The sequence below is a fragment of the Pseudomonas sp. RIT411 genome, from assembly GCF_003057735.2.
Taxonomy (GTDB): domain Bacteria; phylum Pseudomonadota; class Gammaproteobacteria; order Pseudomonadales; family Pseudomonadaceae; genus Chryseomonas; species Chryseomonas oryzihabitans.
The window spans coordinates 1-55,105 of record NZ_QBIZ02000016.1 but is presented as its reverse complement, the minus strand read 5'-3'; the positions used below and the strand labels follow the sequence as shown (position 1 = coordinate 55,105).

Below are 55,105 nucleotides of genomic sequence, written 5' to 3'. Positions count from 1 at the left end.
CCCATCTACGTGGAGCGCGGCAGCAACATCGCCCCGCTGGTCAAGCCGCTGCTGCGCCCGGGCGACATCCTGCTCTGCCAGGGCGCGGGCGACATCGGCGCCCTGGCGCCGCAACTGCTCAAGCACCCGCTGTTCGCCGCTGCCGCGACCGCCGGGAGTTCGGCATGAGCCTTCATCCGTACAACCCCTTGCCGGCAACCGCTGTTGCCAGCGCGCACGTGGAGGGCTGAACCTTGGTCGCCACCCTACGTCACAACCAGCCCGGCTTCGGCCGGTCGCGCAACGCCGAGCAGCGGGGCGCCAGTCGCCTGGTCGCCGAAGAGCCGCTGTCGACACGCCTGCCACGCCCGAGCCTGGGGCTACTCAAGCGCATCCTCTGGCCGTTCCTGCTGCTGGGGCTGGGCTTCGGTACCTACGAAGGTGCCCAGCGCCTGCTGCCCTATGCCGACCGGCCGATCGCCAAGGTCAGCGTCAAGGGCGACCTGTCCTACATCAGCCAGGGGGCGGTGCAGCAGCGCATCGCGCCCTTCGTCGGCACCACCTTCTTCCAGGTCGACCTGGCCGACATGCGCCACGAACTGGAAACCATGCCGTGGATCGCCCACGCCGAGGTGCGCCGCGTCTGGCCGGACGAGATCAGCATCCGCCTGGAAGAGCAGATGCCCATCGCCCGCTGGGGCGACGAGGCGCTGCTGAATAACCAGGGTGAGGCTTTTGCCCCGCAGGATCTGGCCAACTATGACAATCTACCGCGGCTGTACGGCCCCAAGCGGGCCCAGCAGCAGGTAATGCAGCAGTACCAGATGTTCAGCCAGATGCTTCGGCCGCTCGGTTACACCGTGTCGCGCCTGGAAATGCACGAGCGCGGCAGCTGGTACCTCACCACCGGTCAGGGGCTGGAACTGGTGTTCGGCCGCGACCAGCTGGTGGAAAAGATGCGGCGCTTCATGCGCCTGTACGATCAGGTGCTCAAGGCACAGATGGACAATATCGCGCGGATCGATCTGCGTTATCCGAACGGTCTGGCCGTGGCCTGGCGTGATCCCGCTGTCGCCGCCACCCCCGTGACCGAACCGGCCAAGCATTGAGGAGAAGTTTTTTACTATGGCAAGCGTGCAAAGCGGCAAGATGATCGTCGGCCTCGACATCGGCACTTCCAAGGTCGTGGCTCTGGTCGGCGAGGTGTCTTCCGATGGTCAGATCGAGATCGTCGGGATCGGCACCCATCCGTCGCGCGGGCTCAAGAAGGGCGTGGTGGTCAACATCGAATCCACCGTCGCCTCCATCCAGCGGGCCATCGAAGAAGCCCAGCTGATGGCCGGTTGCCGGATCCATTCGGCCTTCGTCGGCATTGCCGGCAATCACATTCGCAGCCTGAATTCCCACGGCATCGTGGCGATCCGCGATCGTGAAGTGAGCCCTGCGGACATCGAGCGGGTGCTCGATGCCGCCCAGGCGGTGGCCATCCCCGCCGACCAGCGCGTGCTGCACACCCTGGCCCAGGACTATGTGATCGATAACCAGGAAGGGGTGCGCGAACCCCTGGGCATGTCCGGCGTCCGCCTGGAAGCCAAGGTTCACGTCGTGACCTGCGCCGTCAACGCCGCGCAGAACATCGAGAAATGTGTTCGTCGTTGCGGCCTGGAAGTCGACGACATCATCCTTGAACAACTGGCCTCGGCCTATTCGGTGCTGACCGACGATGAAAAGGAACTGGGCGTCTGCCTGGTCGACATCGGCGGCGGCACCACCGATATAGCCATCTTTACCGAAGGCGCCATCCGCCATACGGCGGTGATACCTATTGCTGGCGACCAAGTCACAAATGACATTGCCATGGCCTTGAGAACCCCAACGCAATATGCCGAAGAAATCAAGATTCGGTATGCTTGTGCCTTGGCGAAACTGGCTGGACCGGGCGAAACCATCAAGGTGCCCAGCGTGGGTGATCGTCCGCCGCGAGAATTGTCGCGTCAGGCCCTCGCGGAAGTGGTCGAGCCCCGTTACGATGAGCTATTCACACTGGTGCAAGCGGAACTGCGCCGCAGTGGTTACGAGGATCTGATCCCCGCTGGGATCGTACTCACCGGTGGTACCGCGAAGATGGAAGGCGCGGTCGAGCTGGCGGAAGAGATTTTCCATATGCCGGTACGCCTGGGGGTGCCCCAGACGGTCAAGGGTCTGACTGACGTGATCAGCAACCCGATCTATTCCACAGGCGTCGGCCTGTTGCTCTATGGCCTGCAAAAGCAGACCGATCCCTTGCCGGTTGTTTCTGGCGGATATAGCAGCGAAACCAAATCCACAGTCCTGGAACGCATGAAGCGTTGGGTCCAGGGCAACTTGTAATTCACAATTAAACCGCGGCAGTAGGCGAAGATCCGAAAGGAAGAGAGGGGACCATGTTCGAACTCGTAGACAACATTCCACAAAGCGCCGTGATCAAAGTCATCGGCGTGGGCGGTGGCGGTGGCAACGCCGTCAACCACATGGTCAAAAGCGGTGTTGAAGGCGTCGAATTCATCTGTGCAAATACCGACGCCCAGGCCCTGAAGAACGTCACATCCCGTACCGTGCTGCAACTCGGCCCGGGCGTCACCAAGGGTCTTGGTGCCGGCACCAACCCGGAAATCGGCCGCCAGGCGGCCATGGAAGATCGTGAGCGCATCGCCGAAGTCCTCGAAGGCGCCGACATGGTCTTCATCACCACCGGCATGGGCGGTGGCACCGGTACCGGTGCGGCGCCGATCATCGCTGAAGTGGCCAAGGAAATGGGTATCCTGACCGTTGCCGTGGTCACCCGTCCGTTCCCTTTCGAAGGCCGCAAGCGCATGCAGGTCGCCGACGAAGGCATTCGCTCCCTGTCCGAATGCGTCGACTCGCTGATCACCATCCCCAACGAGAAGCTCCTGACCATTCTGGGCAAGGACGCCAGCCTGCTGGCCGCCTTCGCCAAGGCTGACGACGTCCTCGCCGGCGCCGTCCGTGGTATCTCCGACATCATGCAGCGTCCCGGCCTGATGAACGTCGACTTCGCCGACGTCAAGACCGTGATGGGCGAGATGGGCATGGCCATGATGGGTACCGGCCACGCCAGCGGTCCGAACCGGGCGCGCGAAGCCACCGAGGCCGCCATCCGCAACCCGCTGCTGGAAGACGTCAACCTGCACGGCGCCCGCGGCATCCTGGTCAACATCACCGCCGGCCTGGATCTGTCCCTGGGTGAATACGCCGCCGTCGGCGAGATCATCGAGGACTTCGCGTCCGAGCACGCCACCGTCAAGGTCGGCGCCGTGATCGATCCGGAAATGCGCGACGAGCTGCACGTCACCGTGGTCGCCACCGGCCTGGGTGCGCGCATCGAGAAGCCGGTCAAGGTGGTGGACAACACTGCCCAGACCCTGGCCGCGGCCCGTCAGGAAACCGCTCCGGTCAACTACGACGACCTCAAGTACCCGACCTCGATGCGCTCCGGTCGTGGCAGCCAGAATCATGGCGGCTCGGCAGCGGCGACCAAGGTCAATCCCAACGACGACCTGGATTACCTGGACATCCCGGCCTTCCTGCGTCGTCAGGCTGATTGATCGGGTATATCACAAGCCAGGGTGTGATTAGTGGGCATCGATTTTCGCTTCTGCTATCATCGCGACTTCGTTGAACACCATTCGCACCCTGCGACCGAGCGGCCCTGGCATGATTAGACAACGCACCCTCAAGAACACCATTCGCGCCACTGGCGTTGGCCTGCATTCCGGGGAAAAGGTTTACCTGACCCTGAAGCCGGCGCCGGTCGACACGGGGATCGTGTTCCGTCGCACCGATCTCGATCCGGTCGTGGAAATCCCGGCCTGGGCCGAGAACGTGGGTGAAACCACCATGTCGACCAACCTGTTCAGCGACACCGGCGTCAAGGTCGGTACCGTTGAACACCTGCTGTCGGCCATGGCCGGTCTGGGTATCGACAATGCCTACGTCGAGCTGTCCGCGGTCGAAGTGCCGATCATGGACGGCAGTGCCGGTCCCTTCGTTTTCCTGATCCAGTCCGCCGGTCTGCAGGAACAGGAAGCGGCCAAGCAGTTCATCCGTATCAAGCGTGAAGTGACCGTCGTCGACGGTGACAAGCGCGCCACCTTCGTGCCCTTCGACGGCTTCAAGGTGACCTTCGAAATAGATTTCGATCACCCGGTGGTCAACAACCGTACCCAGAAGGCCTCGGTGGACTTCTCGAGCACCTCCTTCCTCAAGGAAGTCAGCCGTGCCCGTACCTTCGGCTTCATGCGCGACCTGGAGTTCCTGCGTTCGCACAACCTGGCCCTGGGCGGCAGCGTCGACAACGCCATCGTGGTGGACGAGAAGGGTGTGATCAACGAAGACGGTCTTCGTTACGAAGACGAATTCGTCAAGCACAAGATCCTCGACGCCATCGGCGACCTGTACCTGCTCGGCAAGAGCCTCATCGGCGAATTCCGTGGCTACAAGTCCGGTCATGCCATGAACAATCGCCTGCTGCGTGCGCTGCTGGCCGATCGTGATGCCTGGGAAGTGGTGACCTTCGAAGATTCCGGTCTGGCGCCGATTTCCTACATGAGACCTGCGGCTGCCGTCTGAGTCCGGTCCAAGAAAAAGCCCTGCATCCGCAGGGCTTTTTTTATGGCCGCTGAAAAGGCCTAGCGACGCGCCAGGGGCTCGCCCTGGAAGCTCACTCCGGCCAGGCCGTGGGCGATAAGGGCGCGGATGTTGGCGTGGTCGCTGCCCTCGGGGGTCTGCAGCACGCTGCGATAGTGCTCGCCAAAGGCCAGCAGGGCTTCCTGATCGCTCAAACCTTCGAGCTTGGCCAGGCCCAGGGTCTTGCAGGAGCCTTCGTTCTGGCCCGCCGCATTGTCCACCGCGCCATTGCGAAAGGCGGTGGGCTGGTAGTGGTAGTGCTCGGCGACAAAGGCCAGGGTGTCGGCGAAGGCATGGTCGCCCTGGGCCAGGCGGGCGCGGAAGCTGGCGAGATCGCTCATTTGTTCTGCTGCTCCTGGAAGGCCGCGGCCTGGGCCGGCGAGGCCTCGGTCTGGTACTGGGCTTTCCAGTCGGCATAGGGCATGCCGTAGACGGCCTCGCGGGCATCGTCCAGGCTCAGCGCCAGGCCCTTGTCGTCGGCCGCGGCCTTGTACCACTTGGACAGGCAGTTGCGGCAGAAGCCGGACAGGTTCATCAGGTCGATGTTCTGCACGTCGGTGCGCTTGCGCAGATGCTCGACCAGGGTGCGGAAGGCGGCGGCCTCCAGTTCCAGGCGGTCTTGTTCGGTCATGGCTGATTCCTCTTGCTAGCGGCGGCCGTGGCGCAGGTGGCGCCCGCCGTTGACGGTAAAGGTGCTGCCGGTGGCGTACTGGGTCGACAGCAGATAGAGCACGGTATCGACGATGGGATCGGCGCCGGGTTCGAAATCCAGCAGCGCCTTGTCCAGGGTCGCCTGGCGATAGGCCTCGTCGGCGCCCTCCTTGAAGATCAGCAGGCCCGGCGCGATGGTGTTGACCCGGACGGTGGGCGCCAGGGCCTCGGCAAAGGACAGGGTCAGGTTGTGCAGGGCGGCCTTGGTGGCGGCGTAGCCGATGTGGTTGCGGCTGCCGCGGGTGGCGCTGTCGTCGCCGATATGGATGATGTCGGCCCGGGGCGCGGCCAGCAGCAGGTCCTGCAGGCCCAGGTTGAGGTGGTAGGGCGCTTCCAGGTGCAGGCGATAGAGCAGCCGCAGATTATCCAGGCCGTCTTCGGCCCAGACCGAGGCGTTGTGCACGATGCCGCGTAGCGCCGGATGGCGTTCATGCAGCTGCTGCAGCAGGATGTCGCGCTGCGCCTCTTCCGCCAGATCGACCTGATAGGCCTCGATCTCCAGCTCACGCAAGGGACCGGGATCGTCGCGATAGACGGCGATGACGGGTTGGCCCTCCGCCAGCAGCCGGCGGGTCAAGGCGAGACCGACACGGCGATTGGCGCCGGTGACCAGAAGGGGAAGGGTTGCGGACATGAGGGTACCCGATCCTGATGAACGAGGCGGCCAGAGGGCTGGCCGCCGCTATTGTACGCATTCGACACGTCAGGATGCAGGCCGATCCGTGCGGGCCTAGCGGGCGCTGCCTCGCCAGTCGTTGGCCCGCGAGGCGTTGTGCAGCCAGCCCTTCAGCACCCGGGTGATCAGTGGGATGAAGACGCAGACCATCACCGGGGTAAGGATCAGGGTGCTCAGCAGGATGCGCGGCAGCAACGGCAGATGGGCCAGGTAATCGCCGAAGGCGGCATTGAACAGCAGCGAGATGGGAAAGAACGCCAGCCAGACCGCGATGCTCTGCTTCCAGCGCGGTGGCGGCTGCAGGCCGGCGCCGAACCAGTCGTCCATGCCTTGGGCGCGCCGTGCCAGGGGCGCTTCGAACAGGCCCTGGCCACGCTCCAGCCAGAGGCGCCGGGTGTCCGAGTGTTCCCAGGCGTCGAGGGTCTGGGGGCAGGCGAAGCGAAAGACGATCTGCACCAGGTTGTCGCCTGGAGGCGGGGTCAGAACCCCCGAACCGAGATAGCCGGGATGCCCGGTGGCCAGGGCTTCGCCTTCGCGCAGCCAGACCAGAAAGGCGTCGTATTGGCCGGCCGCGACGCGCCGCGCGACCATGAGGGTAACAGGCTGATTCATGCTCTAACTCCGGGCGATCGGGCCGGATAGGCCGGATGCCGTCACGCCGCCGGGTAGGCGGACAGGTGGCGAAGACGCCTGGGGTAGCAGGCGGCGCTAGCATAACAAGCCTTGAGACCCTTGGCTGCAGCCGGGGTTGCCAGCGGAGTCGTCTTGCTGACGGAGCGCCAAGCCGGGCCGCGCCAGGCATACTGGGCGGGATTCCACGCAAGAGGTCCGTATGAAAGTCGCACTGTTGAATGGCTCGGTCTATGGCACTGCCGAAGATATCGCCCGTCAGGTGAAGGCGCGCCTGAGCGCGGCAGGCCATGAGGTCTGGCACCAGCCCAATGCCGATCTCGCCAGCCTGGAGGCCTTCGCGCCCGAGGCCCTGCTGGCTATCACCTCCACCACCGGCATGGGCGAATTGCCGGCCAACCTGGAATCCCTGTATTTCCAGCTGCGCGATCGGCTGCCGCCCTGGTCCGGACGACCCGGCGCCGTGCTGGCCCTGGGTGATTCCAGCTATGGCGACACCTATTGCGGCGGCGGCGAGCTGATGCAGGAATTGTTCGCCGAACTGGGGCTGCGCGACGTGCTGCCCATGCTGCGCATCGATGCCAGTGAAACGGTCACGCCGGACGAAGACGCCGAGCGCTGGGTCGCCGAGGTCATCGCCGCCCTGGGCTGATCTTGCCCCGGCAGCAAAGCTGCTTTACCCGCGCGGAGCGCGCCGCCGGGCCCGGTTCGCTGTCCTCGCCCCCTCGGCCTCGGTATCCTTGGCGCCTGTCGAGGATTTGAGAAGGAGCCCTGGGTGAATAGATATCTGCGCCTGGCTCTGGAGCTGTGCGGATTGGGCGCGCTGTGGGGTGTGGGTACCTGGCTGGCCACCTATTTCGCCTTGCCGGTACCAGGCGGGGTGGTGGGGCTGGCCATGCTGCTGGTGCTGCTGGCCGCGCGCATCGTCGAGCCCGAGTGGTTGCAGGGCGGCGTGCGCCTGCTGCTGGGGGAAATGCTGCTGTTCTTCATTCCCGCGCTGCTGAGTCTGCTCGACTACGGTCCGTTGCTGCGGCAAGAGGGTGTGCGCATCCTGCTGGCCATCCTGCTCAGCACCGTGCTGACCATGGTCGCGACCGCCCTTACCGTGGACTGGATGTTTCGCCGGCGAGGGCGTCGCGATGCTTGATCTGCCCGGACTCTTCTGGCTGCTGCTGACGGTGGCGGGCTATGGGGTGAGTCGGCTGCTTTATGCCCGGCTGCGCTGGTATGTGGTCAGTCCGATCATCTTCGTCACGGTGCTGCTCTATGCCGCCACCCTCTGGCAGCAGGTGAGCTATGCCGAGTACGCCCACTACAGCCACTGGCTGATCACCCTGCTTGGGCCGGCAACGGTGGCCTTCGCCGTGCCGATCTGGCAGCAGAGACGCCTGCTGGCGCGCTACTGGCAGGCGTTGCTGGCCGGCCTCTGCGTCGGCAGTGGCGTGGCCATTGGCAGTTCCTGGTTGCTGGCCCGGCTGCTGCTGCTCGATGACCGGGTGCTGCTGTCCATGCTGCCGCGCTCCATCAGCACCCCCTTTGCCATGCCGATGTCCGCCACCGTGGGAGGCGTCCCCGAGCTGACCGCGGCCTTCGTGATGATCACCGGCCTGGGGGGCGCGATTCTCGGCAGCCTGCTGATCAGGCTGCTGCCGCTCAAGTCGGCCCTGGCCCGCGGTGCCCTGTTCGGCATGGGCGCCCACGGCGTAGGGACCAGCAAGGCCTACGAGGTCGGCCTGGAGGAGGGCACCGTGGCCGGCCTGGTCATGGTGCTGGCCGGCCTGAGCAATCTGCTCGGCGCCCAGCTGGTGCTCTGGCTGCTGCACCGCTAGTGCAGGGTGGCGGAAGGCGCGCCCAGTTGCGCCAGCCGCCGCCGCACCTGCTCGCGTTCGGCATCGTCTTCGCTGATCAGCAGGGCGTGCTGCAGGTCGTAGCGCTCGGCCTGGGGGCAGTCGAGCTGGCGGTACAGATCGGCGCGCGCCAGGTGATCGATGACTCCGACCGTGCCCAACTCGATGACCCGCTGGGCATCCTTGAGCGCGGCCAGCGGCTGGTCGCCCTGGCGATGCAGTTCCCGCAGATTGCGCGAGAGTCGCTGCATCATCTGCCGCGGACCGAGGGGCGCCAGATAGCTGGCCTGCAGTTGCGCGTTGGGCCCGAACTGATCCACCAGCAGTTGGCGGCAGTCGTTCATGTACAGGCGACGACCGCCGAAGGGTTCGAGCAGATGATCCGCGCCTGGCACGCGCAAGAGGAAATGTCCGGGAAAGCCGATGCCCTGCAGGTCGATCTCCAGGCGCCGGGCCAGTTCCAGAGCCACCAGGGCGATCGACAGCGGCTGGCCGCGTCGCCGCGCCAGGACCTCGTCGAGCAGGGCAGCCGTAGGGTTCAGGGGCCACTCGGCCGCGCGAAAACCGGCATCGCAAAGCTGCCGCAACAAGGCCTGGGCCCGCTCGGCGTGACTGGCATCGCCATTCAGGCTGGCGACCAGGCGCAGTGCCAGGTCGTCCAGCGAGTGCAACAGGGCCGGGGGATCGATCTGTTCGTGGTGTTCGGCCGCGATCCACAGGGCGGCTTCCAGCAGCCGGGGATCGGGCCGGTCCAGGCAGGCGAGACAGGAAAGACGCGCGTCCACGGTAGACTCCAGAGCCCTCGCGGGCTTTTCCTCAGGTTTTAGCCTGCCAGCGCCGGGCCGTCCAGTCTGCGACAGTTGCGCACTGGCCGACGGTCCGGCTTCTCGCTATAAGAGCGACTGACGCCAGGGCAACCTCGAGAACGGGATTCCGGCATGGATCTATCTTCGAGTGGAGGTCTTCACTCTTGCGGAGGGAGCAGCACGCCATGAAATGGGCAGACAACGGTCGCAAACGCATGCACGACGGGGCGAACTCCCTCGGCAACCTGCTGGTGGAAGGCTTCCACTACTTCGGGCTGTTCGCCATAGGCGCGGCCACGGCCTGGGCCTCGGTGCTGGCTTTCCTCGGCATGCTCGACAAGGGCCAGGCGAGCATCGATGACATCCTGCTGCTCTTCATCTACCTGGAGCTGGGTGCCATGGTCGGCATCTACTTCAAGACCAACCACCTGCCGATCCGCTTCCTGCTCTATATCGCCATCACCGCCCTGACCCGCTACCTGATCGGTGACGTCTCTCATCATCGGCCGCCGGATGTCGGGCTGCTGTATCTCTGCGGCGGGATCTTCCTGCTGTCGCTTGCGGTGCTGGCGGTCCGCGTCGCCTCGAACAGGTTTCCTTCCAGCAGGGCGCTGGATGCGGCGGGTGATGTGGTGGGCGAGGGCGCGGGCGACAAGTAGCCCGCGGCACCGCTATCCGCTGCGTTCCCGGCAGTGCAACTGGCCAGGCCAGGCGCTGCCGGGATGACCCGCTGGCGGGTGCCTAGCGGTCCAGCGGCGCCAGCAACTGGGCCAGGTCGCTTTCGGTCAGGCGCCAGTCGCCGCTGTTCTCGCTGAGAATGCCGGCGCTCAGGCGCGCCTTTTCCTGCTGCAGCTGCTGGATGCGTTCTTCCAGGGTGCCGCGGGCGATCAGCTTGTAGACGAACACCGGACGATCCTGGCCGATGCGGTAGGCGCGGTCGCTGGCCTGCTGCTCGGCGGCCGGATTCCACCAGGGATCGAAGTGGATCACGGTGTCGGCCGCCGTCAGGTTGAGACCGCTGCCGCCGGCCTTGAGGCTGAGCAGGAATACCGGCACTTCGCCGTTCTGGAAGCGCTGCACCGGGGTGCGCCGATCCCGGGTTTCGCCGGTCAGGGTGACGTACGGGATGCCGCGCTGGTCGAGATCGGCGGCGATGAGGTCGAGCATGCTGGTGAACTGGGAGAACACCAGGACCCGGCTGCCACCGGGGAGCAGGGCGTCGAGGCGCTCGTTCAGCGCCGCCAGTTTCGCCGAGGGCTTGGCCACGCTGGCGTCTTCGTTGGGCACCAGGCGCAGGTCGCAGCAGACCTGGCGCAGGCGCAGCAGGGCATCGAGGATCAGCAGCTGGCTGCGACCGATGCCCTGACGGGCGATCTCGGCGCGGACGCGCTCGTCCAGCAATAGGCGCAGGTCTTCGTAGCGTTCGCGTTGCGCCGCGCTGAGTTCGACCAGCTGGACGATCTCGGTCTTGGGCGGCAATTCGCTGGCGACCCGCTGCTTGGTGCGGCGCAGCATGAAGGGGCGGACCCGTGCCTTGAGCGCCGCCAGGCGCTGCACATCGCCTTCGCGCTCCACGGGGATGCGATAGGCCTGCTTGAAGCCTTTCTCGTCGCCCAGCCAGCCGGGCATCAGGAAGTGGAATTGCGACCAGAGTTCGCCCAGGTGATTTTCCAGCGGCGTGCCGGTCAGGCAGAGGCGATGGCGGGCGCGCAGGTGGCGCGCCGCTTGGGCGGCCTTGGTGGCGGCATTCTTGATCGACTGGGCTTCGTCGAGCACCTGCAGGTGGAAGTCGTAGCCGGCCAGGCGCTCGGCGTCACGGGGCAGCAGGGCATAGGTGGTGAGCACCACATCGTGTTCCGGAATCCGCTCGAAGCGACTGCTGCGGGCGCTGCCCTGCAGGGTCAGCACGCGCAGGCCGGGGGCGAAGCGGGCGATCTCGTCCTGCCAGTTAGGGATCAGGCTGGTGGGCATGACGATCAGCGCCGGCGCGGTCAGGCGACCGGCCGCCTGCTCGACGAGGATGTGCGCCAGGGTCTGCAGCGTCTTGCCCAGGCCCATGTCGTCGGCCAGGATGCCGCCCACGTCCAGTTCCCGCAGCGCCTGCAGCCAGGCCACGCCGTCGCGCTGATAGGGCCGCAATTCGGCGTGCAGGGTGTCCGGCAGGACCACCGGCTCGGCGGCATAGCTGCGCAGGCGTTCGGCAAAGTTGCGTAGGCGCTCGCCGCCTTCCCACTCCAGCGGCAGGCGTTCGTCCAGCTCGGCCAGGCGCGCGGCGTCCAGGCGCGGCAGGCGCAGCGCACGATCCTGGGTGAGGCGATCGGTGGCATAGAGTTCACCGAGGATCTGCAGGATCGGCTTGAGCCGCCCCAGAGGCACGGCGACCCGTTGCACCCGGCCCTGCTGGCCGGCCAGGCGCGGCGGCTCGATACGCAAGAGCACGGGTTCGTCGTCGGCGCGCTTGGCCAGCATCGCCGGTTCGTACTGGGAGGGCTCGCGCCGTATGGCGTCGATCAGCAGCGGAATCAGGCTGACGCGGCGCTGGCCCAGGCGGATGCCCAGTTCGACGTCGAACTGGCCGCTCGCGGCGGTCGTGTCCTGCACCTCTTCGAGGTGACCGTACCAGCCCTCGACCGGTGTCAGGTCGAAGGTGAATTCGGGATGGGCCTCGATCTGCCAGCCGGCTTCGCGCAGACCGGGGATGACCTGCTGCACGAATCTGAGCCAGGCGGGGTCGTCCGGCAGTTCGAACATCTCGCCACTGTCGTCGGGCAGCGCGGCGCTGCGCCGGGTCGCCAGGCGCAGGCCGTGGTCGAGCAACGTCTGCCGCCAGCGTTGTTCGGCCGGCAGCTGGCGCGCGGGATAGTCGGCTTCCGGGGTGCGCGGCGGCGCGCCGAACAGGCGCCGCGAGCCATAGGCGAAGGCCAGGGCGGCGCGATGGCGTACCGTGGGTCTCATCTTGCCGATGTGGCGGTCGTAATCGATCTGGGTATGGCTGCCAAGGGTCAGGACCGGGCGAGGCAGCTCCGGATGGGCGACCGGCGTGGCCGGCAGGGCGGCCTCGCTGCGTTGCAGCCGCTCGAGTTCGATGAGGGCGGCGGCGGCATGCTTGCAGTTGCGGCCGACCGGGCAGGTGCAGCGGGCGTCGACCCGCCAGGCGATCTCGCCCGCGCGCAGGCTGATCGCCTGCCGATAGGCCGGTCCGGCCGGGCTGTGGCACTCGGCATAGAGCTGACCCTTGGCGGCCGAGCGCAGCTGCACCAGGCCGTCGAGCGCCAGCCGCCGGCCGCGCTCGTAGTTGCGCTCCGTGAAGGCGCCTTTCCAGTCCTGCCACTTGAGCCGTTCGAAACGTAACGCCATCGTTCACCCAGGCTGTTCGTACCAAACCGGCTATTCTGCCACAGTCCGCCAGGCGCCCGCCGGACTCCCTTGACCTATGTGAGAATGAGAATATAGTGCATTTAAATGGGTGGGGAGCGAGACGATGCGTGAACAGCCGTTGACCAGCGTAGCCCTGATCGATGCCAGTCGCCTGGAAGCACGGCGAGAAGGGCGCTTGCGCGCGCTGCAGCGCGGCATCCTCATCAGTTGCAGCCTGGGTGTCCTGGGCGCTGCGGCCCTGCACCTGGCCTACTTGGCCGCCGGCGGTCGCTAGGGCTGCCTGGCCCCGATCCGTCCAGAAAAAAGCCCCGCACAGGGACCTGTGCGGGGCTTTGTCTTCAGCACCGGTCGGAGACCGGCGGCGGGGGTCAGACCAGCAGGTCGCCCACGCGGTACATCTTCATGGTGTTGGTGCCGTCACGCTTGGTGTAGCTGTCGCCCTTGGTCAGGATGACCCAGTCGCCGTGCTCGACGATGCCGCGCTTGAGCAGCTCGTCCACCGCGGCCTGGCTCACCTTGTTCGCCGGCATGGTGGTCGGGTCGAAGGGGATGGTGTGCACGTTGCGGAACAGCGCGGTGCGGGCCTGGGTGGCGCGGCTGGACGCGAAGGAGAAGATCGGCACCGAGGAACGCAGGCGCGACATGATCAGCGGGGTGTAACCGGTGTCGGTCAGGCTGATGATGGCCTTCACGCCGGGGAAGTGGTTGGCCACGTAGATGGAGGCCAGGGCGATGCTCTCGTCCCAACGGGTGAAGGTATGGCCCAGGCGGTGGCTGGACAGCTTGCTGGTGGGCTGCTTCTCGGCACCGACGCAGACGCGCGCCATCGCCTTGACCGCTTCCACCGGATACTGGCCGGCGGCGCTTTCGGCGGAGAGCATCACGGCGTCGGTGTTGTCCAGCACGGCGTTGGCCACGTCGGAGACTTCCGCGCGGGTCGGCATGGGGCTGCTGATCATCGACTCCATCATCTGGGTCGCGGTGATCACCGCCTTGTTGAGGCGCCGGGCGTGGGAAATGATGCGCTTCTGGATGCCCACCAGCTCGGCGTCGCCGATTTCCACGCCCAGGTCGCCCCGGGCCACCATCACGGCGTCACTGGCATGGATCAGGCCGTCCAGGGCTTCGTCGTCGGCCACGGCTTCGGCGCGCTCGATCTTGGCCACCAGCCAGGACTTGCCACCGGCGGCTTCCATCAGGCGACGGGCTTCGTGCATGTCTTCTGCATCGCGCGGGAAGGACACGGCCAGATAGTCGACCTCCATGGAGGCGGCCAGCTTGATGTCTTCGCGGTCCTTGTCGGTCAGCGCCGGAGCGGTGAGGCCACCGCCGCGACGGTTGATGCCCTTGTGGTCCGACAGCGGGCCGCCGATCAGGGTGGTGCAATGCAGTTCGGTGGCGGTCATGCCTTCCACGCGCAGGACCACGCGGCCATCGTCCAGCAGCAGCTCGTCACCCACGCGGCAGTCGGTGACCAGGCCCGGGTAGTCGATGCCGACCACTTCTTCGGTGCCTTCGGTGCGCGGATGGGCGATGGACAGGCGGAAGGGATCGCCGACCTTGAGTTCGATGCGCTTGTTGACGAACTTGGCGATGCGGATCTTCGGACCCTGGAGGTCGCCGAGCAGGGCGACATGGCGACCGTGCTTGGCGGCGAGATCCCGTACCAGCTGACCACGAGCCCGGTGCTCGTCGGGCGTTCCATGCGAGAAGTTCAGGCGGGCGACGTCGATGCCGGCGATGATGAGCTGCTCGAGGACTTCCGGAGAATTGCTGGCCGGGCCCAGGGTGGCGACGATCTTGGTACGGCGATAAATCATGCAGTCTTTCCTTTAGCGGATTGCAACCATGAGTCGGCGCCTTAGCGCCGAGTCGACGTAGAACACGGAGCGCACCTCATTGTAGCGCTGTCGCGTGGCCAGCACATGACGGCTTTTCGCAGCTTGGTCACACCAATGGTCGTTTGCCCTCAAGAAGCGGGCCCCGGCGCCGATCTAGCGAGCAGGAGGACTTTCCATGCGCCCTTATCTCTGCCTGTTCCTGCTGCTCGGCCTCACCGGCTGTACCAGCGTCTCGATGAATTCCTATCTGGATGCCGCCTATAAATCCTATAGCGAAGGCGACTGCAACAATGCCTTGCTGCAGATCTCCCAGGCTGAACGCAAGGGTCGTGCACGGCCCTGGCTGCAACCGGAATTTTCCATGCTGCGCGGCCAGTGTCTGGAGCAGCAGCAACTGTACGCCGACGCGGTCCAGACCTATCGTTTCATCCAGGTCCGGTTTCCGGCCAGCGAATACGCCTATCGGGCCCAGGCCCGACTGGACACCCTGCGCCAATTGGGGCTAGATGGCGGAACGGCCGTTGCGACGCCCCAACCGGTGCGAAAACTACCGCAGCGCTGAGCTTTCCAGGACGTTGTCGGTAAAGTGGCTTTACCGTGTGCAGGATGAATCGCACCATGACTCAGAATCGTCGTATCGAGCGCCACCAGCTGCCCTACTATCTGAAGGTGTTCAACCGCTTTACCGACAAGCCCATGGGCTACATCGGCAACATTTCCCGCGAGGGGCTGCTGATGATCAGCCAGCTGCCCATGCTGGTGAACGCGCGCTTCGAACTTCGGCTGAAGATTCCGGGGCAGGACGGTCAGCTGCATTTCGTCGACTTCGACGCCCGCTGCCAGTGGAGTCATGAAGACGTGACCCCGGGCAACTACGATTCGGGCTTCAGCGTCGCCGAGCCGCCGGCCGAATTCGCCGAATTGATCGACGTGCTGCAGCACTACTTCACCTTCGGCCGCCTCTCTCAGTCGGCGGCCTGATCCGGGTCACCGGCATTCCATAGCTGCAGCAGGCGGGTCTGCAGATCCGCCGTGGCGCTGGCCGCCAGCCGGCGGACGGGCCTTCGCTCCAGCCGCGCGGCCAGCCGCTCGCCCTGGATCCGGGCCTGCCAGGCGTCGGCATAGCGGCGCGCATCGCGCCAGCTGCGGATGTCGTCGGGTTCCGCCACCTGCTGCCGTGCGGTGTCGACCAGCCAGAGCTGCAGGCCGCGTCGGACCAGGTCCAGACGGCCGAGCCAGACCGCCAGCTCTTCATCCAGCGGTGCCGCCACCACCAGCACACTGCCCGGGCGCGCCTGACGGCAGAGCCGTGCCAGCGCTGCCCTGAGATCGCTCGTCGCACCTGGCAGCCGCACCGGCAGTTCGGCTGGCGTCAGGCGGCAAGCAGCCGTGCCTGCCGCCAGCAGGCGCAGCTCGGGATCGAGACCATAGAGCCACAGCTCATTGCCGCTGGCCGCCAGGGCCTGCCCGAAACCCAGCATCTGCTGGTGGTCGCCTGACCGCTCGGCCTGTCCTCGTCCCTGCTCGGCCGGGCTGGCGATCAGCAGGTGCAGGGGGGTATCCGCGCGCAGGCGTGCCCTGGAGGCCGGTGCGGCGAGCGGCGGATGCTCACCACTCGCTCGCCGGCGCCGGCGGGCGTTCAGCCGCCCCATAACGCTCAGTCCCAGCAGCAGCAGGGCACCCGCCGCCGGCAGGCCCTGCCAGCGCAGGGGCGCCAGTCCGCCCAGGATCAGGCTGAGCAGCGCCAGGGCGACCAGCGCCAGGGGCAGGCAGCGCTGGATCATGGGCGCGGTGCCGGACACTGTCCCAGCAGCTTGAGGATCTGGCCGTCCAGGCTGTCACCCTCGAATTCACGTTCTGGCGTCAGCCGCAGCCGCGGCCGCAGCACGGCGGGCAGCAGGGTGCGCACATCCTCGGGCGTCACGCTGTCGCCACCGCGCAGAAAGGCCTGTGCCTGGGCCAGGCGCAGCAGGGCCTGACCGGCGCGTGGTCCGCCGCCCTGTTCGAAGGCCGGCCATTCCCGGGTGAGACGGATCAGGCGCACGGCATGCTCCAGGACCGGCTCCGCAACCGGCAGGCCGGCCACCAGTCGCTGCAGCGCCGGCAGATCCCGCGCCTGCAGCAGGGGGCGTAGCGCTGCCGCTTCCAGGGGGTCGCCCTGGCCCTGCTGCACGGCCAGGCGCAGGGCGGCCAGTTCCTGGCCTTCTGCCGGCCACTCCAGACGCAGTTGCACCAGGAAGCGATCCCGCAGCGCCAGTGGCAGCTCGCTGCCCGGGGGGCGGGTGGCGATCACCATGAAGGGCGCCGGCAGGGGCACCTGGCGACCGCCCAGACTCAGCTGGCGGCCCTGCAGGGCGTCGTCCAGCAACTGGAGGACCACCGGCGGCGCCCGATGCAGGTCTTCGAGCAGGACCAGGGAATTGAACAGCGGACCCCGGCGCAGACGGGCACTGTCGCTGCCGAGGTCCGTGACGATTTCGCCGGCCACCTCGGCAGGGGTCAGGGCCGGATGGCAGTGCAGCCGGGCGAAACCGGCATCCAGGCTGGCCGCCAGGGCGCGGGTCAGCAGCGTCTTGCCGGAGCCGGTGGGACCTTCCAGCAACAGGTGACCGCCGGCCAGCAGGCTGGCGAGCAGTCCGTCCACGGCGGCGTCCTGCTGTGGCAGCACCTTGAGCAGGGCCTGCCGCAGGGCCCGCAGGCGGGTCAGGGCGCGGGCCTTGACGCCGGTATCGCCAGCGTCCACCGGAGTGGCGTCAGGAGGGGAACTGTCGGTCATCGGAAGTCCTCGGGAGCGGGGGGCGCACGGCCAGGTGCAACAGGCGCAGCTGGACGATGCGGCGGGTGAAGTCGCGAGCGGAGAGGCGCGCCGGGCTGGGGCGCATCGCCTCACCCACCGCGCGGGTGCTCAAGCCGCTAAGACGCGCAAGATATTGCCAGCGCTCGGCCACGCCTTGGTCGGCGAGTTCGGGGCGGCGGCGGTGCACCTCGCGCTGGATATCGCGCTGCAGGGTGGCGATCAGTTCCGGCCAGCGTTGGGCATCACGCCGTGGCGCCGGATTCTGCCGAGGACGTCTCAGCCAGATTCCTGCCGCCAGCGTCAGCAGCCCAAGGGCCAGGCCATAGCGTTGCAAGGCGTCCAGCCACAGGGGGAGCGGTGGCGCCGGGGCGATCAGGGTCACCGGCGCGCCCTGGGTGAGGTACCACAGCAGCCAGGCATTGTCGTACTGGGCGAGATGGGCGTTGCTCCAGAGGTCGCTGTCCGACAGCAGGGTCACGCTGCCATCGCCCCAGGGCAGCATCAGCATATGGGTGGCGCTGGCGCTGCTGGCCCAGGCCACCGCCTGATCCCCGACATCGAACAGATGGCGACTGTCGTCGAAGCCAAGATAGGCGGGAGCATCGTCCTCGGCGAGATAGAGTTGGGTCAGGTTGGGCCACAGCGGCAGCGCCATGATCGGCGGGGCGGCGCCGCCCAGTTCGCGGGTCGCCATGGGACGCACGCCCAGGGTCGCGCTGAGCGCCAGGGTGCTGTCATCGGCGACGGCCACCAGCCGGCCGCCCGCCTCGACCCAGTCCAGCAGCGCCTGGGCCTGAGCCTCCGCCAGGGGCGGGTTGCCGGCCAGCCAGAACCTGACGTCCTGGGGCGGTAGTTCGGCGAGCTGCTCGGGTTGGCCGCGCTGCACCCGGCTGCCGAAGTGCTGCAGGTAAGCCGCCGCCAGCGCCTGGGGATCGGTGCTGTGGGTGGTCGCGGCGAGTTGGGTGGCGAGTTGGCGCGCGGTCCGGCTGTCGAGTCCCTGATGGGTCAGGCGCAGGCTGGCCGGGCCACTGTCGGTCTGTGGCGGCAGAGGGCAGGACAGCGGCTCCTGCTGCGCGAGGCAGGCCAGCGACAGGGTCAGTGCCCAGACGGCGGCGCCCAGGCGTACGCCGATACCTCGGCACCTGGAGCGAACGGAGAGCCGATCGACTGAACGCATGGGAAGGGAGGATACGCGGAAGACGGACGCCAGAGCCTAGCGGGTGCGGGCGCCCGGGAGCAAGGCGCGCGACGATGCTAGACTGCGCCGATTCTAGGGGAGGGCGGTGTGACGCAAAGTATCTTCTGGTACGACTTCGAGACCACGGGCATCGATCCACGGCGGGATCGTCCGCTGCAGGTGGCCGGGGTGCGTACCGATCTGGACCTCAACGAAATCGAAGCGCCGCTCAATCTGCATTGCCAGCTGAGCGAGGACGTCCTGCCCCATCCGGCAGCCTGCCTGGTCACCGGTATCCTGCCCGCCACCCTGCAGCGCCTGGGGCTGCGCGAGCGGGACTTCGTCCAGCGTCTGCATGAGGAGTTGCGGCGTCCCAATACCTGCAGCGTCGGCTACAACAACCTCAGATTCGACGACGAAATGGTACGGCACAGCCTGTACCGCAACTTTCACGACCCCTATGCCCGCGAGTGGCAGCAGGGCAACAGTCGCTGGGATGTGCTTGGCCTGATCCGGGCGCTCTATGCCTTTCGCCCGGAAAGCCTGGACTGGCCGCAGGACGAGCAGCGCGTTTCCCTGCGCCTGGATCGCCTGACCGTCGCCAATGGCATCGAACACGCCCAGGCCCATGACGCCCTGGCGGATGTCCGCGCGACCCTGGCCCTGGCGCGCCTGGTCAGGCAGCGGCAGCCAAGGCTCTATGACTATCTCTGGACGCAGCGCCAGAAGAAGGCGGCGCTGGCGCGCATTCGTCTGCTCGAACCCCTGCTGCATGTCTCGGGACGCTTCAGCGCCGAGCGGCACTTTCTCGCCCCTGTCCTGCCGCTGGCCTGGCATCCGGTCAATCGCAATGCGTTGATCGTCTGCGACCTCGGCCTGGCGCCGGAGCCGCTGCTGGACCTGGACGTCGAGACCCTGCGCGAACGCCTCTATACCCGGCGGGATGCGCTGGCCGAGGGTGACCTGCCGGTGCCGCTCAAGCTGGTACAGATCAACAAGTGTCCGATTCTGGCGCCTTTCAGCGTCTTGCGTCCGGCGGACACGGAACGGCTGCAATTCGATCTGGCGGCCGTCTGGCGCCGCGTCCGCCAACTGCTCGACCAGCGTGCGACCTGGCAACCCAAGGTGCAGGCCCTCTATGCCGAGGCATCCGGATTGGCCGCCCAGGAACAGGAGGCCGAAGCAAGACTGTACGACGGCTTCATTGCCGCCGAAGAGCGGCAACTCTGCGACCAAGTTCATCAATGTCCGGCAGAGCAACTTGGCAGCCGCGCCTGGCCCTTTCGGGATGAGCGACATCCAGAGCTGTTCTTTCGCTATCGAGCGCGCAACTTTCCCGAGTTGCTGACGGCGGAAGAAGAGGCTCGTTGGCGACAATTCTGTCGGCAGCGTCTGCTGGGTGAAGAGCAACAAGGTCATATGACCTGCACGCAGTTCCTCACCCTGACCGAACAATTGCGGCGAGAAGTCCCGGTTGATCAGGTGCCGATTCTCGAGGCCTGGTCCGCTCATGTTCGAACGGTGATGCAGCGATTGGATCGGGCGGTTGCCTGAAGTCGCAAAAACCAGATACCGATCTGAGACGTTTGTTAACCAAAAAAGAGTGGCAAGCAGCAAATTCGGACGGACGCTATCCGACCGCGGTTGAAGCAGGGGATAAGTGATAGGGAAGTACCGCGCCGGAGATGAAAGCGCTTCGGGCGCTGTGGTGCGGGGTATCGATAACGGCGAGCAGTCACCAGGCCTAACCTGGGTCCGCGCCTGGCAGGCTGCGGTAAATGCCTGCCAGGCGGGAAAAAAACGCCGGCTGGCCGGCGTTCTTTTGATCAGTCCAGCAGCGTTGCCCAGGATTCGACGTCGTCCGAACCCCATTTGGCTTTCCACTCTTTCAGCGTCTTGTGATTGCCACCCTTGGTTTCAATCACTTCGCCATTGTGCGGATTCTTGTATTGCTTAACTTTGCGCGCGCGCTTGGGCGTACTGGCGCTGCTGGCTTTGGGAGTGCGGGTCTGGCGGGCGGGCTTGGCTTCGGTATCGAGAATGCCGATGATGTCGCGCAGGGATTTCTGATACTCGCCCATCAGCGAACGGAGTTTCTTTTCGAATTCCAGTTCGCGCTGCAGTTTGTCGTCCTCTTGCAGCGACTTCAGGCGCTCCTGCAGTTCCTTGATGGCTTCTTCGGTCTGGCGGTATTCATTGATGAGCGACATAAACGGCCTTTGTTCTGAGTGATGCAGAGATGAAAGTCTGCATCGATCATAGATTGGCTATCGGGATAAGTAAACTGTCCGTCTGACAGGTCGATAGTTGCAGGTCGTTTCGTCGCAACAGCGAAGTTGTCGAATACGCGTAACTTTCGACAGGGCATTGGCGGAACTTATCGGTTCTTACTTGTCCTTTGCAAAGTCTTTACCCTGGCCCTACAGTCGCGCGCTATGGTGCCTTGCGCCGCTCGACGCTGCCGGCGACTGCGCCTAGAATGCAGCCCCTTTTCGTTCGAGGTTGTGCTATGCAAACGTTTCGTCTGGTGATCGCCTGTCCGGACGGGGTAGGTATCGTGGCCAAGGTCAGCAACTTCCTGGCGACCTATAACGGCTGGATTACCGAAGCGAGTCACCATTCGGATACGGAGAGTGGCTGGTTCTTCATGCGCCATGAGATCCGCGCCGATTCACTGCCCTTCGATCTGGCCGGCTTCAGTCAGGCCTTCGCACCCATCGCACGGGAATTCTCCATGCAATGGCGGATCACCGATTCGGCCCAGCGCAAGCGCGTGGTGCTCATGGCCAGTCGCGAATCCCACTGCCTGGCCGACCTGTTGCACCGCTGGCACAGCGGCGAGCTGGATTGCGAGATCCCCTGCGTCATCTCCAACCACGACACCCTGCGCAGCATGGTCGAATGGCACGGCATTCCCTTCTTCCATGTGCCGGTCGATCCCGCCAACAAGCAGCCGGCCTTCGACGAGGTGTCGCGGCTGATCGATCTGCACCAGGCCGATACCGTGGTCCTGGCGCGCTACATGCAAATCCTGCCGCCGGATCTCTGCGCGCGCTATGCCCACCAGGTGATCAACATCCACCACAGTTTCCTGCCGTCCTTTGTCGGGGCCAAGCCCTATCACCAGGCGGCGCAGCGCGGCGTCAAGCTGATCGGCGCCACCTGCCACTACGTGACCGAAGAGCTGGATGCCGGGCCGATCATCGAGCAGGACGTGGAACGCGTCAGCCACCGGGACAACGTCGAAGACATGGTGCGCCTGGGCAAGGACGTCGAGAAGATGGTGCTGTCGCGCGGCCTGAGATACCACCTGCAAGAGCGGGTCATGGTTCATGGCAACAAGACCGTCATCTTCGACTGACCACGAACGGCCAGCGGCGGCGCCCGGTACCGCGGCGCCGCCACCGCGCCTGGGCGAGGGCTGCCTGGCGCGCTATGACCTGCAGGCCATGACTGAAGAGGGCGGCGCCGACTTCAGTGCCGCCGCCGCGCTCTGGCAGCAACTGCAGGCACGGCAAGAGCACGAGGACGCCCCGGACAGCAGGGATACGGACTCGACTCAGGCGTCCTGAGCGGTGGCCTCGGCGCTGGTCTTGGCCTTGAGATCGGCGATCTTGCGTACTTCGGAGGCGAACACCTCGTCCTGCACGGTCGGCCGTTTTTTCCAGGGCTTGCGGTCGGGCTTGGGTTGAGCGGCGTAGGTGACGATTTCGCCACCGTAGACATCCTGATAGCGCTGGGCCTGGCGTTCCAGTTCAGCGCGAAGTTGATCTTTGGTCACGGGTTCGATCTTGTTCGAGTGTCGCGAGAGGCGAGCGGTCGTCAGGACCGCTCGAAGCCGTTGCGCAAAGGGCGCGGCTGCGGAGTCTAGCCGCCGCGAGGTCCTTTGCCTATCCCACTCGATCCAGGACGCGCATGGACAGGTCGATGGCCTTGACGTCCTTGGTCAGGGTGCCGATGGAGATGTAGTCGACACCGGTCTGGGCGATGCCGAGCAGGGTGTCCTGATTGACGCCACCCGAGGCTTCCAGCTTGGCCCGGCCGGCGGTCAGGGCCACCGCCGTACGCATGTCGGCCAGGCTCAGCTCGTCCAGCATGACGATGTCCGCGCCGGCGCTCAGGGCCTGTTCCAGCTCCTGCAGATTTTCCACCTCGACCTCCACCGGACGCCCCGGCGCCAGTTGCCGGGCGGTGGCCACGGCCTGGGCGATACCGCCACAGGCGGCGATGTGGTTTTCCTTGATCAGGAAGGCGTCGAACAGGCCGATGCGGTGGTTGTAGCAGCCGCCGCAGGTGACCGCGTATTTCTGGGCGCGGCGCAGGCCGGGCAGGGTCTTGCGGGTGTCCAGCAAGCGGACGACGGTGTCCTGCACCAGATCGGCATAGTGGCGGCAGCGGGTGGCGGTGCCGGACAGCAACTGCAGGAAATTCAGGGCGCTGCGCTCGCCGGTGAGCAGGGCGCGCGCGGGACCCTGGAGTTCGAACAGCACCTGGTCGGGCGCGACCCGCTCGCCGTCGGCGACCTGCCAGCGGACCTCGACCGCGGGATCCAGCACCCGGAACACCTCGTCGACCCAGGCCGTGCCCGCCACTACCGCGGCCTCGCGGGTGATGATCCGCGCCCGGGCCTGCTGGTGAGCGGGGATCAGACCCGCCGTGAGATCACCACTGCCGACGTCTTCGCGCAGTGCGGCGGCGACGTTTTCGGTGATGACCTGGGCGAGATCGGCAGAGGTGGCGCTAGACATGAACGGACTCCGGTAGGGGTAGCGGCGGACGCGCGGGCAACTTTAGGGGAGGTTGACGATCTGAGATAGACAACGTTGAGTTATTCTAAGGGCAGGCGCTGACAGACAGGTGCCTTGTGAACCCTGTCATGTACTGTGCAGATGCCGATTGGTCGATGCCTTAGCAGAGCAAATAATGGCACATCGACAACGTTTCACCTCGCGGCCAGGGCGGCCAACGTTGTTCAATGCTCCTGTAGTGGAACGCGATTCAGCCGAACGCAAGAACGGTTGTGGGAGGCGGTGGTGCAGAACGACGTAAACGTAGTTCATTTCAAGGCGCTCGGGGAGTCCTCTTCCCGATTGCCTGCAGTGCTTTTACCGGTCAGGGATCGCGCCGCTCAGCGACTCAATGCCTCCTTGCAGCAGCTGTTCGACAACGCCGACGATGCGCTGTTTGAAATGGCCGATCGCGCCGGCAGCAACCAGGAACAGAGCCTCTATTTCGAAGCGATGCGCGACCTGCGTCTGCGCCGCAAGAGTATCGAGCGCAGCTTTCTCCAGCAGTATTTCGAGCGTTTCGCCGCGCTGAACAACCTGGTCGGCAGCAAGCCGGAGATGCGCCTGGACAGCGTCTCCTATGAAGACCTCAGCCTGGTGCAGAACGATGCGCTGGAAGAGAGCGTCGCCGTGGACACCATGGTGGCCAAGGCGCTCAGCAACAACGCCATGGCCATCAGCCACCTGACCATCAGATTCAATACCCAGCTGTCGAGCAAGCTGGACGACTCGACCCATCCGCTGGGCCCGCGCCGGCTGTGCGAGGCCTTCGTCGAAGCCTGTCGCGATCTCGACACCGACATCAAGGTCAAGCTGATCATCTACAAGCTGTTCGAGCGTTTCGTGCTCAATGGTCTGGGTCAGCTGTACGCGGAATCCAATCGGCAGCTGGTCGACGCCGGCGTACTGCCCCAACTCAAGGCCATCCCCCAGCAGGTGCCGAGCCGCTCGGCCAAGGGCTACAGCGGGCGCACCCCGGCCCACGTCAACAGCGAAGACGACGGTCAGGAGCTCTTTGGTACCCTGCAGGGCCTCCTGGCCCAGCTGCGCACGCCGGGCAGCGCCACCCTGGGTGGCGGCATGGCGGTCGATGAGGGTGCCGCGACCGGTGATGGCCAGGCCATCACCAGCTACGACCTCATGCGGCTGCTGTCGCACCTGCAGCAGCAGATTTCCGGCCAGTCCCTGGAGGGCTATGATCTCAAGGCGCAACTGGGGGTGGCCCTGGGCCGCATCAGCGAGCGCTCGGGTCGAAAGCGCGTGGTGGGGCAGGTCGACGAAGACGTCATCAACCTGGTGGCGATGCTGTTCGAATTCATTCTCGACGACCTTACCCTGCCGGATTCGCTCAAGGCGCTGATCGCTCGCCTGCAGATTCCCATGCTCAAGGTCGCGGTCCTCGACAAGACCTTTTTCAGCCGTGGCAGCCATCCGGCCCGGCGGCTGCTCAACGAGATCGCCGCCGCCTCCCTGGGCTGGGGCGAGCAGAGCGATCTGCAGCGCGACGGCCTGTACCAGAAGATCGAGCAGATCGTGCAGCGCCTGCTGTCCGACTTCGTCGACGATCCGGAGATCTTCGCCGAGCTGCTGGCGGACTTCATGGCCTATGTCAGCGACGAGCAGCGGCGCAGCGAATTGCTCGAGCAGCGCACCCGCGATGCCGAGGAAGGCCGGGCGCGCGCCGAGATCGCCCGCTTGCAGGTCGAGCACGTGCTGAGTCAGCGCCTGCAGGAACACTCTCTGCCGGCCGCAGTACAGCGTGTCCTGCGCGAGGCCTGGAGCCAGGTGCTGCTGCTGACCTGCCTGAAGCAGGGCTACGACTCCAGCGAATGGCGCGCAGCCCTCAAGACCATGGACGATCTGATCTGGAGCATCCAGCCGCACCACGACGTGGCGTCCCGCCAGCGTCTGCTGGAGATGGTGCCCGGCTTGCTCAAGGCGTTGCGGGAAGGCCTGGCCAGCGCGGCCTTCGATCCCTTCTCCACCTCCGAATTCTTCACCGAACTGGAATCCCTGCACGTCCAGACCTTTCAGCAGACCCGTCCCGAGCTGGCGGATGCGGCAGCGGACACCGCGAGCGTGGCACCTGCCTCGCCTCCCGCCGAGGAACCCTTCGAGCTGCCACGCGCAGGCGAGCGGATCACCGGGCTGACCAGCGACTCCCTGGAGTGGGTGGATGCCCTCTCGGTAGGCGCCTGGCTGGAGATCCAGGACGTCGAGCAGAAGTTGCGCTGCAAGCTGGCCGCGGTCATCCGGCCCATGGGCCGCCTGGTGTTCGTCAATCGGACCGGCATGAAGGTGCTGGATCGCACCCGTGAGGAACTGGCGCTGGATTATCAGGAAGACCGGGTACGGCTGCTGGACGATGCCTTGCTGTTCGACCGGGCCATGACCTCGGTGATCGGCAACCTGCGGGGCCAGTCGCCTTCCTGAGGTCGCTGCGACACAAAAAAGCCGTCCCTCGGGACGGCTTTTTTCATGCCTGGGCCAGGGGCCTAGTGCAGTTTGAGGCGCGGCTCGGTCTTGCGTCTCAGGTGATCGCCGGCAAACAGCGCCAGGGCGCGCAGCGGGCCATAGAGGGCCACCTGGTGCATCCGGTAGAGCGAGACATAGAAGGTCCGCGCCAGCCAGCCTTCCAGGGTCAGACTGCCCAGGGCGCCGCCCATGAGATTGCCGACCGCGCTGAAGCGCGACAGCGAGATCAGCGAGCCGTAGTCCTTGTAGACGTAGTCGGGTAGCGGCTTGCCTTCCAGGCGCGCCTTGAAGGTCTTGACCAGCAGGGAGGCCTGCTGGTGGGCGGACTGGGCGCGCGGCGGCACGGTACGGGTATCGCCGGGGGTCAGCGGGCAGGCCGCGCAGTCGCCCAGGGCGAAGACATTCGGGTCGCGGGTGGTCTGCAGCGTCGAGTTGACCACCAGCTGGTTGATGCGGTTGGTCTCGAGACCCGCCAGGTCCTTGAGAAAGGCCGGGGCGCGGATGCCGGCGGCCCAGACCTTGAGGCTGGCCGGGACGAATTCACCCGCGGTCTGCAGGCCGTCGGCGCGGACTTCCTTGACCGCCGAACCGGTCAGCACCCGCACGCCGAGTTTTTCCAGGGTGCGATGCGCCTGGCCGGCGATCCGCTCGGGCAGGGCCGGGAGGATGCGCGGACCGGCTTCGACCAGGGTGATGCGCAGGTCTTCGGGGCGGATGCGATCCATGCCGTAGGCCTGCAGCTCTTCGGCGGCGTTGCGCAATTCGGCCGCCAGTTCCACGCCGGTGGCGCCGGCACCGACGATGGCCACTTCGATGAATTCACCCGGCTGCTCGCTGACATGGGCACGCAGGTAGTGGGTCAGCAGCTTGCGGTGGAAGCGCTCGGCCTGGGCCCGGGTGTCGAGGAAGATGCAGTTTTGCGCGGCGCCCGGCGTGCCGAAATCGTTGGTGGTGCTGCCGATGGCCAGTACCAGGGAGTCATAGCCGATCTCCCGTTCCGGGACCAGGACGGCGCCATCGTCCTCGATGGCGGCCAGTTGCACCTTGCGGCGCTCGCGATCCAGGCCGGTCATGCGTCCGAGCTGGAATTCGAAGTGGTTCCACTTGGCCTGGGCGACATAGCTCAGTTCGTCTTCGGTGGAGTTGAGCGAGCCGGCGGCCACCTCGTGCAGCAGCGGTTTCCACAGGTGGGTGGCATTGGCGTCGATCAGCACGATCTGCGCCTGATCGCGCTTGCCCAGGCTACGGCCCAGGCGGGTAGCCAGTTCCAGGCCGCCGGCGCCGCCGCCGACGATAACGATGCGATGGGTCATGGAGAGCACTCATAGAGAAGGAAAGCGTGAGCCGGACCGGGCGCGTCGCCGCGTGCGGGCGCAGTCCCGGGCTGGTGAAAATCTGGGGTCGTCGAAGCGCGCGAATCGAGACATCTAGCAAGGAAGATGGGCGAAAAGTCGTCAAATTCAAGGGAAGCGGCCTGCATCTGCTCTGGCAGGGACGTCTGCGGCGACGAGAGGTAGCGCTAGTTTAACCGGGCTGGCCCGGCCATTCGACCCTAGGGAAACTGGGGTCAATCCAGGACCTCCAGCTGATCGCCCAGGCGGATGATGCCGCTTTCCAGGACCCGGGCCGTGAGGCCGCCGTGGCCGCGCATGGCCTGGAAGGTCCCTGGCCCGAGACGTTCTTCCAGGCGCGCACACGGCTGGCACCAGCCGGTGGTCTCCAGCACCGCCTGGCCGATGCGAAAGCGCCGATTCTTCAGGCTGAACAGATTGATCCCGGCGATGGCCAGATTGCGGCGCAGGTCGGCGGGTGCGACCGCCTTGCCGATCAGCGCGGCCACCACCGGCAGGTGTTCCCATTGGATCAGGGTGACCTGGCGCTGGTTGCGCGGGGTGGGCCGGGCGTGATCGCCGGTCAGGCCGGCGTCACGCCGGGCCTCCACCGCGTCGATCTCGACCATGGGTGCGCGCGCGCTGGGTCGCACGCCGATCCAGCGCACCTCGCCGGACTGGGGAACCTGGGCCAGCAGTTCTTTGAGAGGGATCATGGGGCTCCTCGACGCGATGGTGGTGCCAATCCGAGCGGTAGGGCAGGATAGCGGCCTCGATAGACCGTTCAAGAGAGGATGCCATGCGCGCTGGAGTTCTGGCGTTGTTGCTGTCGTGTCTGCTGCTGCCCCTGACCGCTCTGGCGCTCGAACCGGGTGAGCGGGTGGCGCCCTTCACCCTGCTCGATCAGCGTGACCAGCCCTATACCTTCGACGACCAGCTGCAGGTCCTGCTGCTGGCGCGCAGCATGAGCGGCTCGGGGCTGGTCAAGGAGGCCATGCGCGATCAGCCGGCAAGCTATATCGACGGCACCCGGGTGGCCTACATCGCCGACATCAGCAGCATGCCGGCGGCCATCACCCGGATGTTCGCCGTGCCGGCCATGCGCAAGTACGGCTACCGGGTCCTGCTCGACCGCGAATCGCGCATCGTGCCGCGCTTTCCCGGCGCGGCCGACAAGGTGCTGTGGGTGACCCTCGACCATGGCCGTTTCGTCGGTCAGCGGGAATTCAGCGACGCCAGCGCGCTGCGCGACGCGCTCAAGGCCAAGGCCCGCTGATGGACGGGGTGTTCGTCGATGGCTGGTATCGCGAGGCGCGGCTGTGTCCTTCGCCCAACCACAACGAACGTCCGGCAGGGACGGAAGTGTCCCTGCTGGTGATCCACAACATCAGCTTGCCGCCCGGGCAATTCGGCACCGGCTGCGTCCAGGCCTTCTTCCAGAATTGCCTGGATCATTCGGCCCATCCCTTCTTCGCGGAGATCGCCGAGCTGAAGGTGGCGGCGCACTTTCTCATCGAGCGCGACGGGACGGTGACCCAGTTCGTCTCCTGCGCCCAGCGCGCCTGGCATGCCGGCGTCTCGTCCTTCGACGGCCGCGAGAACTGCAACGACTTCTCCCTGGGCATCGAGCTGGAAGGCACGGACGACCTGGCCTACACCGACGCCCAGTACCGCGCCCTGGGGCGGCTGACGCGGGCGCTGCAGCGCGCCTATCCGGCGATCACCGCGGAACGTATCCAGGGCCACAGCGACATCGCCCCGGGGCGCAAGACCGATCCCGGTCCGGCCTTCGACTGGGCGCGGCTGCAAGGCGAATTGGCGGTCGAGGAAAACTAGGCGAGGCCGGCGGCGTCCCAGCCGAACACCGCGCAGGCATTGCGGGTGGTGACGGTGGCCAAGGTCTCGGGCGAGACCTGCCAGAGCGGCGCCAGGGCCGCGCAGATGGCCGGCAGATGGGTGGGGCTGTTGCGCACGTCCGGATGCATGGCGGGCGGCATGTCGGGCGCATCGGTCTCCAGCACGATGCCCTCCAGCGGCAACTGTGGCAGTACCCGCTGCAGTCTCTTCGCCTGCGGCCAGGTGGGTGCGCCGCCCAGGCCGATCTTGAAACCCAGGCGCAGGTATTCGCGGGCTTCCTCGATGCTGCCGGAAAAGGCATGGGCGATGCCGGCCCGGGGTGGCTTGAGACGCTTCAGGATCCTGGCTACATCGGCATGGGCGCGGCGCACGTGCAGCAGCACCGGCAACTCCAGCTCCATGGCCAGGCGCACCTGCTGTTCGAAGAACCAGGCCTGGCGCGCCTTGTCCGGCGCCTCGACGAAATAGTCCAGACCGATCTCGCCCAGGGCGCAGAGGCGGGGATCGCTCCGGCGCTCCAGGCAGAAGGCCCGGAGCGCTTCGATATCGGCTTCCTGATGACGCTGCAGGTACAGGGGATGCAGGCCGGGCGCCGCATGGAGGCCGGCATTGGCCGTGGCGACCCGCCAGAGTTGCGGCCATTGGCTGCGCTCGACGCCGATCAGCACCTGGCGGACCACTCCGAGGCGCGCGCACTCGGCCAGTAGCGCCGGTCGCGCGGCGTCGAAGTCCGGATAGTCCAGGTGATTGTGGGTGTCGATCAGCAGGCTCATGACAGGCGGCGTTTGAGGACCCTCGGGATGGCTTGGACACCGGGCAGATAGTGGTCGTTTTCCAGGGCGTCCAGCATCAGTTCCAGGGCGCGCTCGGTGATGACCTCGTGCTGCTGGGAGATGGCGTTGACCTTGAACGGCAGATAGTCCAGCAACTGGGTATCGCCAAAGGTGGCCAGGCGCAGGGTATCGCCCTCGGCCAGCGGATGATCGCGCAGCACGTCCAGCACGCCCTGCAACAGGACGTAGGAGGTGGTCAGCAGCGCCTCGGGCCAGTGGCCGAGTTCCTCGATCATGGCCAGTGCCTGGGCGCGACCGCCTTCCCGGCTGTAGTGGGGCGCATGCCGCTCCCAGTGGCGCGCCGGGTGATCGGCGAGGGCGGCGGCGAAGCCGGCGGCGCGGGCGCGGCTGATGGCGAGGTCGGGGCGGGCGCCGATCAGGGCGATGCTGTGGGTGTCCGGCGTCAGCAGCGTGGCGGCCAGTTGCCGGCCGGCGGTGTGGTCGTCGCTGACCACCGAGCAGAATTGGGCCGGATCGAGCTGGCGATCGATGGCGATGATCGGGATGTTGTGTTCCTGCAGCTGGCGGTAGGGGGCGTCGTCCTCGGCCAGGCTGCTGGCGGTGAACAGGCCGTCGCAGCGGCGGGCGCGAAACAGCGCGATGAGCTGGCGTTCGCTGTCGGGATTGTCGTCGGTGCAGGCGATCAGCAACTGATAGCCACGCGCCCGTGCCCGGCGTTCCAGCTGCTTGGCCAGACGTGCGTAGCTGGGGTTTTCCAGATCCGGCAGCAGGAAGCCCAGGGTGTGGGTGGCCCCGCGGCGCAGGCCGGCGGCGCGCTGGTCGGGCTGGTAGCCGTGGGCTTCGACCACGGCCATGACCCGCGCCACGGTGGCCGCGCTGATGCGCCTTTGCGCCGCCTTGCCGTTGATGACGTAGCTGGCGGTGGTGAGGGATACGCCGGCCAATTGGGCGATGTCGCTGAGTTTCACGCCTGTTCCTCGTGGGACCTGAATGGCCTGGCGCTGTACGGCGCTGGCGAGACGGTCTTTATTGTGTGTTGTGCTTCAAGGATCGGCGATTATCGAGTAACGTTCCAGTCCCATTGGGTGAAACGTTTCAGCTTTCTGTTGTCCGAGGGCTGGCACGAATCTGCCAAGGGCCCTGTCACGCCTCTCCCGACGCGGTTGCAGGGCTGAGCGAGCCGGCAAGCATCTATTACAAGAAAGGCACGGCGCCAGGATCAGGCGCGCGGCGCCGGAGGTATCCTTCCATGTTCGAACTCAATGCCCAGCATATCCGCATGGCCCAGCAGGCGCCGGACAAGGCGACCGCCCTGGCCATGCTCGCCGAGTCCCTGGTGACCGATGGCCTGGTCGCCCCGGGTTATCTCGACGGGCTCAAGGCCCGCGAGGCCCAGGGCTCCACCTACCTCGGCCAGGGTATCGCCATTCCCCATGGTACGCCGCAGACCCGCGACCAGGTGTTCGTCACCGGCGTGCGGATGATGCAATTCCCGCATGGCGTGGACTGGGGCGACGGTCAGCTGACCTACCTGGCCATCGCCATCGCCGCCAAATCCGACGAACACCTGCGCATCCTGCAGCTGCTGACCCGCGCCCTGGGCGAGAGCGATCTGCAACAGGCGCTGCGCGACGCCCGCGAACCCCAGCAGATCCTCGACCTGCTGCAGGGGGCGCCCCAGGCCCTGGCGCTGGACGAAGAACTGGTGCAGCTGGCCATCGATGCCGAGGACCTGGAAGACCTGGCCTGGCAGGGTGCGCGCATGCTCAAGCACATGGAATGCGTGGGGGCCGGTTTCGCCGGTGCCCTGCAGGCCAGCCAGCCGCTGCCCCTGGGCGACGGCCTCTGGTGGCTGAACAGCGAGACCGCGGTGAAACGTCCCGGCCTGGCCTTCGTCACCCCACTGCAGACCCTGCAGGTGCAGGAGCAGCCGGTCCGTGGCCTGTTCTGCCTGGCCAGCCTGGGCGAGGGCCATCGCGCCCTGCTCGAACGCCTCTGCGACCTGCTCGTCGCCGGCCGTGGCCAGGAGCTGGCCCAGGCTACCTCCCGCCGCGCCGTGCTCGAGGCCCTGGGCGGCGAAGTCGCCCCGGACTGGCCCAGTGCCCAGGTGGTGCTGGCCAACGCCCATGGCCTGCACGCCCGTCCGGCCAAGGAGCTGGCGCGGCTGGCCAAGGCCTATGACGGCGAGATCCGCGTGCGCGTCGACCACGGCGCCCCGGTCTCGGCCAAGAGTCTGTCGCGGCTGCTGGCGCTGGGCGCCCGGCGCGGCCAGACCCTGGAATTCCTGGTCGAGCCCGGCACCCCGGCCGAGGCGGCCTTGAACGATCTGATCGGCGCCGTACAGGCCGGTCTTGGCGAAGAGGTGGAGCCGGTCACCGCCAGCGCCCCGGCTCCGGCCGGTGCCGCGCGGGTCACCGCCATCAGCCTGGTGGACCCGTCCGAGCAACTGCCGCTGGCGCCGGGCGATCGCGCCCAGGCCGTGGCCGCCGCCCCCGGCCTGGCCGTGGGCCCGGCCCATGTGGTGGCGCCCCAGCACTTCGACTATCCCGCCACCGGTGAAGGCGCCGCCGCCGAGCGCCAGCGCCTGGACGCGGCTCTGGCCGCGGTACGCGCCGATATCGAGGCGCTCATCGCGCGCAGCGAGGCCAGCGCCCTGCGCGAGATCTTCCTGACCCACCTGGAGATGCTGGAAGACCCGGATCTGCAGCAGGGCATCGCCGCCCGGCTCAAGGCCAACGCCAGTGCCGCCGCGGCCTGGGACGCCCAGATCGAGGAGGCGGCCAGCCAGCAGGAAGCCCTGCACGACCGGCTGCTCGCCGAGCGCGCCGCCGACCTGCGCGACGTCGGTCGTCGGGTACTGGCCCAGCTGTGCGGCGTCGAATCCGCCCGCGAACCCGAGGAACCCTATGTGCTGGTGATGGACGAGGTCGGCCCGGGCGATGTGGCGCGGCTGGACCGCGAGCGCGTCTGCGGCATCCTGACCGCCCGTGGTGGCGCCAGCTCCCACAGCGCCATCGTCGCCCGCGCCCTGGGCATCCCGGCCATCGTCGGCGCCGGCCGCCGGGTGCTGGACCTGGCGCCGCGCAGCGTGCTGCTGCTGGATGGCGACAAGGGCACCCTGGAAATAGCCCCGGACGCCAGCCGTATCGAGGCCGTGCAGCGCGAGCGCGAGGTCCAGGCCGAGCGCCGCCGCGCTGCCGAGGCCCGGCGTTTCGAAAGCGCCACCACCCGCGATGGCCACCATGTCGAGATCGCCGTGAACCTGGGTGATACCGCCCAGGCCGCCGCCGCGGTGGAGCAGGGCGCCGAAGCCGTCGGCCTGCTGCGCACCGAACTGGTGTTCATGAGCCATGACAGCGCGCCCGACGAGGCCGCCCAGGAGCAGGAATACCGCCGTGCCCTCGATGGCCTGGCCGGCAAGCCGCTGGTGGTGCGGACCCTGGACGTCGGCGGCGACAAGCCGCTGCCCTATCTGCCGCTGCCACCGGAAGAGAATCCCTTCCTCGGCATCCGTGGCATCCGCCTGACCCTGCGCCGTCCGGAGCTGCTGGAAACCCAGCTGCGCGCCCTGCTCAAGGCCGCCGATGGGCGGCCGCTGCGGATCATGTTCCCCATGATCGGCCGGGTCGAGGAGTGGCGTCAGGCCCGTGACATCCTCGCGCGCCTGCGCCAGGAGATCCCCACCACCGATCTGCAGGTCGGCATCATGATCGAGGTCCCCTCGGCCGCGCTGCTGGCCCCGGTGCTGGCGCCGGAAGTGGACTTCTTCAGCGTCGGTACCAATGACCTGACGCAATACACCCTGGCCATCGACCGCGGTCATCCGCTGCTGTCGGGCGAGGCCGACGGCCTGCACCCCAGCGTGCTGCGCCTGATCGACATGACGGTGCGCGCCGCCCATGCCCACGGCAAGTGGGTCGGCGTCTGCGGCGAGCTGGCCGCCGATCCCCTGGCGGTGCCGGTGCTGGTCGGCCTGGGCGTGGACGAGCTGTCGGTTTCGGCGCGCAGCGTGCCCCTGGTCAAGGCCCGGGTCCGCGAGCTGGAGTTGCGCCAGGTGCAGTCCTGCGCCGCGCGCGCCCTGGAGCTGGGTACCGCTGCCGAGGTGCGGCAGAGCGTGGAGGCCCTGCGATGAGCCGTATCCTCACCCTGACCCTCAACCCGGCGCTGGACCTCACCGTCCAGTTGCCGGAGCTCAAGCCCGGCGCGGTGAATCGCAGCGAGGCGGTGATCGTCCATGCCGCCGGCAAGGGCATCAACGTCGCCCAGGTGCTGGCCGATCTCGGCCATGAACTGACGGTGAGCGGCTTTCTCGGGGCCGACAACGCGGCCGCCTTCGAAGCCCTGTTCGCCCGCCGCGGCTTTACCGACGCCTTCGTCCGGGTCGCCGGCGAGACCCGCAGCAACCTCAAGCTGGCCGAGGCCGCGGGCCGCATAACCGACATCAACGGGCCTGGTCCGGAGGTGTCCGCCGCCGCCCAGCAGGAATTGCTCGAGACCCTGGATCGCCTCGCGCCTGGCCATGACGCCGTGGTGGTGGCCGGCAGCCTGCCGCGTGGGGTAAGCCCCGAGTGGCTGGCCGCCCTGGTCGGCCGCCTCAAGTCGCTGGGCCTGCCGGTGGCGCTGGACACCAGTGGCGCCGCCCTGCGCGCCGCCCTGGCCGCCGGTCCCTGGCTGATCAAGCCCAATACCGAAGAACTGGCCGAAGCCTGCGGCGCTCCGGCCGAGACCGCGACCGAGCAGGCGCTGCTGGTCGAACAGCTGCGGGCCCTGGGCATCGAGCACCTGGTGATCTCCCAGGGCGCCGATGGGGTGCGCTGGTATGGCGCCCAGACCCTGGAGGCGCAGCCGCCCAAGGTCACCGTGGCCAGCACCGTCGGCGCGGGGGATTCCCTGCTGGCCGGCATGCTGCACGGCCTGCTCACCGGCCAGGCGCCGGAGCGCACCCTGACCACAGCCACCGCCATCGCGGCCCTGGCCGTGACCCAGATCGGCTTCGGCATCAATGATCCCGCGCAACTCGCCGTCTTCGAAGACCAGGTGCAGGTGCGTGTCCTTCCCGACTTTCCGCTAGAACAAGAATCAGGGGTAAACCCATGAACATCGCCATCGTCACGACCTGCCCGACCGGCATGGTCACCAGCGTGCTAAGTGCGCGCCTGCTGGACGCCGCCGCCCAGCGCCGCGGCTGGACCACCAGCGTCGAGATCCACGACGGCCCCGAGGCCACCCTGCTGACCGACGACCAGGTGGCGCGCGCCGAACTGGTCGTGGTCGTCCACACCGGCGCGGTTGACCTGTCGCGCTTCGTCGGCAAGCGCGTCTACCGCGCCGCCCCGGCCGAAGCCCTGCGCGATGTCGATGCCTTCCTGCAGCGCGCGGCCAGCGAAGCCAAGGTGCTGGAACAGGCCCCGGCGGCGGGTGGCGCTGCCCCCAGCGCTCCCGCCAGTGCCAGCGAAACCCCGCGGCTGGTGGCCATCACCGCCTGCCCGACCGGGGTCGCCCACACCTTCATGGCCGCCGAGGCGCTGCAGAACGCGGCCAATAAGCTCGGCTATCGCCTGCACCTGGAGACCCAGGGCTCGGTAGGGGCACGCAATCCGCTGCCGGCCGAGGCCATCCGCGATGCCGACGTGGTGCTGCTGGCCACCGACATCGAGGTCAATGTCGAGCGCTTCGCCGGCAAGCGCGTCTATCGCTGCGGCACCGGGGTCGCCCTCAAGCAACCCGAGGCGACGATCAAGAAGGCCCTGGCCGAGGGCGAGACCCTGGCCGGCAGCGCCGCGCCAGCGGCGGGCGAGGGCGCCAAGCCAGCCAAGAAGGAAGGCGCGGGCGTCTACAAGCACCTGCTCACCGGGGTGTCATACATGCTGCCGATGGTGGTGGCGGGCGGTCTGCTGATCGCCCTGTCCTTCGTCTTCGGCATCGAGGCCTTCAAGGAGCAGGGCACCCTGGCCGCGGCGCTGATGCAGATCGGTGGTGAATCGGCCTTCAAGCTGATGGTCCCGGTGCTGGCCGGCTACATCGCCTACTCCATCGCCGACCGTCCGGGTCTCGCCCCCGGCATGATCGGCGGCTGGCTGGCGGCCAGTCTGGGCAGCGGCTTCATCGGCGGTATCATCGCCGGCTTCCTGGCCGGCTACGTGGCCAAGGCCATCGCCCAGCACGTCAAGCTGCCGGCCAGCGTCGAGGCGCTCAAGCCGATCCTGATCATCCCGCTGTTCGCCAGCCTCATCGTCGGCCTGGTGATGATCTATCTGGTCGGCACCCCGGTGGCCGGCGCCCTGAGTCGACTCACCGACTTCCTCAACAATCTGGGCACCAGCAACGCCGTGCTGCTCGGCCTGATCCTCGGCGCCATGATGTGCATCGACTTCGGCGGCCCGATCAACAAGGCCGCCTATGCCTTCACCGTCGGCCTGCTGGCGTCCAAGACCTACGGGCCGATGGCCGCCACCATGGCCGCCGGCATGGTGCCGCCCATCGGCATGGGCATCGCCACCCTGCTGGCCCGGCGCAAGTTCGCCCAGAGCGAGCGCGAGGCGGGCAAGGCGGCGTCGGTGCTGGGGCTGTGCTTCATCTCCGAAGGCGCGATTCCCTTCGCCGCCAAGGATCCGCTGCGGGTGATCCCGGCCAGCGTGATCGGCGGTGCCCTCACCGGCGCCCTGGTGATGCTGTTCAACTGCAAGCTGATGGCGCCCCACGGCGGCCTCTTCGTGCTGCTGATCCCCAACGCCATCAGCCACGCCTGGCTGTATCTGGCGGCCATCGCCGCCGGCAGTCTGGTGACCGGGGTCATCTACGCGGTGCTCAAGCGCAACGAAGCCGCCACCGAGCTGGTCCCCGCGGCCTGATCCGGACCCTGGCGATACCGCTGTAACAAGAGGTTACACTGGGAGGCTCTCGCCTCCTGGTGGCCTCTTCTCCATGTCCGATCCCGTCTATCCCGATACCGATCCCGAAGTCGCCGCCCGGCGTCGGCTGCATCTGCTGCGCCATCGCCGGCGCCGTCGGCTGCGCGAGTGGCGCCAGCGCGTCGCCTTCTGGGTCGGCGCGGTGCTGGTGGGCCTGGCCGGTCTGGGCTTCGCCTGGCTGGCCGATGCCTGCTTCGGCCTCTTCCAGCGGTTGCTGCAGCACAGCGCGATCTGGCCTTGGCTGGTGACGCCCCTGGGCTTCGCCGGACTGGTCTGGCTGACCCAGGGCGCGCTGCGCGATGCCCGTGGCAGCGGCATCCCCCAAGTCATCGTCACCCTCGAACGACCTGAGGCGGACCTGCGCGCCCGGCTGCTGGCGCCCCCCATCGCCCTGGCCAAGCTGCTGCTCACGGCCGGCGCCCTGCTGGTGGGTGGCTCGGTAGGGCGGGAAGGACCCACCGTGCATGTCGGCGCCGCCTTGCTCTACGGCTTCGGCAAGCGGCTCGGCCTGCATGGCCGCCGCACCCTGTCCGGACTCATCCTCGCTGGCGGCGCCGCCGGGATCGCCGCGGCCTTCAACACCCCCCTGGGCGGGGTGGTCTTCGCCATCGAGGAACTCACCCATACCTTCGAGCAGCGCTTCAGCGGCCTGGTGCTGACCGCCGTGCTGCTCGGCGGCATCGTCACCCTGGGCATCGTCGGCCCCTACAGCTATCTCGGCGCCCTGGACCTGCACCTGACCTGGGGCCTGGGCTGGATCGGCGTAGCGGTGATCGGCGTCATCGGCGGACTGCTCGGCGGTTGCTACGGCCGCCTGGTGCTGCCCACCGACCGGGGCTGGCTGGGGCGCCTGAATGCCCTGCGCGGGCGCCGCCCGGTGGCCTTTGCCGCCGGCTGTGGCCTGGTGCTGGCGGCGCTGGGGCTGTTCTCCGGCCAGCACGTGTTCGGCACCGGTTACGCCGAGACCCATGCCATCCTGGCTGGCGAACCCATGACCGGCGGCGACTTCCTGCTGTGGAAATTCCTCGCCAACGTCGTCTCCTACCTGGCCGGGGTGCCGGGCGGCCTGTTCTCGCCCTCGCTGGCGGTGGGGGCGGCCCTGGGCCCCTGGCTGGTCGACTGGCTGCCGGGTATCAGTCTGCCGCAATGCGCCTTGCTGGGGCTGGCTGCCTACCTCGCCGGGGTCACCCGCACCCCGCTGACCGCCACCGTCATCACCCTGGAGCTGGCCCACAGCCCGGACATGGCGCTGCCGGTGCTGGCGGCCTGTCTGCTGGCCGCCGCCGTCTCCGGCTGGCTGATGCCGGTGCCGCTCTACCATGCGCTGTCGCAGCAGGTGCTCAACGCCCTGACGCCCCGCCGCGACTAGGCCCTGTACGAAAAATGCCTGCGCTCGGTGATGCTTCGTTGAAAAACGCTTCGGAATGCTCATTTACCACTCGTAAACTCCGCTTCCTCAGCGTTTTTCGCCTCGCCTGACCGTCGCTCGGCGACTTTTCGTACAGAGCCTAGGCCCTAGCGCCCGCCGCCGATATCCAGCAGGGCGCCGGTGGTGTAGGAGGCTTCGTCCGACAGCAGCCAGAGGATGCCGGCGGCGATCTCCTCGGCCTCGCCTGCACGCCCCAGCGGAGTGGTCACGCCCAGGCGCTCGGCGCGGCCCGGCTGGCCGCCGCTGGCGTGGATGTCGGTAAGGGTCACGCCGGGTCGCACCGCATTGACCCGCACCCCGTGCGGGCCGAGTTCCTTGGCGAGGCCCAGGGTCAGGGTGTCCAGCGCCGCCTTGCTGGCGGCATAGTCGACGTATTCGTTGGGCGAGCCCAGACGCGCCGCGATGGAAGAGACATTGACGATGGCGCCACCGCGGCCGCCGCGCTCCCGCGACAGGTGGCGAGCCGCCTCGCGGGCACAGAGAAAGGCGCCATAGACGTTGACCTCGAACATCCGTCGCAATCGCTCGGCGCTCATGTCCACCAGCGGCTGCGACTGATCGACGATCCCGGCATTGTTGACGAAGGCGTCCAGGCCGCCGAAGCGCTCCACCGTGCGCTCGAAGAGCGCCAGCACCTGGGCTTCGTCGGCCACGTCGCCGCGCAGCGCCAGGCCTTCCACGCCCAGCGCCTCGATCTCGGCCAGAGTGGCCCGGGCCGCGGCCTCGTCATGGCGATAGTTGAAGGCGACGTTCCAGCCGCGGCGGGCGGCGCCAAGGGCCGTGGCGCGGCCGATGCCACGACTCGCGCCGGTGATGAGCAGGGTCTTGCGCATGATGAAAACCTCGGGCTAGAGAGGGTAGGGGTAACGGCTAACCGTCTGATGTGGCGAAAAAAGCTTGGACGTCCCCGTCGTTTCGCCTAAAAGTAAGGCGAACGGCACGCGCCGCATTATCCGCGGCCACTTCGCGATCTGATTCCTAAGCGCTTGCAGAGGTCAATCCTGATGACGAGACCCCGCTTCATCTCGCCCAACGAAGTTTCCGCGCTCCGTACCAACATCCTCTCCAAGCTCACCTATGCCGTCGGCAAGGATCCCGACAACGCCCTCGACCACGACTGGTTCCAGGCCACCGCCCTGGCCGCCCGGGACTACATCGTCGACCGCTGGATGAGTCGCACCCGCGACGCCTATCGCACCGGCCAGAAGCGCGTCTACTACCTCTCCCTGGAATTCCTCATCGGTCGCCTGCTGATCGACAGCCTGTCCAACCTCGGCATCCTCGAAGAGACCCGTCGCGCCCTGGCCGACCTCGGCGTCGACCTGGAACGCATCCGCGGCCTGGAGCCGGACGCCGCCCTTGGCAACGGTGGCCTCGGCCGGCTGGCCGCCTGCTTCATGGAAAGCATGGCCACCCTGGGCATCGCCAGCCACGGCTACGGCATCCGCTACGAGCACGGGCTGTTCCGCCAGGTGATCGCCGACGGCTTCCAGCTGGAGCAGCCGGAAAACTGGCTGGATTTCGGCAATCCCTGGGAATTCGAACGCGCCGAGGTGGTGTACGAGATCGGCTTCGGCGGTCACGTCGCCCCCTATGGCGAAGGCGATCCGCGGCGCCAGGTGTGGACGCCCGGCGAGCGCATCCGCGCGGTGGCCTATGACACCCCGGTGATCGGCTGGGGCGGGGAGGGCGCCAACACCCTGAGACTCTGGCGCGCCCGACCGTTGGAGATCCTCCACCTGGAAACCTTCAACGCCGGCGACCACGTCGGCGCCGTGGCCAACGAGGCCCGCGCCGAGAGCATCTCGCGGGTGCTCTATCCGGCCGACAGCAGCGAAGCCGGCCAGGAATTGCGCCTGCGCCAGGAATACTTCTTCGTCGCCGCCTCCCTGGCCGACCTGACCCGCCGTCACCTCAAGCAGCACAGCGACCTGCTCAGCCTGCCCGAGCACGTGTCCATCCAGCTCAACGACACCCACCCGGCCATCGCCGTGGCCGAGCTGATGCGGCTCCTGGTGGACGTCCACGGCATTCCCTGGGACGCCGCCTGGAGCACCACCGTCGGCACCCTCAGCTACACCAATCACACCCTCTTGCCCGAGGCCCTGGAGACCTGGCCGGTACAGCTGATGGAACGCCTGCTGCCGCGGCACATGCAGATCATCTACCTGATCAACGCCCAGTTCCTCGACTCCCTGCGCGCCCGCGGCGAGACCGATGGCGGCATGATTTCCTATGTTTCCCTGATCGACGAAAGCCAGGGGCGCCGCGTGCGCATGGGCAATCTCGCCTTTCTTGGCTCGCATAGCATCAATGGCGTCTCGGGGTTGCACACCGACCTGATGCGCAAGACGGTCTTCCGCTCGCTGCACCGGCTCTATCCGGATCGCATCAACAACAAGACCAACGGCATCACCTTCCGCCGCTGGTTGCACCAGGCCAACCCGGCGCTCACCGACCTGCTGGTGGATACCCTCGGCCAGGGCGTGCTGCACGATCCGGAAAAGACCCTGCCGCTGCTCAAGCCCTATGCTAACGATAGCAATTTCCGCGAGCGCTTCGCCCTGCAGCGCCAGCGCAACAAGGACACCTTCACCAGCCTGGTGAAGCAGCGGCTGGAGATCGACCTCGATCCCAATGCGCTGTTCGATGTCCAGATCAAGCGCATCCACGAGTACAAGCGGCAGCTGATGAATCTGCTGCAGACCATCGCGCTGTACCAGGCCATCCGCGACAACCCCAACGGCGACTGGACGCCGCGGGTCAAGATCTTCGCCGGCAAGGCCGCCGCCAGCTATCACCAGGCCAAGCTGATCATCAAGCTGGCCAACGACGTGGCCAAGGTGGTCAACAACGACCCCCTGACCCGTGATCTGCTCAAGGTGGTCTTCCTGCCCAACTACAACGTCAGCCTGGCCGAGGTCATCATTCCGGCGGCGGATCTTTCCGAGCAGATCTCCACCGCCGGCATGGAAGCCTCGGGCACCAGCAACATGAAGTTCGGCCTCAACGGCGCCCTCACCATCGGCACCCTGGACGGCGCCAACGTGGAGATGTGCGAACTGATCGGGGAAGAGCACATGTTCATCTTTGGCCTCAAGGCGGCCGAGGTGGAAGAGCGCCAGCGCAGCGGCGGCATCTCCTCGGACATCATCGAGAATTCGCCACGCCTGGCCCAGGTGCTGGCGGGTCTGCGCGCCGGTCAGTTCTCGCCCGAGGATCCGGCCCGCTACAACAGCCTGCTCGACGTCCTGACCTGGCACGACCGCTTCCTCGTCTGCGCCGACTTCGACGCCTACTGGGAGGCCCAGCGCCAGGTCGAGACCCGCTGGCAGCAGCCGGACAGGTGGTGGCAATCGGCGGTGATCAACACCTCCAGCATGGGCTGGTTCTCCTCCGACCGCACCATCCGCGAATACGCCACGGAAATCTGGAAGGCGCTGTAGTCGAGCACGCTTCGCGGCCATGGCGGTCCGCCGCTGCGGCCGCTCCTACGGGCAAGGCACCCTCCTGTAGGAGCGGCCCATGGCCGCGATAAGGACCACCATAGAGTAGGTGCCCAGGCAGGATTTGCTGGGCTTCGCTACGCTCAACCCAGCCTACGGCGGCCGGCCCTGGCCACGATCAGCTATCCCCCGATTGAGAACCCGCGGCTTCCACACCGTCTACATCCTTGCAGCATCCGCCCCGCAAGCCCGTCACCGGAGTCCCCATGCCCCGCACCTCTACCCGCCTCGAAGCGGGCAATCCTGCCCATTACGGTGCCACCCTCGTCGAGGGCGGCATCAACTTCGCCGTCTGGTCGCCGGCGGCTGAAGCCGTCGAACTCTGCCTCTACGATGCCAAGGGGGAAGCCGAGACCCAGCGTCTGGCCTTTCGCGAACACGAAGGCGGCGTCTGGCATGGTTTCCTGGCCGGTGCCAAAGCGGGTCTGAGATACGGTTTGCGCGCCCAGGGTGCCTACCGTCCCCAGGACGGCCTCAGATTCAACGCCAACAAACTGCTGGTGGACCCCTGGGCCCTGGCGGTGGACCGGCCCTTCCAGCTGCATCCCAGCACCTATGGTTTCCATCCCGAAGATCCCAATCGTCCGGACGCGCGCGACAGCGGTGCCCATGTCCCCAAGGCCATCGTCCTGCCGCCGGTCGATAGCCTGACGCCAGCGCCCAAGCGCCGCGACGCGGGACTGATCTACGAATTGCACGTACGCGGCCAGACCCAGCTGCATCCGCAGGTGCCCGCCCGCCAGCGCGGCACCCTGGCGGCGCTGCGCCATCCGGCGCTGATCGAGCACTGGCAGCGCCTCGGCGTCACTACCCTGGAGCTGCTGCCCATCGCCGCCTGGGCCGACGATCGCCATCTGCCCGCCCTGGGGCTGGCCAACTACTGGGGCTACAACCCGGTGGTCATGGCGGCGGTCGATCCGCGCCTGGCCGGGCGCGAGGCCCTCGCCGAATTGCGCGAGACGGTGGCCACCCTGCAGGCGGCCGGCTTCGAGGTGCTGCTCGACGTGGTCTTCAACCACACCGGCGAAGGCGACGAACTCGGCCCCACCTTCAATCTGCGCGGCCTGGACAACGCCGGCTACTACCGGCTGCAGCCGGACGATCCGGCGCGCTATATCAACGACATGGGCTGCGGCAACTGCCTGGCGCTCTACAGCCCGCCGGCGTTGCGCCTGACCCTGGACAGCCTGCGCCACTGGGTCACCGCCGCCGGTGTCGACGGCTTTCGCTTCGACCTGGCGCCTGCGCTGGGTCGCCTGGAAAGCGGCTTCGATCGCGACGCGCCACTGCTGCAGGCCCTGGCCCAGGATCCGCTGCTGCGTGAGGTGCGACTGGTGGCGGAACCCTGGGACATCGGCCCCGGCGGCCATCAGGTCGGCGCCTTCCGCGCGCCCTGGCAGGAATGGAACGACGCCTTCCGCGACGACGTGCGCCGCTTCTGGCGCGGCGACGACGGCCTGAGAGGCGCCCTGGCGACCCGTCTGGCCGGCAGCGCCGATCTCTTCGGTGCGGGTGATCGCCCCTTGCGCACCAGCGTCAACTTCGTCACCGCCCACGACGGCTTCACCCTGGCCGACCTGGTCAGCTACGCCGAAAAGCACAACGAGGCCAACGGCGAAGGCAATCGCGACGGCACCACCGACAACAAGAGCTGGAACAATGGCGTAGAAGGACCGAGCGATGACCCCGCCGTCCTGGAAGCCCGCGCCGCCGACCAGCGCGCCCTGCTGGCGACCCTGATCCTGGCCGGGGGCGAACCCATGCTCACCGCCGGCGACGAATTCGGTCGCACCCAGCAGGGCAACAACAATGCCTATGTGCAGGACACTGAACTGTCCTGGCTGGACTGGCAGCAGGCCGCCAGCGCGGCCGGGCAGCGGCAGAGCGCCTTCGTCGGCCGGCTCATGGCGCTGCGCCAGGAACTACCGACCCTGCAGGCGCAGCGGCTGCTCGGACGCCCCGATCCCCGTGGCTGGGTCAGGATCGAATGGCTCGATGCCGACGGTGCGCCGATGGACGACGGCCGCTGGCAGGCCGGGGGCAGCCTGCCGCTCGCCCTCACCCTGGAGCCCCTCGACGGAGCGGATCAGCCCCAGGCCGCACGGATCTGGCTGGCCTTCCAGCCGCGGCGGGAGGAAATCGACCTGCGCCTGCCGCCGTCACGTGACGGACATCACTGGGTGATACAGCTGGACAGCCGTCAGCCTGAACTGGAACCCGACTCGGCAGTCTATCCCAGCGCCGAAAATCTCCGTGTTGGCCGAGGCGTACTGCTGGCCGTGGAGACCCCGAACGCGCCCTAGACGCGCGTTCCCTGCCGGCCGCCGGTGCCCGGCGCCTCGTCGCCCCGGCGACAGCGTACGGAATCGGCACTGGCTGGCAGACCTGGCCTGACGGTCCGCTCTGCTTGAGACGGAGCTTGAGCTTTGGCGCTACACTCGCGCCCATCATTACAAGGAGCACCGCGATGTCCCGGATATCCCTCAGTCGTTACCTCATCGAGCAGACCCGCAGCCACAAGACCCCGGCCGACCTGCGCTTCCTCATCGAAGTCGTGGCACGGGCGTGCAAGCGCATCAGCTACGAGGTGTCCAAGGGGGCGCTGGGTGGCGTGCTTGGCAGCATGGGCACCGAGAACGTCCAGGGCGAGGTGCAGAAGAAGCTGGACGTCCTGTCCAACGAGATCCTGCTGGAAGCCAACGAATGGGGCGGCACCCTGGCCGGTATGGCCTCCGAGGAAATGGACCAGGTACACCAGATTCCGGGTCACTATCCCAAGGGCGCCTACCTGTTGATGTTCGACCCCCTGGACGGCTCGTCCAACATCGACGTCAACGTCTCCGTCGGCACCATCTTCTCCATCCTGCGCAAGGACTTCGTCAGCAGCACCACCGGTGACGTGACCGAAGAAGCCTTCATGCAGAAGGGCACCGAGCAGGTAGCTGCCGGTTACGCCATCTACGGTCCCCAGACCATGCTGGTGCTGACCCTGGGCGACGGCGTCAAGGGCTTCACCCTGGATCGCGAACTGGGCAGCTTCGTGCTGACCCACGAAGACATCACCATCCCCGAGACCACTGCCGAATTCGCCATCAACATGTCCAACCAGCGCCACTGGGAAGCCCCGGTCAAGCGTTACGTGGACGAGCTGCTGGCTGGCAAGGAAGGTCCCCTGGGCAAGAACTACAACATGCGCTGGATCGCCTCCATGGTGGCCGACGTCCATCGCATCCTTACCCGCGGCGGCATCTTCATGTACCCGCGCGACGCCCGCGAGCCGGAAAAGCCCGGCAAGCTGCGCCTGATGTACGAGGCCAATCCCATGTCCATGCTGGTCGAGCAGGCCGGTGGCGCCGCCACCAACGGTCACCAGCGCATCCTCGACGTCCAGCCGGACGGCCTGCACCAGCGGGTGGCGGTGTTCCTGGGCTCCAAGGAAGAAGTGCAGCGCGTGACCGAGTACCACCGTCAGCGTTGATCCCTCCCAGCCGGGCCGCCTGCAACGGGCGGTCCGCTGCTCCGCTCGTGTCCTGCCTCAGCGTTCAGCTCCGATTCAGTCCCCTTAATCCTGCGCTAATCCGCCGCCGCCGAAGATGGCCGCGCAGCCGGTCGGGCTGTATTCGCATCGCGTGAGGAGCCTTTCACCATGAACGCCCTGAAATCCCGTGTCGTCCTCTTCGGCCTGCTGGCCCTGGCCAGTCATCAGGTCTTTGCCGCCGATCCCCAGAATTTCGCCGGCCTCACCTATGGCAAGAGCTACGACAACTTCAGCAACAGCCACGCCCTCGACCGCAACCTGAACAGCCCCGATACCGATGGTGCCATCGATGGCAGCAACACCTGGGGGCTGCGCCTCGGTCAGCAGAACGATGCCGGTCGCTACTACGCCACCCTCGACCAGGCCAGCGGCAGCAGTGATGGCCTGAGACTCAAGCAGCAGGACCTGACCGGCAGCTACGATGCCTTCTATCCCCTGGGCGACAGCACCAAATTGTTTGGCGGCGGCACCCTGGGCGTCGCCCGGGTCACCCAGGATGGTTCCAGCTTCGGCCATGACAGCGACCTCGGTTATGTGGCCGGGGTCCAGGCCGGCATCCTGCAGCAGGTCAACGACCGCACCTCCCTGGAAGCCGGCTATCGCTACCTGCGCAGCAATGCCAAGCCGGACATCGATCAGGACGGCAGCAAGCTGGGTTCGAGCCAGCTCGACAGCAGCAAGGAAATCTACCTGGGCATGAACGTCTATTTCTGAGGCGTGGCCGGGGCGACAGCGTTCGCCCCGGCTGTCAGCTGAAGGGATCCAGACCCGAGAAGGCCGCCGCCAGCGTGACGGCGACCACCCCGAGGGCGATCTCCACGGCCGTGGCCCGGCGCAGCAGCTGCCAGGCCTGGGGTCCCTGTCCCAATCGCGGCACCAGCAGATAACGATTGGCCAGGGCCAGGACGACCATGGTCGCCACCACCAGCACCTTGGCCAGCAGCAGGCCGGAGTAGGGCGTCAACCGCAGCAGGCCCTCCGGTCCGAGGATCAGCAGGCTGTTGAACGCGCCGCTGAGCAGGGCCAGCGCCACGCAGATCTGCCCGGGTAGCGAGTAACCGCGCAGCAGCCGCTGGACCTCCCCCCTGAGCCGGGCCGGAGGCCGCCCCAGGCACAGCAACACCCCGGGCAGACTGCCCAGCCAGAGTCCCGTGGTGAGCAGATGCAGGGCCTGGTTCAACCGGTGCACCCCGCCGAGCGCGCCCGCGGTCGCGGCGGCATGGCCACCCAGGGCCAGACTGGCCAGCAGCAGGCCACTCAAGCCCCACAGCCAGCGAACGCCACGCATCCCGGGTCCCGCCAGCAGCCACAGGGCCAGCAGCAGGCCCAGCGGCAATTGCCAGCGCCAGCCCTGGCCGGCCTCGGTGGCCAGATAGAGCTGCCACAGCGGCAGGTTGAAGGCATCCGTCCATCCATCGCCGACCAGCGCGGCCTGCAGCGGCAACAGACTCAGCACCCCGAGCAGCAGCAGGGCCCCCAGCAGGCGGGCCGCAGGGCGCGCCCGTTCCAGCAGCCAGCCGCTCAAGGCAGGGCGACCCAGCCAGAGCGCCAGCGCCAGATAGCCCCAGGTCAGCAGCAGCGGCAGCAGAAAGAGGGCGCGGGCGAGGGGGCGCCAGGCATCGGGCGTCGCCAGTCCGCCGTCCATCCTTACTGGACGGTGAAGCGATAATCGCCCTGGGTCTTGTGTCCGTCCTTGGCCAGCACCCGCCATTTGACCTGGTAGCGGCCCGCTTCCAGCGGTGCCTCCAGCGGCACCTCCAGGGTGCGTTCGTCACCACCGGAAATCACCTTGCCGGTGGTGATCGCCGTACTGGCCTGACCCTCCAGCCGCTGCAGCTGCACCTGGCTCAGAGACGCCTCGACCCCTTCGGAAAAGCTCAGACTCAGCTGCTTCGGTGCCGGGCTGGTGCTGTCGGGGGCGGGCTCGGCGCTCTTCAGGTGACCATGGGCCAGGGCCAGCCCCGGCAACAGCAGAGAGGTCAGGGCGAGACGGCGAGCGAGACGCAGGGCAGCGGTCATGGAGAACTCCAGCGGCAGAAGGAAACCGCCAGCTTAGCAGTCCGCCCGAGTGGCGTCCGCGCCCGGCGCCTGTTCCGCCGCGCGTGCCGCGCACTCGACGAAGGTCCGGGCGGTGCAGCTGCGGCAAACCTCCGGATCCAGGCGCGGATAGATGCTGCGCAGGGCCTGATCCTTGGACGAAAAGATATGGCCGTCGCCCAGCTCCTTGAGAAAGCCGGTCTTGGCGAACAACTGCAGCACCGGCGTGCGCGGGCGATGGAAATAGAGATCGCCACCCTGGGCGCGTCGCTCGCGCCATTCGCGCCGCCAGAGGTCGTTACCCGCCAGGTCGATGAAATTCATGCTCTTGGTCATGAACAGGGCGTGCTTCTGACCGGGCTGGGCGCTGCGAAAGCCGTCCAGCTGATCGCCGACATGGGGCACGGCGCCAAAGAACACCGAGCCTTCAACCCGCACCAGCTTGAGTTGCGGACACTCCTGCGCCGGCTGGCCCAGTTCGTCCAGCGGGGTGAAACGGCGCTCGGGGGTACGGGGATCCGGCACCAGCGGGCGGATGGCCGGGTGCGAGGTGCGATAGAGGTAGGCCACCAGGGAGACCAGAGTGCCCAGCAGCACGGCGCGATCCAGCGGGATGGTCAGGGTCGCCAGCAAGGTCACCCCGGCCACCAGGGCCTCGGTGCGGCTGACCCTCAGCACCTCGCGCCAGCGCCCCAGGTCCAGCAGCCCGCGCGCCACCAGCAGCAGGGTAGCGGCGATGGCGGCCAGCGGAATGGCCGCGATCAGGGCACCGCCAAAGGCCACCAGGGCCACCACCAGCAGGGCGGCGAACACCGCCGCCAGCGGGGTGCGGGCCCCGGCTTCGAAATTGGGCATGGAGCGATTCAGCGAGCCGCAGGAGACATAGGCCGAAAAGCAGCCGCCGACCAGATTGGCCAGGCCCTGGCCACGGAATTCGCGATTGACGTCCAGCCGCTGTCCGGAGCGCTGGGCCACCGCCTTGGCGATCGACAGCGACTGCCCCAGGGCCACCAGGGTCAGGGCCACGGCGATGCCGGAGAGATTGCCCAGGTCCTGCAGGGTGACGTTGGGCAGATGGAAGGGCGGCAGCGCCGAGGGGATCCGTCCGACCGTGGCGATCCCCTGGGCCGCGCCCGCCACGCTGCGCTCCAGGATCCAGGCGCTCAGGCAACCGGCCAGCAGACCCAGCAGCATGGTTGGCCAGCGCGGGCGCAGCCGCCTCAGCAGCAGGGTGGCGACCAGGGTCACCACGCCGATCACCAGCGAGGGCCAGTGGATCGCCAGGGGATGGGCGACGACATAGCCGAGCACGCCAAAGGCCGAGGTGCCCAATGGCGGCGACAAGCCGAGCAAATCCTTGAGCGAATAGAGCCCGATCAGCACCGCGGCGCCACTCATGAAGCCGAGCAGCACCGAGGGCGAGATGAAGTTGGCCACCGCGCCCAGGCGCAGGGCGCCCACCGTCAGTTGCAGCATGCCGACCAGCAGGGTCACCGCCAGCGCCAGATCGATATAGGGGCCGGAACCCGCCAGCGCCAGCGGAGACAGCGCCGCCAGCAGGGCCAGGGAGTTGGCGTTGGTCGGCCCGGTCACCACATGGCGACTGGAGCCCGCCAGGGCGGCGACGATGCAGGGCACCACGGCGCCATAGACGCCGTATTGCGGAGGCAGTCCGGCCAGGGTGGCGAAGGCCACGCCCTGGGGCAGCGCCAGGACCGCGCCCAGCAGACCCGCGCCAAGATCCGCCTTCAGGGTGGTGCGGTCCACCTCGCGGAGCCAGGGCAGCAGGGTCGAAAGGGCGGGCATGGGGCGCTCCTGGAACAAGGGTCGCCCACTCTACCGATTCCGGTCGCCGGTGGGCTACCCGAGTCCCGCCGTCGCCGTTCGCCGCCACGACATCGAGGCCGTGTTCATTTCTTCACCAGTCGCCGCCAGCCCGGTCTCTGTGGCGTTCTCGTGACTTCATGCACGGGTTATCCACATCACTGTACACGGTCCCTGTGGGTAACCTCGGCCGCTAGCCGTCGTGGCTGTTGGCGGCGATGCGATGGATCGACAGGTCGGCGCCCTGGTATTCCTCTTCCTGACTCAGACGCAGCCCCAGCACGGCCTTGAGCAGCCCGTACACCGCCAGGCCGCCGAGCAGGGCGACGGCGATACCCAGTCCCGTGCCCGCCAGTTGCGCCAGCACGCTCACCCCACCCAGGCCGCCAAGTGCGGTCTGGCCGAACAGGCCACAGGCGATGCCGCCCCAGGCGCCGCAGAGGCCGTGCAACGGCCAGACGCCCAGCACATCGTCCAGCTTCCAGCGCGTCTGCACCGCGGTGAAGGCCCAGACGAACAGGGCGCCCGCCACCAGCCCGGTGGCCAGGGCGGCGATCGGATGCATCAGGTCGGAGCCGGCACAGACGGCGACCAGGCCGGCCAGGGGCCCGTTGTGCAGGAAGCCGGGGTCGTTGCGCCCGAGCAGCAGGGCAGCCGCCGTCCCGCCGACCATGGCCATCAGCGAATTCAGCGCGACCAGGCCACTGACGCCTGCCAGGCTCTGGGCGCTCATCACGTTGAAACCGAACCAGCCGACGATCAGGATCCAGGAGCCCAGCGCCAGAAAGGGGATGTTCGACGGCGGAAAGGCCACCAGCCGGCCTTCGCGATAGCGACCCTGACGCGGCCCCAACAGCAGCACGGCCGCCAGCGCCAGCCAGCCACCCACGGCGTGCACCACCACGGAGCCGGCGAAATCGTGGAAGCGCGCGCCGAACAGCGCTTCGAACCTGTCCTGCAGCCCCAGGTTGTTGTTCCACATCAGGCCTTCGAAGAACGGATAGACGAAGGCCACGATCAGCGCGGTGGCGCACAGCTGCGGGACGAAACGCGCCCGCTCGGCGATGCCGCCGGAGATGATCGCCGGGATGGCTGCGGCGAAGGTGGCGAGGAAAAAGAACTTCACCAGCCCATAGCCGCTGTCGGCGGTCAGCACCTGGGCAGGCGCGAAGAAGGTCACGCCATAGGCGATCCAGTAGCCGACGAAGAAATACACCAGGGTGGAAATGGCGAAGTCGGCGAGGATCTTGGACAGCGCATTCACCTGATTCTTGTGCCGCACGGTACCGGCTTCGAGAAAGGCGAAACCGGCGTGCATGGCCAGCACCATCACGGCACCCAGCAGCAGGAACAGGGTATTGGCACTGTGGACCAGGGTCGCCACAGCGGAAGGCAATTCGTTCATCAGGGCAGTCGTCGCTAAGGGTTGCACCAAAAACATGCCTGGCGGCTGCTTGATGCGCGCTTTTAGGGCGTGCTGCAGCTCTCGGCAGGTTCAGTCTTGCCGCCAAGCAGAGCGCAACGGGGAATTAGCGCGGGGATGCGCCAGGGCGGTGCGAATCGGAAGGGCGTGCACCAGGAGATAGCAAAGGTCGTGCCGCTAGAGCGCACGCATCACGATACGACCACTGCTCAGGTTGCTCAGCAGCGTCGCTACCTCGTCGCGTCGCTGGGGCTCGACCGCAATCCGCAAGTCGATCTCCAGCGCCTGATAGTCCTCGGCGAGCACGAGCACCGCCAGGGCTGCCAGGCGCGCCTTGATCAGCGGCCACTCCGCATAGGTACAGGCGAAGCCATAGTCCTGCCGCACCACCAGCGGCTGCTTGTCCGCCTGTTGCAGGCAACGGGCGGCGCAACCGCCATAGGCGCGCACCAGGCCGCCGGTACCCAGCTTGATGCCGCCGTACCAGCGGATGACCACCACCACCACCTGATCGCAATCCTGCCCCTCGATGGCGGCCAGAATGGGCCGGCCCGCCGTCCCACCGGGTTCGCCGTCGTCATTGAAGCGGTATTGATTACCCAGCTTCCAGGCCCAGCAGTTGTGGGTCGCGGTCGGCACGCTCACGCGGTCGATGAAGGCCATGGCCGCTTCCACCGTGGTGACGGGCGCGGCGAGGGCGAGAAAACGACTCTTGCGCACCTCTTCCTCGCAGGCGGCATCCTGGATCAGGGTAAAGGTCATGGTGCCTGAAGACCCAGTCCCTTGAGGATGACATGGGTCAGGGTCCGCGCTGCCTCGTCGAAATCCTGCCGGGTCAGGCGGGTGCGCCCGGTTACCTGGCAGATCTGGCTGGCGAAGTCGGCATAGTGCTGGGTACTGCTCCACAACAGGAAGATCAGGTGGACCGGATCCACCGGATCCATCTTGCCAGCCGCGATCCAGGCATCGAACACCGCTGCCCGGCTGCGAAACCAGGTCTGGTAGTCCTGATCGAAATACTCGTACAGGCAATGACCGCCGCCGATGATCTCCATGGCGAAGATCCGGGAGGCCAGCGGTTGCCGACGCGAGAATTCCAGCTTGGCGCGGATGTAGCGGCTCAAGGCTGCCGCCGGATCGTCTTCCACGGTCAGGTGATTGAAGGTGCTGTCCCAGAGTTCGAGGATGTTGCCCAGCACGGCCATATAGAGGCCGAGCTTGTTGTTGAAGTAGTAATGAAGATTGGCCTTGGGCAAGCCAACGCGTTGCGCGATGGTGTTCATGCTGGTGCCCTTGAAGCCATGGCGGGCGAATTCTTCCTCCGCCGCGCTCAGGATCAACTCCTCATTCTTCTGCCGGATGCGTCCGGCCGGCTTATCCTGGCCGGCGTGATGGGCGGGTACGAGAAGGGTCATGACAACTGGAGGATCCTGAGGCGCGGCAGGCATCAATAGCGTACCCCCGGCCCTGGACACAAGGGCTGTTTTACCGGTGTGGCGCTGGCGAGCTGCATTCCGTCACCGCTGCGCGGCGCTCCTCGGGCAGCAACAGGTTGAGCAGGATGGCGGTGATGCCGCCGCTGGTGATCGCGGTGTCGAAGAGATTCTTCACCAGTGGCGGCAGCTGATCCAGCAGCGTCGGCTGGCTGGCGATACCGAGACCCACGCCAAGGGAGGTGGCGATGATCAGCAGGCTGCGGCGATCCAGGGTGCAGTGCGCCAGCAGCCGTATCCCGGCCGCGGCGACACTGCCGAACAGCACCAGGGTCGCACCGCCCAGCACCGGCTTGGGAATCTGCTGCAGGACGGCGCCCAGCACGGGGAACAGACCCAGCACCAGGAGGATGGCGCCTATCCAGTAGCCGACATGGCGGCTGGCCACGCCGGTCAGCTGGATCACCCCGTTGTTCTGCGCGAAGGTGGTGCTGGGAAAGGTATTGAAGGTGGCGGCGAGCAGGCAGGCGACCCCATCACCCAGGACCCCGCCCCGCAACCGCCGCAGATAGCCGGGTCCTTCGACGGGTTGCCGCGAAATCAGGCAGTTGGCGGTCAGGTCGCCGGTGGTTTCCAGGGTGCTGATCAGATAGATGAGCGCGACCGGGAGGAAGGCCGACCAGTCGAAGGCGAAGCCGAAATGGAAGGGGAGGGGGACGCTGACCAGGGGCAGGTCCGGCAGCGGTTGAGGTTTCAGCAGGCCACAGGTCCAGGCGGCGAGGGAGCCCACCAGCAGGCCGATCATCACCGCCGACAGCCGCAACCAGGGACGCCGCGACAGATTCAGGCCGATGATGACGACCAGCACCAGACCACCGAGGGCCAGGTTGATCGGTGCGCCGAAATTGGCGGCCTTGGCGCCCCCGCCGAGATCGGTGACGCCCACCCTGATCAGGCTGATGCCGATCAGGGTGATGACGATGCCGGTCACCAGTGGCGTGATCACCCGGCGCAACAGACCCAGGCAGCGACTCAGGCCGATCTGGACGAAGGCGCCAAAGAAGCAGACGCCAAAGATCATCGCCAGGATGTCCTCCGGCGTCCCGCCGCGCTGCTTGACCAGCATCCCGGCTGCCAAGACCGCGGATAGAAAGGAGAAGCTGGTGCCCTGCAGGCAGATCATGCCCGCGCCCAGTCCACCGGCACCCCGCGCCTGCAGAAAGGTACCGACGCCCGACACCATCAGCCCCATGCTGATCAGATAGGGCAGGTGCTCGTGCAGCCCCAGGGCGCCGGCAATGATCAGCGGTGGGGTGACGATCCCTACGAAGCTCGCCAGGACGTGCTGCAGGGCGGCGCAAAAGGCCGCGAGCGGGGCCGGGCGATCGTCCAGGCCATAGAGCAGATCATCGCGGACGGGAGTGGGCATGGTGATTACCTCGCAGTGGCGCTGCGGGCCGGTAAGGCGGCTGCAGCGCCAGAAGTGGGTCTGGCCAGGCTAGAACTGATACTTCACCAGGAAGCTGAAAACGCTCTGGTCGGTACGAAAGCCCTCGCTGTCCTTGATGCCGTACTTGTCCGACCAATAGTCGTACTCGGTCCCTACATAGAGGTGCTTGGCCTCGTAGCCCATGGCCTTGCCCAGGTCGTACTTGACCTGGGGATTGAAGTGCAGATTGGCGTGATAGCTGCCCTTGTTGTTCATCACCCAGTCCATGTAGCCATCGATGAGCAGATCCGAATTGCCCAGGGGCAGGGTGTAGGCCCAGACCGGCGTGAGCTGCCAGGCACCCGAGGGGGCACTGCCGCCATCCGGCTTGCGGTAATAGAGATTCAGCTGGAAGTAGTCGAAGCCCGGCACCTTGAGGTCGAAACCCGGACCGACCAGATAGTTGCGCTGGTCACGGCCGGCGCCTTCGCCATCGTTCTGGTCGTATTCCAGGGTGGTGGCGAGCAGGACATCGGTGACCGGACCAAAAGAAAGGTCCCGCCCGGACAGCTTGCCGAAGGACAGTCGCGGACTGATCTCGCCATAGAAGCCCTGATGACCGTCGCTGGCGTTCGTCGCACCGTTGAACCAGATGCTGTCGACGAAGAGGAAGAGATCGCCCCAGGTCCAGCTGCTGGCATGCTCGAAGGTGACGGTCTGCTGGATGCGGGGATCGACCCGGAAATCCTTGCCATATAGATAGGTGAGGCTTTCACCGTGCCACAGCAGTGGGCTGTCAGCGGCTTGGGCGGCACCGGCTGTGAACAGGCTGGCGGTCAGCAGCGCGGTGGTTAGGGTCTTGCGCATGTAGGCTCCTGGAAGTGCTTTCTCGTTATGTGCAGCGTCCGCCGTGCTCAGCAAAATCGACGCCAAGCTCCGGCGGGCGGGAGAAAATAGTTATTTTTCAACGCCTTGTATAAGGATTCCGGGAAATTTCAGCTGTTTGGCAGGGCACCAAACCTGACCACTTGCTCAGTTTTCGTGCCCTGAAGGGGCGCCCGCAGCGGCGCTGCTGCGAAACAGCGCACAGGGGGCCGCGCAGTGCTAAGGTGCTGGGCGACCCCGCAGGAGATAGTCATGAAGTTGCTTATCGGTATGCTGACGGCCTTGCTCTGCTGCTCTTTCGCCTCGGCTCAGGTCCCCCAGGGTGGGACGGGACAGCCAGGCATCCTCATGATCACCCGGGGCGATGCCTACTCAGGTTCGGGATGCGACATAGGTCTGGTGATTCAGGGGCGCCTCGCCGGCACCCTTATGGCCGGTCAGAGTGCTTCCTTCAATCTGCCGCCTGGCGAGATCGCCGTCAGCCTTACCTCTTCCGGCCCGGGGGGTTGCGCGGCGCCCATGGCCAGCAGCGTCGCCCAATCCATCCTGCTGACTCCTGGGGAGATCAAGCAGTACCGGATCATCGCGACCGAGGCGGGGTATCGGCTGGCGCCCATCCCCCTTTATTGAAGTTTTTTGAAATAACCTGTTGACCTGCTCTGAAACTCCCCTATAATGCGCCCCACTTCCGGCGCAGTCGCTGAAGCGGCTTGAAAATCAAGCACTTAGGTCTGAGCCGGGCGAGGGGTCCACGGATTCTTCGCCATTTGGCTCTCACCTTCGGGTGACAGCGAAATGAAGCGGAGGGGGTTGACAGCGTCTCGGGATGCTGTAGGATTCGCCTCCCGCTGCCGAGATTGGCTAGACCGGTCAGGTAAGCGCAAGTGGTTGAGTTGAAACGAAAAAGTTCAAATCAAT

The 55,105-nt window shown here is 66.8% G+C and carries 53 protein-coding genes (1 of these 53 cut by a window edge); 27 read left to right on the top strand and 26 right to left on the bottom strand.

Features of this window, described 5'->3' with window-relative positions; genetic code table 11:
* The 5 genes from murC to lpxC form a co-directional block, all read left to right on the top strand.
* Positions 1-168, top strand: the final stretch of a protein-coding gene (gene murC, locus DBY63_RS19255) for a UDP-N-acetylmuramate--L-alanine ligase (RefSeq protein ID WP_218565016.1). The gene continues 1,248 nt to the left of window position 1, outside the view; only the last 168 of its 1,416 coding nucleotides appear in the window; the start codon falls outside the window, past its left edge; its stop codon occupies positions 166-168.
* A gap of 65 nt (positions 169-233) precedes the next feature.
* A complete protein-coding gene (locus tag DBY63_RS19250; RefSeq protein WP_007162052.1) occupies positions 234-1,088 on the top strand; it encodes a cell division protein FtsQ/DivIB in 855 nt (284 codons plus the stop codon).
* 16 nt (positions 1,089-1,104) lie between these two features.
* Positions 1,105-2,349 carry a cell division protein FtsA gene (gene ftsA / locus DBY63_RS19245; RefSeq protein WP_007162051.1) on the top strand — a complete coding sequence of 415 codons (1,245 nt, stop codon included), beginning with the start codon at positions 1,105-1,107 and terminating at the stop codon, positions 2,347-2,349.
* 53 nt (positions 2,350-2,402) lie between these two features.
* A complete protein-coding gene (gene ftsZ / locus DBY63_RS19240) occupies positions 2,403-3,584 on the top strand; it encodes a cell division protein FtsZ (protein WP_007162050.1) in 1,182 nt (393 codons plus the stop codon).
* A 109-nt stretch (positions 3,585-3,693) separates the two neighbouring features.
* Positions 3,694-4,608 carry a UDP-3-O-acyl-N-acetylglucosamine deacetylase gene (lpxC, locus tag DBY63_RS19235; protein WP_007162049.1) on the top strand — a complete coding sequence of 305 codons (915 nt, stop codon included), beginning with the start codon at positions 3,694-3,696 and terminating at the stop codon, positions 4,606-4,608.
* Between the two features lie 59 nt (positions 4,609-4,667).
* Here the strand turns inward: lpxC and DBY63_RS19230 are convergent, their stop codons facing one another.
* The 4 genes from DBY63_RS19230 to DBY63_RS19215 form a co-directional block, all read right to left on the bottom strand.
* A complete protein-coding gene (locus tag DBY63_RS19230) occupies positions 4,668-5,006 on the bottom strand; it encodes a HopJ type III effector protein (protein ID WP_027600275.1) in 339 nt (112 codons plus the stop codon).
* Positions 5,003-5,296 (bottom strand): DUF1244 domain-containing protein, encoded by a 294-nt coding sequence (locus tag DBY63_RS19225; RefSeq protein WP_007162047.1) that lies wholly within the window; start codon positions 5,294-5,296, stop codon positions 5,003-5,005. The genes DBY63_RS19230 and DBY63_RS19225 overlap by 4 nt, the downstream gene beginning before the upstream one ends.
* Positions 5,297-5,311: 15 nt before the next feature.
* Positions 5,312-6,010: a dihydromonapterin reductase gene (gene folM / locus DBY63_RS19220; protein ID WP_058792229.1), complete on the bottom strand. Its 699-nt coding sequence runs from the start codon at positions 6,008-6,010 to the stop codon at positions 5,312-5,314.
* Between the two features lie 96 nt (positions 6,011-6,106).
* Positions 6,107-6,664 (bottom strand): antibiotic biosynthesis monooxygenase, encoded by a 558-nt coding sequence (locus DBY63_RS19215; protein ID WP_007162045.1) that lies wholly within the window; start codon positions 6,662-6,664, stop codon positions 6,107-6,109.
* Between the two features lie 220 nt (positions 6,665-6,884).
* Here DBY63_RS19215 and DBY63_RS19210 point away from each other — a divergent pair, with 220 nt between their 5' ends.
* The 3 genes from DBY63_RS19210 to DBY63_RS19200 all read left to right on the top strand — a co-directional run bounded on the left by DBY63_RS19210 (position 6,885) and on the right by DBY63_RS19200 (position 8,511).
* The gene (locus DBY63_RS19210; protein ID WP_108582586.1) at positions 6,885-7,334 is read left to right on the top strand and encodes a flavodoxin; all 450 of its coding nucleotides are present in this window, start codon (positions 6,885-6,887) and stop codon (positions 7,332-7,334) included.
* Positions 7,335-7,457: 123 nt separating this feature from the next.
* Positions 7,458-7,829 (top strand): CidA/LrgA family protein, encoded by a 372-nt coding sequence (locus tag DBY63_RS19205; RefSeq protein WP_007162043.1) that lies wholly within the window; start codon positions 7,458-7,460, stop codon positions 7,827-7,829.
* On the top strand, positions 7,822-8,511 hold the full coding sequence (locus DBY63_RS19200; RefSeq protein WP_027600279.1) for an LrgB family protein: 690 nt from the start codon (positions 7,822-7,824) through the stop codon (positions 8,509-8,511). The genes DBY63_RS19205 and DBY63_RS19200 overlap by 8 nt, the downstream gene beginning before the upstream one ends.
* Here DBY63_RS19200 and DBY63_RS19195 read toward each other — a convergent pair.
* Positions 8,508-9,314, bottom strand: coding sequence for a transglutaminase family protein (locus DBY63_RS19195; RefSeq protein WP_108582585.1), 807 nt, complete (start codon positions 9,312-9,314; stop codon positions 8,508-8,510). The genes DBY63_RS19200 and DBY63_RS19195 overlap by 4 nt on opposite strands.
* Before the next feature lie 206 nt (positions 9,315-9,520).
* Here DBY63_RS19195 and DBY63_RS19190 point away from each other — a divergent pair, with 206 nt between their 5' ends.
* Positions 9,521-9,994 (top strand): phosphate-starvation-inducible PsiE family protein, encoded by a 474-nt coding sequence (locus DBY63_RS19190; protein WP_007162040.1) that lies wholly within the window; start codon positions 9,521-9,523, stop codon positions 9,992-9,994.
* Positions 9,995-10,076: 82 nt separating this feature from the next.
* On the opposite strand, the gene DBY63_RS19185 is transcribed toward DBY63_RS19190, so the two are convergent.
* Positions 10,077-12,692, bottom strand: a complete 2,616-nt coding sequence (locus DBY63_RS19185) for a DEAD/DEAH box helicase (protein WP_108582584.1) — start codon at positions 12,690-12,692, stop codon at positions 10,077-10,079.
* Between the two features lie 124 nt (positions 12,693-12,816).
* Here DBY63_RS19185 and DBY63_RS25035 point away from each other — a divergent pair, with 124 nt between their 5' ends.
* Positions 12,817-12,987 (top strand): hypothetical protein, encoded by a 171-nt coding sequence (locus DBY63_RS25035; protein WP_007162038.1) that lies wholly within the window; start codon positions 12,817-12,819, stop codon positions 12,985-12,987.
* Between the two features lie 94 nt (positions 12,988-13,081).
* Here DBY63_RS25035 and pyk read toward each other — a convergent pair whose 3' ends face one another.
* Positions 13,082-14,533: a pyruvate kinase gene (gene pyk / locus DBY63_RS19180; RefSeq protein WP_007162037.1), complete on the bottom strand. Its 1,452-nt coding sequence runs from the start codon at positions 14,531-14,533 to the stop codon at positions 13,082-13,084.
* 196 nt (positions 14,534-14,729) lie between these two features.
* Between pyk and DBY63_RS19175 the strand changes: the two genes are divergently transcribed.
* Both DBY63_RS19175 and DBY63_RS19170 read left to right on the top strand, forming a co-directional pair.
* Positions 14,730-15,116: a hypothetical protein gene (locus DBY63_RS19175; RefSeq protein WP_007162036.1), complete on the top strand. Its 387-nt coding sequence runs from the start codon at positions 14,730-14,732 to the stop codon at positions 15,114-15,116.
* 56 nt (positions 15,117-15,172) lie between these two features.
* A complete protein-coding gene (locus tag DBY63_RS19170; protein ID WP_007162035.1) occupies positions 15,173-15,535 on the top strand; it encodes a PilZ domain-containing protein in 363 nt (120 codons plus the stop codon).
* On the opposite strand, the gene DBY63_RS19165 is transcribed toward DBY63_RS19170, so the two are convergent.
* From DBY63_RS19165 to DBY63_RS19155, 3 genes are read right to left on the bottom strand one after another with little or no spacing between them, the layout of a single operon-like run.
* A complete protein-coding gene (locus tag DBY63_RS19165) occupies positions 15,520-16,338 on the bottom strand; it encodes a hypothetical protein (protein ID WP_042137266.1) in 819 nt (272 codons plus the stop codon). The genes DBY63_RS19170 and DBY63_RS19165 overlap by 16 nt on opposite strands.
* Positions 16,335-17,330 (bottom strand): MoxR family ATPase, encoded by a 996-nt coding sequence (locus DBY63_RS19160; protein WP_108582583.1) that lies wholly within the window; start codon positions 17,328-17,330, stop codon positions 16,335-16,337. The genes DBY63_RS19165 and DBY63_RS19160 overlap by 4 nt, the downstream gene beginning before the upstream one ends.
* Positions 17,308-18,528 carry a DUF4350 domain-containing protein gene (locus tag DBY63_RS19155; RefSeq protein WP_108582582.1) on the bottom strand — a complete coding sequence of 407 codons (1,221 nt, stop codon included), beginning with the start codon at positions 18,526-18,528 and terminating at the stop codon, positions 17,308-17,310. The genes DBY63_RS19160 and DBY63_RS19155 overlap by 23 nt, the downstream gene beginning before the upstream one ends.
* A 108-nt stretch (positions 18,529-18,636) precedes the next feature.
* Here DBY63_RS19155 and sbcB point away from each other — a divergent pair, with 108 nt between their 5' ends.
* Positions 18,637-20,082, top strand: coding sequence for an exodeoxyribonuclease I (sbcB, locus tag DBY63_RS19150; protein WP_108582581.1), 1,446 nt, complete (start codon positions 18,637-18,639; stop codon positions 20,080-20,082).
* A 272-nt stretch (positions 20,083-20,354) separates the two neighbouring features.
* Here the strand turns inward: sbcB and mvaT are convergent, their stop codons facing one another.
* Positions 20,355-20,738, bottom strand: coding sequence for a histone-like nucleoid-structuring protein MvaT (gene mvaT / locus DBY63_RS19145; RefSeq protein WP_108582580.1), 384 nt, complete (start codon positions 20,736-20,738; stop codon positions 20,355-20,357).
* A gap of 299 nt (positions 20,739-21,037) precedes the next feature.
* Between mvaT and purU the strand changes: the two genes are divergently transcribed.
* Positions 21,038-21,889: a formyltetrahydrofolate deformylase gene (gene purU, locus DBY63_RS19140; protein WP_007162029.1), complete on the top strand. Its 852-nt coding sequence runs from the start codon at positions 21,038-21,040 to the stop codon at positions 21,887-21,889.
* On the top strand, positions 21,861-22,100 hold the full coding sequence (locus DBY63_RS19135; RefSeq protein WP_108582579.1) for a hypothetical protein: 240 nt from the start codon (positions 21,861-21,863) through the stop codon (positions 22,098-22,100). The genes purU and DBY63_RS19135 overlap by 29 nt, the downstream gene beginning before the upstream one ends.
* On the opposite strand, the gene DBY63_RS19130 is transcribed toward DBY63_RS19135, so the two are convergent.
* Positions 22,088-22,309: a hypothetical protein gene (locus DBY63_RS19130; protein ID WP_027600287.1), complete on the bottom strand. Its 222-nt coding sequence runs from the start codon at positions 22,307-22,309 to the stop codon at positions 22,088-22,090. The two genes, DBY63_RS19135 and DBY63_RS19130, sit on opposite strands and share 13 nt — an antisense overlap.
* 109 nt (positions 22,310-22,418) lie before the next feature.
* A complete protein-coding gene (gene nadC / locus DBY63_RS19125) occupies positions 22,419-23,276 on the bottom strand; it encodes a carboxylating nicotinate-nucleotide diphosphorylase (RefSeq protein WP_108582578.1) in 858 nt (285 codons plus the stop codon).
* A gap of 285 nt (positions 23,277-23,561) precedes the next feature.
* Between nadC and DBY63_RS19120 the strand changes: the two genes are divergently transcribed.
* Positions 23,562-25,748: a DUF1631 domain-containing protein gene (locus tag DBY63_RS19120; RefSeq protein ID WP_042137268.1), complete on the top strand. Its 2,187-nt coding sequence runs from the start codon at positions 23,562-23,564 to the stop codon at positions 25,746-25,748.
* A 62-nt stretch (positions 25,749-25,810) separates the two neighbouring features.
* Here the strand turns inward: DBY63_RS19120 and DBY63_RS19115 are convergent, their stop codons facing one another.
* A complete protein-coding gene (locus tag DBY63_RS19115) occupies positions 25,811-27,103 on the bottom strand; it encodes an NAD(P)/FAD-dependent oxidoreductase (protein ID WP_044342469.1) in 1,293 nt (430 codons plus the stop codon).
* Positions 27,104-27,357: 254 nt separating this feature from the next.
* Complete coding sequence (locus DBY63_RS19110; RefSeq protein ID WP_108582577.1) at positions 27,358-27,837, bottom strand: MOSC domain-containing protein; 480 nt, start codon at positions 27,835-27,837, stop codon at positions 27,358-27,360.
* Positions 27,838-27,920: 83 nt separating this feature from the next.
* Here DBY63_RS19110 and DBY63_RS19105 point away from each other — a divergent pair, with 83 nt between their 5' ends.
* Positions 27,921-28,397: a hypothetical protein gene (locus DBY63_RS19105; RefSeq protein ID WP_027600292.1), complete on the top strand. Its 477-nt coding sequence runs from the start codon at positions 27,921-27,923 to the stop codon at positions 28,395-28,397.
* A complete protein-coding gene (ampD, locus tag DBY63_RS19100; RefSeq protein WP_007162021.1) occupies positions 28,397-28,957 on the top strand; it encodes a 1,6-anhydro-N-acetylmuramyl-L-alanine amidase AmpD in 561 nt (186 codons plus the stop codon). Before DBY63_RS19105 ends, ampD begins: the two co-directional genes overlap by 1 nt.
* On the opposite strand, the gene DBY63_RS19095 is transcribed toward ampD, so the two are convergent.
* A complete protein-coding gene (locus DBY63_RS19095; RefSeq protein ID WP_108582576.1) occupies positions 28,954-29,751 on the bottom strand; it encodes a TatD family hydrolase in 798 nt (265 codons plus the stop codon). The two genes, ampD and DBY63_RS19095, sit on opposite strands and share 4 nt — an antisense overlap.
* On the bottom strand, positions 29,748-30,740 hold the full coding sequence (gene cra, locus DBY63_RS19090; protein ID WP_007162019.1) for a catabolite repressor/activator: 993 nt from the start codon (positions 30,738-30,740) through the stop codon (positions 29,748-29,750). The genes DBY63_RS19095 and cra overlap by 4 nt, the downstream gene beginning before the upstream one ends.
* A 281-nt stretch (positions 30,741-31,021) precedes the next feature.
* Here cra and ptsP point away from each other — a divergent pair, with 281 nt between their 5' ends.
* From ptsP to DBY63_RS19070, 4 genes are all read left to right on the top strand, one after another.
* Positions 31,022-33,904, top strand: coding sequence for a phosphoenolpyruvate--protein phosphotransferase (ptsP, locus tag DBY63_RS19085; protein WP_108582575.1), 2,883 nt, complete (start codon positions 31,022-31,024; stop codon positions 33,902-33,904).
* Entirely contained in the window at positions 33,901-34,869 is a 969-nt protein-coding gene (gene pfkB, locus DBY63_RS19080) for a 1-phosphofructokinase (protein ID WP_027600297.1), read from the top strand. Before ptsP ends, pfkB begins: the two co-directional genes overlap by 4 nt.
* Positions 34,866-36,623, top strand: coding sequence for a PTS fructose-like transporter subunit IIB (locus tag DBY63_RS19075; RefSeq protein ID WP_108582574.1), 1,758 nt, complete (start codon positions 34,866-34,868; stop codon positions 36,621-36,623). The genes pfkB and DBY63_RS19075 overlap by 4 nt, the downstream gene beginning before the upstream one ends.
* A 73-nt stretch (positions 36,624-36,696) precedes the next feature.
* Complete coding sequence (locus tag DBY63_RS19070) at positions 36,697-38,052, top strand: chloride channel protein (RefSeq protein ID WP_077171638.1); 1,356 nt, start codon at positions 36,697-36,699, stop codon at positions 38,050-38,052.
* 146 nt (positions 38,053-38,198) lie between these two features.
* Here the strand turns inward: DBY63_RS19070 and DBY63_RS19060 are convergent, their stop codons facing one another.
* Positions 38,199-38,945, bottom strand: a complete 747-nt coding sequence (locus tag DBY63_RS19060) for an SDR family oxidoreductase (RefSeq protein ID WP_007162014.1) — start codon at positions 38,943-38,945, stop codon at positions 38,199-38,201.
* 171 nt (positions 38,946-39,116) lie between these two features.
* On the opposite strand from DBY63_RS19060, the gene DBY63_RS19055 reads away from it, so the two are divergent.
* The 4 genes from DBY63_RS19055 (at position 39,117) to DBY63_RS19040 (ending at position 45,870) form a co-directional block, all read left to right on the top strand.
* Entirely contained in the window at positions 39,117-41,558 is a 2,442-nt protein-coding gene (locus DBY63_RS19055; protein ID WP_108582573.1) for a glycogen/starch/alpha-glucan phosphorylase, read from the top strand.
* A 266-nt stretch (positions 41,559-41,824) separates the two neighbouring features.
* A complete protein-coding gene (gene glgX / locus DBY63_RS19050) occupies positions 41,825-43,921 on the top strand; it encodes a glycogen debranching protein GlgX (protein ID WP_108582572.1) in 2,097 nt (698 codons plus the stop codon).
* Between the two features lie 164 nt (positions 43,922-44,085).
* The gene (locus DBY63_RS19045; protein WP_007162011.1) at positions 44,086-45,096 is read left to right on the top strand and encodes a class 1 fructose-bisphosphatase; all 1,011 of its coding nucleotides are present in this window, start codon (positions 44,086-44,088) and stop codon (positions 45,094-45,096) included.
* Between the two features lie 168 nt (positions 45,097-45,264).
* The gene (locus DBY63_RS19040; protein WP_044342477.1) at positions 45,265-45,870 is read left to right on the top strand and encodes an outer membrane beta-barrel protein; all 606 of its coding nucleotides are present in this window, start codon (positions 45,265-45,267) and stop codon (positions 45,868-45,870) included.
* A gap of 34 nt (positions 45,871-45,904) precedes the next feature.
* On the opposite strand, the gene copD is transcribed toward DBY63_RS19040, so the two are convergent.
* From copD to DBY63_RS19000, 8 genes are all read right to left on the bottom strand, one after another.
* Positions 45,905-46,801 (bottom strand): copper homeostasis membrane protein CopD, encoded by an 897-nt coding sequence (gene copD / locus DBY63_RS19035; RefSeq protein WP_108582571.1) that lies wholly within the window; start codon positions 46,799-46,801, stop codon positions 45,905-45,907.
* A 2-nt stretch (positions 46,802-46,803) separates the two neighbouring features.
* Positions 46,804-47,175: a copper homeostasis periplasmic binding protein CopC gene (gene copC, locus DBY63_RS19030; protein WP_007162008.1), complete on the bottom strand. Its 372-nt coding sequence runs from the start codon at positions 47,173-47,175 to the stop codon at positions 46,804-46,806.
* A gap of 33 nt (positions 47,176-47,208) precedes the next feature.
* A complete protein-coding gene (locus DBY63_RS19025; RefSeq protein ID WP_074583894.1) occupies positions 47,209-48,999 on the bottom strand; it encodes a SulP family inorganic anion transporter in 1,791 nt (596 codons plus the stop codon).
* A gap of 211 nt (positions 49,000-49,210) precedes the next feature.
* Positions 49,211-50,422 carry an ammonium transporter gene (locus DBY63_RS19020; protein WP_058792203.1) on the bottom strand — a complete coding sequence of 404 codons (1,212 nt, stop codon included), beginning with the start codon at positions 50,420-50,422 and terminating at the stop codon, positions 49,211-49,213.
* 195 nt (positions 50,423-50,617) lie between these two features.
* The gene (locus tag DBY63_RS19015; protein ID WP_042137249.1) at positions 50,618-51,202 is read right to left on the bottom strand and encodes a YigZ family protein; all 585 of its coding nucleotides are present in this window, start codon (positions 51,200-51,202) and stop codon (positions 50,618-50,620) included.
* The gene (locus tag DBY63_RS19010) at positions 51,199-51,855 is read right to left on the bottom strand and encodes a TetR/AcrR family transcriptional regulator (protein ID WP_027600306.1); all 657 of its coding nucleotides are present in this window, start codon (positions 51,853-51,855) and stop codon (positions 51,199-51,201) included. Before DBY63_RS19010 ends, DBY63_RS19015 begins: the two co-directional genes overlap by 4 nt.
* A 70-nt stretch (positions 51,856-51,925) precedes the next feature.
* Entirely contained in the window at positions 51,926-53,302 is a 1,377-nt protein-coding gene (locus DBY63_RS19005; protein ID WP_027600307.1) for a nucleobase:cation symporter-2 family protein, read from the bottom strand.
* Between the two features lie 69 nt (positions 53,303-53,371).
* Positions 53,372-54,169, bottom strand: a complete 798-nt coding sequence (locus DBY63_RS19000; protein ID WP_027600758.1) for a DUF5020 family protein — start codon at positions 54,167-54,169, stop codon at positions 53,372-53,374.
* A 270-nt stretch (positions 54,170-54,439) separates the two neighbouring features.
* Here DBY63_RS19000 and DBY63_RS18995 point away from each other — a divergent pair, with 270 nt between their 5' ends.
* Positions 54,440-54,817 (top strand): hypothetical protein, encoded by a 378-nt coding sequence (locus DBY63_RS18995; RefSeq protein WP_007162001.1) that lies wholly within the window; start codon positions 54,440-54,442, stop codon positions 54,815-54,817.
* Positions 54,818-55,105 lie beyond the last annotated feature (288 nt).

What these genes read in the sequence shown, in the direction of transcription:
- ftsA (WP_007162051.1), top strand. Translation starts at nt 1,105, where the DNA reads ATGGCAAGCGTGCAAAGCGGCAAGATGATCGTCGGCCTCGACATCGGC.
- ftsZ (WP_007162050.1), top strand. Translation starts at nt 2,403, where the DNA reads ATGTTCGAACTCGTAGACAACATTCCACAAAGCGCCGTGATCAAAGTC.
- lpxC (WP_007162049.1), top strand. Translation starts at nt 3,694, where the DNA reads ATGATTAGACAACGCACCCTCAAGAACACCATTCGCGCCACTGGCGTT.
- DBY63_RS19230 (WP_027600275.1), bottom strand. Translation starts at nt 5,006, where the DNA reads ATGAGCGATCTCGCCAGCTTCCGCGCCCGCCTGGCCCAGGGCGACCAT.
- DBY63_RS19225 (WP_007162047.1), bottom strand. Translation starts at nt 5,296, where the DNA reads ATGACCGAACAAGACCGCCTGGAACTGGAGGCCGCCGCCTTCCGCACC.
- folM (WP_058792229.1), bottom strand. Translation starts at nt 6,010, where the DNA reads ATGTCCGCAACCCTTCCCCTTCTGGTCACCGGCGCCAATCGCCGTGTC.
- DBY63_RS19215 (WP_007162045.1), bottom strand. Translation starts at nt 6,664, where the DNA reads ATGAATCAGCCTGTTACCCTCATGGTCGCGCGGCGCGTCGCGGCCGGC.
- DBY63_RS19210 (WP_108582586.1), top strand. Translation starts at nt 6,885, where the DNA reads ATGAAAGTCGCACTGTTGAATGGCTCGGTCTATGGCACTGCCGAAGAT.
- DBY63_RS19200 (WP_027600279.1), top strand. Translation starts at nt 7,822, where the DNA reads ATGCTTGATCTGCCCGGACTCTTCTGGCTGCTGCTGACGGTGGCGGGC.
- DBY63_RS19190 (WP_007162040.1), top strand. Translation starts at nt 9,521, where the DNA reads ATGAAATGGGCAGACAACGGTCGCAAACGCATGCACGACGGGGCGAAC.
- DBY63_RS19185 (WP_108582584.1), bottom strand. Translation starts at nt 12,692, where the DNA reads ATGGCGTTACGTTTCGAACGGCTCAAGTGGCAGGACTGGAAAGGCGCC.
- DBY63_RS25035 (WP_007162038.1), top strand. Translation starts at nt 12,817, where the DNA reads ATGCGTGAACAGCCGTTGACCAGCGTAGCCCTGATCGATGCCAGTCGC.
- pyk (WP_007162037.1), bottom strand. Translation starts at nt 14,533, where the DNA reads ATGATTTATCGCCGTACCAAGATCGTCGCCACCCTGGGCCCGGCCAGC.
- DBY63_RS19175 (WP_007162036.1), top strand. Translation starts at nt 14,730, where the DNA reads ATGCGCCCTTATCTCTGCCTGTTCCTGCTGCTCGGCCTCACCGGCTGT.
- DBY63_RS19170 (WP_007162035.1), top strand. Translation starts at nt 15,173, where the DNA reads ATGACTCAGAATCGTCGTATCGAGCGCCACCAGCTGCCCTACTATCTG.
- DBY63_RS19165 (WP_042137266.1), bottom strand. Translation starts at nt 16,338, where the DNA reads ATGATCCAGCGCTGCCTGCCCCTGGCGCTGGTCGCCCTGGCGCTGCTC.
- DBY63_RS19160 (WP_108582583.1), bottom strand. Translation starts at nt 17,330, where the DNA reads ATGACCGACAGTTCCCCTCCTGACGCCACTCCGGTGGACGCTGGCGAT.
- DBY63_RS19155 (WP_108582582.1), bottom strand. Translation starts at nt 18,528, where the DNA reads ATGCGTTCAGTCGATCGGCTCTCCGTTCGCTCCAGGTGCCGAGGTATC.
- mvaT (WP_108582580.1), bottom strand. Translation starts at nt 20,738, where the DNA reads ATGTCGCTCATCAATGAATACCGCCAGACCGAAGAAGCCATCAAGGAA.
- purU (WP_007162029.1), top strand. Translation starts at nt 21,038, where the DNA reads ATGCAAACGTTTCGTCTGGTGATCGCCTGTCCGGACGGGGTAGGTATC.
- DBY63_RS19135 (WP_108582579.1), top strand. Translation starts at nt 21,861, where the DNA reads ATGGCAACAAGACCGTCATCTTCGACTGACCACGAACGGCCAGCGGCG.
- nadC (WP_108582578.1), bottom strand. Translation starts at nt 23,276, where the DNA reads ATGTCTAGCGCCACCTCTGCCGATCTCGCCCAGGTCATCACCGAAAAC.
- DBY63_RS19115 (WP_044342469.1), bottom strand. Translation starts at nt 27,103, where the DNA reads ATGACCCATCGCATCGTTATCGTCGGCGGCGGCGCCGGCGGCCTGGAA.
- DBY63_RS19110 (WP_108582577.1), bottom strand. Translation starts at nt 27,837, where the DNA reads ATGATCCCTCTCAAAGAACTGCTGGCCCAGGTTCCCCAGTCCGGCGAG.
- DBY63_RS19105 (WP_027600292.1), top strand. Translation starts at nt 27,921, where the DNA reads ATGCGCGCTGGAGTTCTGGCGTTGTTGCTGTCGTGTCTGCTGCTGCCC.
- ampD (WP_007162021.1), top strand. Translation starts at nt 28,397, where the DNA reads ATGGACGGGGTGTTCGTCGATGGCTGGTATCGCGAGGCGCGGCTGTGT.
- DBY63_RS19095 (WP_108582576.1), bottom strand. Translation starts at nt 29,751, where the DNA reads ATGAGCCTGCTGATCGACACCCACAATCACCTGGACTATCCGGACTTC.
- ptsP (WP_108582575.1), top strand. Translation starts at nt 31,022, where the DNA reads ATGTTCGAACTCAATGCCCAGCATATCCGCATGGCCCAGCAGGCGCCG.
- pfkB (WP_027600297.1), top strand. Translation starts at nt 33,901, where the DNA reads ATGAGCCGTATCCTCACCCTGACCCTCAACCCGGCGCTGGACCTCACC.
- DBY63_RS19075 (WP_108582574.1), top strand. Translation starts at nt 34,866, where the DNA reads ATGAACATCGCCATCGTCACGACCTGCCCGACCGGCATGGTCACCAGC.
- DBY63_RS19070 (WP_077171638.1), top strand. Translation starts at nt 36,697, where the DNA reads ATGTCCGATCCCGTCTATCCCGATACCGATCCCGAAGTCGCCGCCCGG.
- DBY63_RS19060 (WP_007162014.1), bottom strand. Translation starts at nt 38,945, where the DNA reads ATGCGCAAGACCCTGCTCATCACCGGCGCGAGTCGTGGCATCGGCCGC.
- DBY63_RS19055 (WP_108582573.1), top strand. Translation starts at nt 39,117, where the DNA reads ATGACGAGACCCCGCTTCATCTCGCCCAACGAAGTTTCCGCGCTCCGT.
- glgX (WP_108582572.1), top strand. Translation starts at nt 41,825, where the DNA reads ATGCCCCGCACCTCTACCCGCCTCGAAGCGGGCAATCCTGCCCATTAC.
- DBY63_RS19045 (WP_007162011.1), top strand. Translation starts at nt 44,086, where the DNA reads ATGTCCCGGATATCCCTCAGTCGTTACCTCATCGAGCAGACCCGCAGC.
- DBY63_RS19040 (WP_044342477.1), top strand. Translation starts at nt 45,265, where the DNA reads ATGAACGCCCTGAAATCCCGTGTCGTCCTCTTCGGCCTGCTGGCCCTG.
- copD (WP_108582571.1), bottom strand. Translation starts at nt 46,801, where the DNA reads ATGGACGGCGGACTGGCGACGCCCGATGCCTGGCGCCCCCTCGCCCGC.
- copC (WP_007162008.1), bottom strand. Translation starts at nt 47,175, where the DNA reads ATGACCGCTGCCCTGCGTCTCGCTCGCCGTCTCGCCCTGACCTCTCTG.
- DBY63_RS19025 (WP_074583894.1), bottom strand. Translation starts at nt 48,999, where the DNA reads ATGCCCGCCCTTTCGACCCTGCTGCCCTGGCTCCGCGAGGTGGACCGC.
- DBY63_RS19020 (WP_058792203.1), bottom strand. Translation starts at nt 50,422, where the DNA reads ATGAACGAATTGCCTTCCGCTGTGGCGACCCTGGTCCACAGTGCCAAT.
- DBY63_RS19015 (WP_042137249.1), bottom strand. Translation starts at nt 51,202, where the DNA reads ATGACCTTTACCCTGATCCAGGATGCCGCCTGCGAGGAAGAGGTGCGC.
- DBY63_RS19010 (WP_027600306.1), bottom strand. Translation starts at nt 51,855, where the DNA reads ATGACCCTTCTCGTACCCGCCCATCACGCCGGCCAGGATAAGCCGGCC.
- DBY63_RS19005 (WP_027600307.1), bottom strand. Translation starts at nt 53,302, where the DNA reads ATGCCCACTCCCGTCCGCGATGATCTGCTCTATGGCCTGGACGATCGC.
- DBY63_RS19000 (WP_027600758.1), bottom strand. Translation starts at nt 54,169, where the DNA reads ATGCGCAAGACCCTAACCACCGCGCTGCTGACCGCCAGCCTGTTCACA.
- DBY63_RS18995 (WP_007162001.1), top strand. Translation starts at nt 54,440, where the DNA reads ATGAAGTTGCTTATCGGTATGCTGACGGCCTTGCTCTGCTGCTCTTTC.